At 41.9% G+C, this 56,437-nt stretch carries 64 protein-coding genes and 5 tRNA genes (1 of these 69 cut by a window edge); 68 read left to right on the top strand and 1 reads right to left on the bottom strand.

Annotated elements, in window-relative coordinates:
* From rpsU to AB5217_RS19305, 53 genes are all read left to right on the top strand, one after another.
* A protein-coding gene (gene rpsU / locus AB5217_RS19565; RefSeq protein WP_002558090.1) for a 30S ribosomal protein S21 crosses the window boundary here: on the top strand, positions 1-3 show its 3' end. Its footprint begins 189 nt before the window's first position; only the last 3 of its 192 coding nucleotides appear in the window; its start codon lies beyond the left edge, outside the window; it ends in the stop codon at positions 1-3.
* Between the two features lie 73 nt (positions 4-76).
* Positions 77-958, top strand: coding sequence for a tyrosine recombinase XerC (gene xerC / locus AB5217_RS19560; protein WP_032844163.1), 882 nt, complete (start codon positions 77-79; stop codon positions 956-958).
* A gap of 16 nt (positions 959-974) precedes the next feature.
* The gene (gene hpf, locus AB5217_RS19555; protein ID WP_004296365.1) at positions 975-1,274 is read left to right on the top strand and encodes a ribosome hibernation-promoting factor, HPF/YfiA family; all 300 of its coding nucleotides are present in this window, start codon (positions 975-977) and stop codon (positions 1,272-1,274) included.
* A gap of 97 nt (positions 1,275-1,371) precedes the next feature.
* Positions 1,372-1,445: transfer RNA gene (locus AB5217_RS19550), tRNA-Thr, on the top strand.
* 85 nt (positions 1,446-1,530) lie between these two features.
* A tRNA-Tyr gene (locus AB5217_RS19545) sits at positions 1,531-1,613 on the top strand.
* Between the two features lie 28 nt (positions 1,614-1,641).
* Positions 1,642-1,714, top strand: a tRNA-Gly gene (locus AB5217_RS19540).
* Between the two features lie 10 nt (positions 1,715-1,724).
* Positions 1,725-1,796 (top strand) — tRNA-Thr (locus tag AB5217_RS19535).
* A 51-nt stretch (positions 1,797-1,847) separates the two neighbouring features.
* The gene (gene tuf / locus AB5217_RS19530; protein ID WP_004296364.1) at positions 1,848-3,032 is read left to right on the top strand and encodes an elongation factor Tu; all 1,185 of its coding nucleotides are present in this window, start codon (positions 1,848-1,850) and stop codon (positions 3,030-3,032) included.
* Between the two features lie 52 nt (positions 3,033-3,084).
* A tRNA-Trp gene (locus AB5217_RS19525) sits at positions 3,085-3,157 on the top strand.
* Positions 3,158-3,171: 14 nt separating this feature from the next.
* The gene (gene secE / locus AB5217_RS19520; protein WP_004296363.1) at positions 3,172-3,363 is read left to right on the top strand and encodes a preprotein translocase subunit SecE; all 192 of its coding nucleotides are present in this window, start codon (positions 3,172-3,174) and stop codon (positions 3,361-3,363) included.
* A 16-nt stretch (positions 3,364-3,379) separates the two neighbouring features.
* A complete protein-coding gene (nusG, locus tag AB5217_RS19515) occupies positions 3,380-3,922 on the top strand; it encodes a transcription termination/antitermination protein NusG (RefSeq protein WP_004296362.1) in 543 nt (180 codons plus the stop codon).
* 61 nt (positions 3,923-3,983) lie between these two features.
* Positions 3,984-4,427 (top strand): 50S ribosomal protein L11, encoded by a 444-nt coding sequence (gene rplK, locus AB5217_RS19510; RefSeq protein WP_004296361.1) that lies wholly within the window; start codon positions 3,984-3,986, stop codon positions 4,425-4,427.
* A 15-nt stretch (positions 4,428-4,442) separates the two neighbouring features.
* Positions 4,443-5,141: a 50S ribosomal protein L1 gene (rplA, locus tag AB5217_RS19505; RefSeq protein WP_004296360.1), complete on the top strand. Its 699-nt coding sequence runs from the start codon at positions 4,443-4,445 to the stop codon at positions 5,139-5,141.
* 15 nt (positions 5,142-5,156) lie between these two features.
* Positions 5,157-5,678: a 50S ribosomal protein L10 gene (gene rplJ, locus AB5217_RS19500; protein ID WP_004296359.1), complete on the top strand. Its 522-nt coding sequence runs from the start codon at positions 5,157-5,159 to the stop codon at positions 5,676-5,678.
* A gap of 90 nt (positions 5,679-5,768) precedes the next feature.
* Positions 5,769-6,143, top strand: coding sequence for a 50S ribosomal protein L7/L12 (gene rplL, locus AB5217_RS19495; RefSeq protein ID WP_004296358.1), 375 nt, complete (start codon positions 5,769-5,771; stop codon positions 6,141-6,143).
* 104 nt (positions 6,144-6,247) lie between these two features.
* Positions 6,248-10,060 carry a DNA-directed RNA polymerase subunit beta gene (gene rpoB, locus AB5217_RS19490; RefSeq protein WP_004310892.1) on the top strand — a complete coding sequence of 1,271 codons (3,813 nt, stop codon included), beginning with the start codon at positions 6,248-6,250 and terminating at the stop codon, positions 10,058-10,060.
* 106 nt (positions 10,061-10,166) lie between these two features.
* Complete coding sequence (gene rpoC / locus AB5217_RS19485; RefSeq protein WP_004310891.1) at positions 10,167-14,450, top strand: DNA-directed RNA polymerase subunit beta'; 4,284 nt, start codon at positions 10,167-10,169, stop codon at positions 14,448-14,450.
* A 146-nt stretch (positions 14,451-14,596) separates the two neighbouring features.
* A complete protein-coding gene (locus AB5217_RS19480; protein ID WP_032844162.1) occupies positions 14,597-14,905 on the top strand; it encodes a DUF3467 domain-containing protein in 309 nt (102 codons plus the stop codon).
* Positions 14,906-15,041: 136 nt separating this feature from the next.
* Positions 15,042-15,452 carry a 30S ribosomal protein S12 gene (gene rpsL, locus AB5217_RS19475; RefSeq protein WP_002558078.1) on the top strand — a complete coding sequence of 137 codons (411 nt, stop codon included), beginning with the start codon at positions 15,042-15,044 and terminating at the stop codon, positions 15,450-15,452.
* A gap of 143 nt (positions 15,453-15,595) precedes the next feature.
* Positions 15,596-16,072: a 30S ribosomal protein S7 gene (rpsG, locus tag AB5217_RS19470; RefSeq protein WP_004307540.1), complete on the top strand. Its 477-nt coding sequence runs from the start codon at positions 15,596-15,598 to the stop codon at positions 16,070-16,072.
* A gap of 45 nt (positions 16,073-16,117) precedes the next feature.
* Positions 16,118-18,235, top strand: coding sequence for an elongation factor G (gene fusA / locus AB5217_RS19465; RefSeq protein ID WP_008646328.1), 2,118 nt, complete (start codon positions 16,118-16,120; stop codon positions 18,233-18,235).
* Positions 18,236-18,315: 80 nt separating this feature from the next.
* A complete protein-coding gene (gene rpsJ, locus AB5217_RS19460) occupies positions 18,316-18,621 on the top strand; it encodes a 30S ribosomal protein S10 (protein ID WP_002558075.1) in 306 nt (101 codons plus the stop codon).
* An 18-nt stretch (positions 18,622-18,639) separates the two neighbouring features.
* Complete coding sequence (rplC, locus tag AB5217_RS19455) at positions 18,640-19,257, top strand: 50S ribosomal protein L3 (RefSeq protein ID WP_004296349.1); 618 nt, start codon at positions 18,640-18,642, stop codon at positions 19,255-19,257.
* Positions 19,257-19,883: a 50S ribosomal protein L4 gene (rplD, locus tag AB5217_RS19450; protein WP_004296348.1), complete on the top strand. Its 627-nt coding sequence runs from the start codon at positions 19,257-19,259 to the stop codon at positions 19,881-19,883. Before rplC ends, rplD begins: the two co-directional genes overlap by 1 nt.
* 16 nt (positions 19,884-19,899) lie before the next feature.
* Positions 19,900-20,190 (top strand): 50S ribosomal protein L23, encoded by a 291-nt coding sequence (gene rplW / locus AB5217_RS19445; RefSeq protein ID WP_004296347.1) that lies wholly within the window; start codon positions 19,900-19,902, stop codon positions 20,188-20,190.
* 5 nt (positions 20,191-20,195) lie between these two features.
* The gene (rplB, locus tag AB5217_RS19440) at positions 20,196-21,020 is read left to right on the top strand and encodes a 50S ribosomal protein L2 (RefSeq protein WP_004296346.1); all 825 of its coding nucleotides are present in this window, start codon (positions 20,196-20,198) and stop codon (positions 21,018-21,020) included.
* A gap of 20 nt (positions 21,021-21,040) precedes the next feature.
* Positions 21,041-21,310, top strand: a complete 270-nt coding sequence (gene rpsS / locus AB5217_RS19435; RefSeq protein WP_004296345.1) for a 30S ribosomal protein S19 — start codon at positions 21,041-21,043, stop codon at positions 21,308-21,310.
* A 36-nt stretch (positions 21,311-21,346) separates the two neighbouring features.
* Positions 21,347-21,757: a 50S ribosomal protein L22 gene (rplV, locus tag AB5217_RS19430; RefSeq protein ID WP_004296344.1), complete on the top strand. Its 411-nt coding sequence runs from the start codon at positions 21,347-21,349 to the stop codon at positions 21,755-21,757.
* Between the two features lie 5 nt (positions 21,758-21,762).
* A complete protein-coding gene (gene rpsC / locus AB5217_RS19425) occupies positions 21,763-22,494 on the top strand; it encodes a 30S ribosomal protein S3 (protein ID WP_004296343.1) in 732 nt (243 codons plus the stop codon).
* Positions 22,495-22,517: 23 nt separating this feature from the next.
* Positions 22,518-22,952, top strand: coding sequence for a 50S ribosomal protein L16 (rplP, locus tag AB5217_RS19420; RefSeq protein ID WP_004291234.1), 435 nt, complete (start codon positions 22,518-22,520; stop codon positions 22,950-22,952).
* A 5-nt stretch (positions 22,953-22,957) separates the two neighbouring features.
* Positions 22,958-23,155, top strand: coding sequence for a 50S ribosomal protein L29 (gene rpmC / locus AB5217_RS19415; RefSeq protein ID WP_004296342.1), 198 nt, complete (start codon positions 22,958-22,960; stop codon positions 23,153-23,155).
* Positions 23,152-23,421: a 30S ribosomal protein S17 gene (gene rpsQ / locus AB5217_RS19410; protein WP_004296341.1), complete on the top strand. Its 270-nt coding sequence runs from the start codon at positions 23,152-23,154 to the stop codon at positions 23,419-23,421. Before rpmC ends, rpsQ begins: the two co-directional genes overlap by 4 nt.
* 2 nt (positions 23,422-23,423) lie before the next feature.
* Positions 23,424-23,789, top strand: a complete 366-nt coding sequence (gene rplN / locus AB5217_RS19405; protein WP_004296340.1) for a 50S ribosomal protein L14 — start codon at positions 23,424-23,426, stop codon at positions 23,787-23,789.
* 19 nt (positions 23,790-23,808) lie between these two features.
* Positions 23,809-24,129: a 50S ribosomal protein L24 gene (gene rplX, locus AB5217_RS19400; RefSeq protein ID WP_004296339.1), complete on the top strand. Its 321-nt coding sequence runs from the start codon at positions 23,809-23,811 to the stop codon at positions 24,127-24,129.
* Positions 24,129-24,686, top strand: a complete 558-nt coding sequence (rplE, locus tag AB5217_RS19395) for a 50S ribosomal protein L5 (protein ID WP_004310886.1) — start codon at positions 24,129-24,131, stop codon at positions 24,684-24,686. Before rplX ends, rplE begins: the two co-directional genes overlap by 1 nt.
* A 5-nt stretch (positions 24,687-24,691) precedes the next feature.
* Positions 24,692-24,991 (top strand): 30S ribosomal protein S14, encoded by a 300-nt coding sequence (gene rpsN / locus AB5217_RS19390; protein WP_004310885.1) that lies wholly within the window; start codon positions 24,692-24,694, stop codon positions 24,989-24,991.
* Positions 24,992-25,043: 52 nt separating this feature from the next.
* Positions 25,044-25,439, top strand: a complete 396-nt coding sequence (gene rpsH, locus AB5217_RS19385; protein WP_004296336.1) for a 30S ribosomal protein S8 — start codon at positions 25,044-25,046, stop codon at positions 25,437-25,439.
* Positions 25,440-25,454: 15 nt separating this feature from the next.
* Positions 25,455-26,024 (top strand): 50S ribosomal protein L6, encoded by a 570-nt coding sequence (gene rplF, locus AB5217_RS19380; RefSeq protein WP_004310884.1) that lies wholly within the window; start codon positions 25,455-25,457, stop codon positions 26,022-26,024.
* 21 nt (positions 26,025-26,045) lie between these two features.
* Positions 26,046-26,390: a 50S ribosomal protein L18 gene (rplR, locus tag AB5217_RS19375; RefSeq protein WP_004310883.1), complete on the top strand. Its 345-nt coding sequence runs from the start codon at positions 26,046-26,048 to the stop codon at positions 26,388-26,390.
* Positions 26,391-26,395: 5 nt separating this feature from the next.
* Positions 26,396-26,914 (top strand): 30S ribosomal protein S5, encoded by a 519-nt coding sequence (gene rpsE, locus AB5217_RS19370; protein ID WP_004296333.1) that lies wholly within the window; start codon positions 26,396-26,398, stop codon positions 26,912-26,914.
* Positions 26,915-26,923: 9 nt separating this feature from the next.
* Positions 26,924-27,100 carry a 50S ribosomal protein L30 gene (gene rpmD, locus AB5217_RS19365; RefSeq protein ID WP_004296332.1) on the top strand — a complete coding sequence of 59 codons (177 nt, stop codon included), beginning with the start codon at positions 26,924-26,926 and terminating at the stop codon, positions 27,098-27,100.
* Between the two features lie 32 nt (positions 27,101-27,132).
* Positions 27,133-27,579 (top strand): 50S ribosomal protein L15, encoded by a 447-nt coding sequence (gene rplO, locus AB5217_RS19360; RefSeq protein ID WP_004296331.1) that lies wholly within the window; start codon positions 27,133-27,135, stop codon positions 27,577-27,579.
* 4 nt (positions 27,580-27,583) lie between these two features.
* Positions 27,584-28,924, top strand: coding sequence for a preprotein translocase subunit SecY (secY, locus tag AB5217_RS19355; RefSeq protein ID WP_004296330.1), 1,341 nt, complete (start codon positions 27,584-27,586; stop codon positions 28,922-28,924).
* 15 nt (positions 28,925-28,939) lie between these two features.
* Positions 28,940-29,737: a type I methionyl aminopeptidase gene (gene map, locus AB5217_RS19350; protein ID WP_004296329.1), complete on the top strand. Its 798-nt coding sequence runs from the start codon at positions 28,940-28,942 to the stop codon at positions 29,735-29,737.
* Between the two features lies 1 nt (position 29,738).
* Positions 29,739-29,957 carry a translation initiation factor IF-1 gene (gene infA, locus AB5217_RS19345; protein WP_002558052.1) on the top strand — a complete coding sequence of 73 codons (219 nt, stop codon included), beginning with the start codon at positions 29,739-29,741 and terminating at the stop codon, positions 29,955-29,957.
* Between the two features lie 8 nt (positions 29,958-29,965).
* Positions 29,966-30,082: a type B 50S ribosomal protein L36 gene (gene ykgO, locus AB5217_RS19340; protein WP_002558051.1), complete on the top strand. Its 117-nt coding sequence runs from the start codon at positions 29,966-29,968 to the stop codon at positions 30,080-30,082.
* A 33-nt stretch (positions 30,083-30,115) separates the two neighbouring features.
* Positions 30,116-30,496: a 30S ribosomal protein S13 gene (rpsM, locus tag AB5217_RS19335; RefSeq protein WP_004296328.1), complete on the top strand. Its 381-nt coding sequence runs from the start codon at positions 30,116-30,118 to the stop codon at positions 30,494-30,496.
* An 11-nt stretch (positions 30,497-30,507) separates the two neighbouring features.
* Positions 30,508-30,897: a 30S ribosomal protein S11 gene (gene rpsK, locus AB5217_RS19330; RefSeq protein WP_004296327.1), complete on the top strand. Its 390-nt coding sequence runs from the start codon at positions 30,508-30,510 to the stop codon at positions 30,895-30,897.
* A 118-nt stretch (positions 30,898-31,015) separates the two neighbouring features.
* The gene (rpsD, locus tag AB5217_RS19325; protein WP_004296326.1) at positions 31,016-31,621 is read left to right on the top strand and encodes a 30S ribosomal protein S4; all 606 of its coding nucleotides are present in this window, start codon (positions 31,016-31,018) and stop codon (positions 31,619-31,621) included.
* Positions 31,622-31,632: 11 nt separating this feature from the next.
* Entirely contained in the window at positions 31,633-32,625 is a 993-nt protein-coding gene (locus AB5217_RS19320) for a DNA-directed RNA polymerase subunit alpha (protein ID WP_004296325.1), read from the top strand.
* 3 nt (positions 32,626-32,628) lie between these two features.
* Entirely contained in the window at positions 32,629-33,132 is a 504-nt protein-coding gene (gene rplQ, locus AB5217_RS19315) for a 50S ribosomal protein L17 (protein ID WP_004296324.1), read from the top strand.
* Positions 33,133-33,279: 147 nt separating this feature from the next.
* Positions 33,280-33,675, top strand: coding sequence for a hypothetical protein (locus AB5217_RS19310; protein ID WP_004296323.1), 396 nt, complete (start codon positions 33,280-33,282; stop codon positions 33,673-33,675).
* 112 nt (positions 33,676-33,787) lie between these two features.
* Positions 33,788-34,330, top strand: coding sequence for a hypothetical protein (locus tag AB5217_RS19305; RefSeq protein ID WP_004296322.1), 543 nt, complete (start codon positions 33,788-33,790; stop codon positions 34,328-34,330).
* 152 nt (positions 34,331-34,482) lie between these two features.
* Here AB5217_RS19305 and AB5217_RS19300 read toward each other — a convergent pair whose 3' ends face one another.
* Positions 34,483-36,297: a MutS family DNA mismatch repair protein gene (locus tag AB5217_RS19300; protein ID WP_004296321.1), complete on the bottom strand. Its 1,815-nt coding sequence runs from the start codon at positions 36,295-36,297 to the stop codon at positions 34,483-34,485.
* 318 nt (positions 36,298-36,615) lie between these two features.
* Here AB5217_RS19300 and AB5217_RS19295 point away from each other — a divergent pair, with 318 nt between their 5' ends.
* From AB5217_RS19295 to AB5217_RS19225, 15 genes are all read left to right on the top strand, one after another.
* Positions 36,616-37,260 carry a DUF6563 family protein gene (locus AB5217_RS19295; RefSeq protein WP_004307524.1) on the top strand — a complete coding sequence of 215 codons (645 nt, stop codon included), beginning with the start codon at positions 36,616-36,618 and terminating at the stop codon, positions 37,258-37,260.
* Positions 37,261-37,637: 377 nt separating this feature from the next.
* Positions 37,638-39,635, top strand: coding sequence for a urocanate hydratase (locus AB5217_RS19290; RefSeq protein ID WP_032844159.1), 1,998 nt, complete (start codon positions 37,638-37,640; stop codon positions 39,633-39,635).
* Between the two features lie 165 nt (positions 39,636-39,800).
* Positions 39,801-40,703 (top strand): glutamate formimidoyltransferase, encoded by a 903-nt coding sequence (gene ftcD / locus AB5217_RS19285; protein ID WP_032844158.1) that lies wholly within the window; start codon positions 39,801-39,803, stop codon positions 40,701-40,703.
* 110 nt (positions 40,704-40,813) lie between these two features.
* On the top strand, positions 40,814-42,067 hold the full coding sequence (gene hutI / locus AB5217_RS19280) for an imidazolonepropionase (RefSeq protein ID WP_004323755.1): 1,254 nt from the start codon (positions 40,814-40,816) through the stop codon (positions 42,065-42,067).
* Positions 42,068-42,113: 46 nt separating this feature from the next.
* Positions 42,114-42,743 carry a cyclodeaminase/cyclohydrolase family protein gene (locus AB5217_RS19275; RefSeq protein WP_004296316.1) on the top strand — a complete coding sequence of 210 codons (630 nt, stop codon included), beginning with the start codon at positions 42,114-42,116 and terminating at the stop codon, positions 42,741-42,743.
* Positions 42,740-44,239 carry a histidine ammonia-lyase gene (gene hutH, locus AB5217_RS19270; RefSeq protein WP_004296315.1) on the top strand — a complete coding sequence of 500 codons (1,500 nt, stop codon included), beginning with the start codon at positions 42,740-42,742 and terminating at the stop codon, positions 44,237-44,239. Before AB5217_RS19275 ends, hutH begins: the two co-directional genes overlap by 4 nt.
* A gap of 349 nt (positions 44,240-44,588) precedes the next feature.
* Positions 44,589-45,239: a TetR/AcrR family transcriptional regulator gene (locus AB5217_RS19265; RefSeq protein ID WP_004323670.1), complete on the top strand. Its 651-nt coding sequence runs from the start codon at positions 44,589-44,591 to the stop codon at positions 45,237-45,239.
* A 55-nt stretch (positions 45,240-45,294) separates the two neighbouring features.
* Complete coding sequence (locus AB5217_RS19260) at positions 45,295-46,641, top strand: TolC family protein (RefSeq protein ID WP_004310868.1); 1,347 nt, start codon at positions 45,295-45,297, stop codon at positions 46,639-46,641.
* Positions 46,642-46,674: 33 nt separating this feature from the next.
* Positions 46,675-47,712: an efflux RND transporter periplasmic adaptor subunit gene (locus AB5217_RS19255; RefSeq protein WP_004307515.1), complete on the top strand. Its 1,038-nt coding sequence runs from the start codon at positions 46,675-46,677 to the stop codon at positions 47,710-47,712.
* A gap of 114 nt (positions 47,713-47,826) precedes the next feature.
* Positions 47,827-50,985, top strand: a complete 3,159-nt coding sequence (locus AB5217_RS19250; protein WP_004310863.1) for an efflux RND transporter permease subunit — start codon at positions 47,827-47,829, stop codon at positions 50,983-50,985.
* Between the two features lie 12 nt (positions 50,986-50,997).
* Positions 50,998-51,291 (top strand): PG0541 family transporter-associated protein, encoded by a 294-nt coding sequence (locus AB5217_RS19245; protein WP_004307513.1) that lies wholly within the window; start codon positions 50,998-51,000, stop codon positions 51,289-51,291.
* 115 nt (positions 51,292-51,406) lie between these two features.
* Positions 51,407-52,807 carry an SGNH/GDSL hydrolase family protein gene (locus tag AB5217_RS19240; protein WP_004310861.1) on the top strand — a complete coding sequence of 467 codons (1,401 nt, stop codon included), beginning with the start codon at positions 51,407-51,409 and terminating at the stop codon, positions 52,805-52,807.
* Positions 52,794-53,711 carry an SGNH/GDSL hydrolase family protein gene (locus tag AB5217_RS19235; protein ID WP_008646306.1) on the top strand — a complete coding sequence of 306 codons (918 nt, stop codon included), beginning with the start codon at positions 52,794-52,796 and terminating at the stop codon, positions 53,709-53,711. Before AB5217_RS19240 ends, AB5217_RS19235 begins: the two co-directional genes overlap by 14 nt.
* A complete protein-coding gene (locus tag AB5217_RS19230; RefSeq protein ID WP_004307510.1) occupies positions 53,698-55,185 on the top strand; it encodes an MBOAT family O-acyltransferase in 1,488 nt (495 codons plus the stop codon). Before AB5217_RS19235 ends, AB5217_RS19230 begins: the two co-directional genes overlap by 14 nt.
* Positions 55,186-55,271: 86 nt before the next feature.
* A complete protein-coding gene (locus AB5217_RS19225) occupies positions 55,272-56,276 on the top strand; it encodes an aldo/keto reductase (RefSeq protein ID WP_004307509.1) in 1,005 nt (334 codons plus the stop codon).
* Positions 56,277-56,437 lie beyond the last annotated feature (161 nt).

The following is a 56,437-nucleotide window of genomic DNA, read 5'->3' as shown; positions in this document are numbered from 1 at the left end:
TAATAATTCGTAATTTCCTTTGAATTATTGAATTCTTTTCATACATTCGTTGCACGATTTTAGATGTTGCGATATTATGTTGATAGAATCTTTTCTTGATTATCTCCAGTATGAGCGGAACTATTCTGAAAAAACCGTTCTTGCGTACGGTGAAGATATAAAGCAACTGCAGGAGTTTGCTCAGGAAGAGTATGGAAAATTTAATCCGTTAGAAGTCGAGGCGGAACTGATTCGTGAATGGATTGTTTCATTGATGGATAAAGGGTATACCTCAACTTCTGTAAATCGTAAGCTAAGTTCGCTCCGAACGTTTTACAAGTATCTCTTGAGGCAGAGAGAAACGACTATAGATCCTTTGCGTAAAATAAAAGGACCTAAAAACAAAAAGCCGTTGCCTGTGTTCTTAAAAGAGAACGAAATGAATCGGTTATTGGATGATACGGATTTTGGCGAAGGATTTAAAGGTTGTCGGGACCGGTTGGTGATTGAAGTGTTTTATGCTACTGGCATGAGACTTTCGGAATTAATAGGTTTGGATGATAAGGATGTGGATTTTTTGGCTTCTCTTCTGAAAGTGACCGGGAAAAGAAATAAGCAACGACTGATACCGTTCGGTGATGAACTGCGGGAGTTGATGCTTGAATATATTAATGTAAGAAACGAAACGATTCCGGAAAGGTCGGAGGCTTTCTTTATTAGAGAGAATGGCGAACGACTTTATAAGAATCTGGTCTATAATTTAGTGAAACGGAACCTGTCAAAGGTGGCAACGCTGAAGAAAAGGAGTCCTCACGTGTTGAGGCATACTTTTGCTACCACAATGCTGAATAATGAAGCAGAGCTGGGCGCGGTAAAAGAACTTTTGGGTCACGAGAGCATTACGACTACCGAGATCTATACGCATGCCACATTTGAAGAACTTAAAAAAGTGTATAAACAAGCTCATCCAAGAGCTTAAAAAAAAGGAGGTAAGTATGGATGTTAGAATTCAATCAATTCACTTTGATGCGTCAGAGCAATTGCAGGCATTTATTCAGAAGAAAGTGTCCAAGTTGGAAAAATATTACGAAGATATAAAGAAAGTAGAGGTGTCATTAAAGGTAGTAAAACCAGAAGTTGCTGAAAATAAAGAAGCAGGCATTAAAATATTAATCCCCAATGGGGAGTTTTATGCAAGCAAAGTGTGTGATACATTTGAAGAGGCAATTGATTTAGATGTGGAAGCACTCGTAAAACAGCTGGTTAAATACAAGGAAAAGCAACGTAGCAAATAAAAAAATCCCAAATATTTTGCGGGAAAGAAATAAATAACTAAATTTGCAGCCGTTTCGCTCGCGTTAGAACGTGACGGTTGCATTTTTTAGTAAGTTTGCCTCTTTAGCTCAGTTGGCCAGAGCACGTGATTTGTAATCTCGGGGTCGTTGGTTCGAATCCGACAAGAGGCTCAAAAAGAAACCGAAGAACAAAGATAGAACATCTGTCTTTATCATATTGTTTGAAAATAGTTCTTTTATTTCTTGATTTTGAAAAGGGCAAATACCAGAGTGGCCAAATGGGGCAGACTGTAAATCTGCTGGCTTACGCCTTCGGTGGTTCGAATCCATCTTTGCCCACAATCAGAGTGACAACTTTGGCAAGAATGCGGAAGTAGCTCAGTTGATAGAGCATTAGCCTTCCAAGCTGAGGGTCGCGGGTTTGAGCCCCGTCTTCCGCTCTCTTTTCTTGCTGTTATAGCTCAGTGGTAGAGCACTTCCTTGGTAAGGAAGAGGTCCCGGGTTCAAGTCCCGGTAACAGCTCATAAAGGATGTAAATGCTGATTATTAATCAAATAAATAACAAGTAAAGCTATGGCTAAAGAGAAATTTGAACGTACCAAACCGCATGTAAACATTGGTACAATCGGTCACGTAGACCACGGTAAGACAACGTTGACAGCTGCTATCACTACAGTGTTGGCAAAAAAAGGTCTTTCAGAATTGCGTTCTTTCGATTCTATCGACAACGCTCCTGAAGAAAAAGAAAGAGGTATTACTATCAATACTTCTCACGTTGAATATCAAACAGCTAACCGTCACTATGCACACGTAGACTGCCCGGGTCACGCCGACTACGTAAAGAACATGGTTACTGGTGCTGCTCAGATGGACGGTGCTATCATCGTTTGTGCTGCAACTGATGGTCCGATGCCTCAAACTCGCGAACACATTCTGTTGGCTCGTCAGGTAAACGTACCTCGTCTGGTTGTATTCTTGAACAAATGCGATATGGTAGACGACGAAGAAATGTTGGAACTCGTTGAAATGGAAATGAGAGAACTCCTTTCATTCTATGATTTCGATGGTGACAATACTCCTATCATCCGTGGTTCTGCTCTTGGCGCATTGAACGGTGTTGAAAAATGGGAAGACAAAGTTATGGAGCTGATGGATGCAGTTGATAACTGGATTCCACTGCCTCCGCGCGATGTTGATAAACCATTCTTGATGCCGGTTGAAGACGTGTTCTCTATCACAGGTCGTGGTACTGTAGCAACAGGTCGTATCGAAACAGGTGTCATCCACGTTGGTGATGAAGTCGAAATCCTTGGTTTAGGTGAAGATAAGAAATCAGTTGTAACTGGTGTTGAAATGTTCCGTAAACTGTTGGATCAAGGTGAAGCTGGTGACAACGTAGGTCTTTTGCTTCGTGGTATTGACAAGAACGAAATCAAACGTGGTATGGTTCTTTGTAAACCAGGTCAGATTAAACCGCACTCTAAATTCAAAGCTGAGGTTTATATCTTGAAGAAAGAAGAAGGTGGTCGTCACACTCCGTTCCACAACAAATACCGTCCTCAGTTCTACTTGCGTACTATGGACTGTACAGGTGAAATCACTTTGCCGGAAGGAACAGAAATGGTAATGCCGGGTGATAACGTAACTATTACAGTTGAGTTGATTTACCCAGTAGCATTGAACCCGGGCCTTCGTTTCGCTATCCGCGAAGGTGGACGCACGGTAGGTGCTGGTCAGATTACTGAAATTATCGACTAATACACAATAATTAATCAGTTCCCGGTTTTCATCGGGAACTGATTATGTACACACGGGAGTAGCTCAGTTGGTAGAGCACCGGTCTCCAAAACCGGGTGTCGGGAGTTCGAGCCTCTCCTCCCGTGCTAATATTATTGAAATGAAAAAGGTAATAGCTTATATTAAAGAATCTTACGACGAACTTGTACATAAAGTATCGTGGCCTACGTATTCTGAACTTGCTAACAGTGCAGTAGTTGTTTTATATGCTTCCCTGCTTATTGCATTGGTAGTATGGGGTATGGATGTCTGTTTCCAGAACTTCATGGAAAAAATCGTTTATCCACATTAAAAATTAGGAATTGAAAATGGCTGAGATTGAAAAGAAATGGTACGTTCTGCGTGCTATTAGTGGAAAAGAAGCTAAGGTAAAGGAATATCTTGAAGCTGATCTTAAGAACAGTGACCTTGGTGAATATGTATCTCAGGTATTGATTCCTACTGAAAAAGTTTACCAGGTTCGCAATGGTAAAAAAATTGTGAAGGAAAGAAGTTATCTTCCTGGTTACGTTTTGGTGGAGGCTGCTTTGGTTGGTGAGGTCGCTCATCACTTGCGCAACACTCCGAATGTGATAGGCTTTTTAGGTGGCTCCGAAAAACCGGTGCCTCTCAGACAATCAGAAGTGAATCGTATACTTGGTACAGTGGACGAACTGCAGGAAACGGGTGAAGAACTCAATATTCCGTACGTGGTGGGTGAAACTGTAAAAGTTACTTTTGGACCTTTTAGCGGATTCAGTGGTATCATTGAAGAAGTGAATAGCGAAAAAAAGAAACTAAAGGTCATGGTAAAGATATTCGGGCGCAAAACGCCGCTTGAATTGGGCTTTATGCAAGTGGAAAAGGAATAACACGGAATTGTTACGCTGTTGTTGTTCTTCGTTTAATGTTTATATATAAATCAATAAAAAAATGGCTAAAGAAGTTGCTGGACTAATCAAGTTACAGATTAAAGGAGGCGCTGCAAATCCATCACCTCCCGTTGGACCTGCTTTGGGTTCTAAGGGTATCAATATCATGGAATTTTGCAAGCAATTCAATGCCAGAACCCAAGACAAAGCAGGTAAAATTTTACCTGTTATCATTACTTACTACGCAGATAAGTCTTTCGATTTTGTAATCAAGACTCCTCCCGTCGCTATTCAATTACTTGAAGTAGCTAAGGTAAAGAGTGGTTCTGCTGAGCCTAACCGTAAGAAAGTTGCCGAGCTTACTTGGGAACAAGTTCGTACGATCGCTCAGGACAAAATGGTTGACTTGAACTGTTTTACTGTGGAAGCTGCCATGAGAATGGTTGCAGGTACAGCTAGAAGTATGGGTATCGCTGTAAAAGGGGAGTTCCCGGTTAATAACTAATAAACTTCAATTGTAATGGGTAAACTGACAAAAAATCAAAAGTTAGCTGCAGAAAAAATTGAAGCAGGGAAAGCATACTCACTGAAAGAAGCTGCATCTTTGGTAAAAGAAATCACTTTTTCCAAATTCGATGCTTCACTGGATATTGATGTACGTTTAGGGGTTGACCCGCGTAAAGCTAACCAGATGGTGAGAGGTGTTGTTTCACTTCCTCATGGTACTGGTAAAGAAGTGCGTGTGTTGGTACTTTGTACACCGGATGCTGAAGCTGCTGCAAAAGAAGCTGGTGCTGACTATGTTGGTCTTGACGAATATATTGAAAAGATCAAAGGTGGATGGACTGATATTGATGTAATCATCACTATGCCATCTATCATGGGTAAAATTGGTGCACTCGGTCGTGTACTCGGTCCTCGTGGATTGATGCCGAACCCTAAGAGTGGTACTGTAACTATGGATGTTGCTAAGGCTGTAAAAGAAGTAAAACAAGGTAAGATTGACTTTAAAGTTGATAAGAGCGGTATCGTTCACACTTCTATCGGTAAGGTATCATTCAGTCCTGATCAGATTCGCGACAACGCGAAAGAGTTCATCTCTACTCTGAACAAGCTGAAACCGACCGCAGCAAAGGGTACATATATTAAGAGTATTTATCTTTCTAGTACAATGAGTGCGGGTATTAAAATCGACCCGAAATCAGTGGATGAAATCTAATAAAACAGAGAAATAATGAGAAAGGAAGATAAAAGTACGATTATAGAGCAAATTGCTGCTACAGTAAAGGAATATGGTCACTTCTACTTGGTAGACGTTACAGCGATGAACGCTGCTGCTACCAGCGCATTGAGAAGAGATTGCTTTAAATCAGACATCAAATTGATGGTGGTTAAAAACACTCTGCTTCACAAAGCACTTGAAAGCCTGGAAGAAGACTTTTCACCTCTTTACGGTTCTTTGAAAGGTACTACTGCTGTTATGTTTACTAACACTGCAAACGTACCTGCTAAGTTAATCAAAGACAAAGCGAAAGACGGTATTCCCGGACTGAAAGCTGCGTATGCAGAAGAAAGCTTCTATGTTGGTGCAGACCAATTGGATGCTCTCGTTGCAATCAAGAGTAAGAATGAAGTTATCGCCGATATCGTTGCACTGTTGCAATCTCCGGCCAAGAATGTTATTTCTGCTCTTCAATCAGGTGGTAACACCCTTCACGGAGTTCTCAAGACTCTTGGTGAACGTACCGAAGCGTAAAAATGGAAAAAGGCGTCACAGCCTTGGGAATAACATCCCAAATAATTTTCAAAAATCAACAAGTATTTAAACATTAAAATCATACAAAAAATGGCAGATTTGAAAGCTTTTGCAGAACAATTAGTTAACTTGACAGTAAAAGAAGTTAATGAACTTGCAACTATCCTTAAAGAAGAATACGGTATTGAACCTGCTGCTGCAGCTGTAGCTGTTGCTGCTGGTCCTGCAGCTGGTGCTGCTGCCGCAGAAGAAAAAACTTCTTTCGACGTAGTATTGAAGAGCGCTGGTGCAGCTAAACTTCAGGTAGTTAAGGCCGTTAAGGAAGCTTGTGGTCTTGGTTTGAAAGAAGCTAAAGACTTGGTAGACGGTGCTCCTAGCACAGTAAAAGAAGGTTTGGCTAAAGACGAAGCAGAATCATTGAAGAAAACATTGGAAGAAGCTGGAGCTGAAGTTGAACTTAAATAACATTGGCCTGGTAATCAGGTAATTCGGTTAGGAATCCTTCACAAGAGGATTCTTAACCTTTTTGTGTATATATTTCAAATTAAGTTCTCCAAATTCATTGACAGATGTCTTCAAATACTGTAAATCAAAGAGTTAATTTTGCTTCGACTAAGAATCCGCTAGAATACCCGGATTTCCTGGAAGTACAATTGAAGTCATTCCAAGACTTTCTACAATTAGATACCCCACCTGAAAAGCGTAAGAATGAGGGATTGTATAAAGTATTTGCTGAAAACTTCCCTATTGCCGATACAAGAAACAATTTTGTTCTTGAGTTTCTGGACTATTATATTGATCCGCCGCGTTATACCATTGATGATTGTATAGAGCGTGGGCTTACTTATAGTGTTCCCTTAAAAGCGAAACTTAAGCTTTACTGTACGGACCCCGATCATGAGGATTTTGATACAGTGATTCAGGACGTATTCCTCGGCCCGATTCCTTATATGACTGATAAGGCTACTTTCGTCATTAACGGTGCCGAACGCGTAGTTGTGTCACAGCTTCACCGTTCTCCGGGTGTGTTCTTCGGTCAGAGTGTACATGCCAATGGTACGAAACTTTATTCGGCTCGTATTATTCCGTTTAAGGGTTCGTGGATTGAGTTTGCTACTGACATCAATAATGTGATGTACGCATACATCGACCGTAAGAAGAAATTGCCGGTGACTACATTGTTGCGTGCAATTGGCTTCGAGAATGACAAAGATATTCTTGAGATTTTCGATCTTGCAGAAGATGTGAAGGTAAACAAGACAAATCTGAAGAAGGTGTTAGGCCGTAAACTGGCTGCACGTGTCTTGAAAACATGGATTGAAGATTTCGTTGATGAAGATACCGGTGAAGTGGTTTCTATTGAACGTAACGAAGTTATTATCGACCGTGAAACCGTACTGGAAGAGGAGCATATTGATGAAATTTTGGAGTCGGGAGTTCAGAACATCCTTTTGCATAAGGATGAACCGAATCAGTCCGATTTCTCTATCATATATAATACGTTGCAGAAGGACCCGAGTAACTCGGAAAAAGAAGCTGTGTTGTATATCTACCGTCAGTTGCGTAATGCCGATCCGGCTGATGACGCAAGTGCAAGGGAGGTTATCAACAACTTGTTCTTCTCAGAAAAACGATATGACCTTGGTGATGTAGGTCGTTACAGAATCAACAAAAAGTTGAATCTGACGACTGACATGGACGTGCGTGTCCTCACGAAGGAAGATATTATTGAAATCATCAAATATCTGATTGAGTTGATTAACTCAAAAGCGGATGTGGATGATATTGACCACTTGAGTAACCGTCGTGTACGTACTGTTGGTGAACAGCTTTCTAATCAGTTTGCTGTGGGGCTGGCTCGTATGTCTCGTACGATTCGTGAACGTATGAACGTTCGTGACAATGAAGTGTTTACTCCGATTGATTTGATTAATGCAAAGACTATTTCTTCAGTAATCAACTCATTCTTCGGAACGAACGCGTTGTCGCAGTTCATGGACCAGACAAACCCGCTGGCTGAAATTACGCACAAACGTCGTATGTCTGCCCTTGGTCCTGGTGGTCTTTCCCGTGAACGTGCCGGATTTGAGGTTCGTGACGTTCACTATACACACTATGGTCGTCTTTGTCCGATTGAGACTCCTGAAGGTCCGAACATCGGTTTGATTTCTTCATTGTGTGTATTTGCTAAGATTAATGAGCTAGGATTCATTGAAACTCCCTACCGCAAGGTGGAAAATGGAAAAGTGGATCTTTCTGATAACGGTCTGATTTATCTGACTGCTGAAGAAGAGGAAGAAAAGGTTATTGCGCAGGGAAATGCTCCGTTGAATGACGATGGTACATTCGTACTTAACAGAGTTAAGTCTCGTCAAGATGCAGATTTCCCGGTTGTTGAACCATCTGAAGTTGACTTGATGGACGTTGCTCCTCAGCAGATCGCATCTATTGCAGCTTCTTTGATTCCATTCTTGGAACATGACGATGCTAACCGTGCATTGATGGGATCGAACATGATGCGCCAGGCGGTTCCTTTGTTGAGAAGTGAAGCTCCGATCGTAGGTACAGGTATCGAACGTCAGTTGGTAAGAGACTCTCGTACCCAGATTACCGCAGAAGGCGATGGTGTGGTTGACTATGTGGATGCTACTACTATCCGTATTTTGTATGACCGTACGGAAGACGAAGAATTTGTAAGTTTCGAACCTGCTTTGAAGGAATATAGAATACCTAAGTTCCGTAAGACTAACCAGAACATGACGATTGACTTGCGTCCGATTTGTGACAAAGGCCAGCGTGTGAAGAAAGGTGATATCTTGACTGAAGGTTATTCTACTGAAAAGGGTGAATTGGCATTGGGTAAGAACCTGTTGGTAGCTTATATGCCTTGGAAGGGTTACAACTATGAGGATGCTATCGTATTGAACGAACGTGTGGTACGCGAAGACTTGTTGACTTCAGTTCACGTAGAGGAATATTCTCTGGAAGTTCGTGAAACAAAACGTGGTATGGAAGAGTTGACTTCTGATATCCCGAATGTAAGTGAAGAAGCTACCAAAGACTTGGATGAAAACGGTATCGTAAGAATCGGTGCTCGTATCGAGCCGGGTGATATCATGATTGGTAAGATTACGCCGAAGGGTGAATCTGATCCTTCTCCGGAAGAAAAACTGCTTCGGGCTATCTTCGGTGATAAGGCAGGTGACGTGAAAGATGCTTCTTTGAAAGCTTCTCCTTCTTTGAAAGGTGTGGTGATTGATAAGAAACTTTTCTCACGTGTGATTAAGAATCGTAGCTCTAAACTGGCCGATAAAGCATTGTTGCCTAAGATTGATGATGAATTTGAATCTAAGGTAGCTGACTTGAAACGTATCCTGGTTAAGAAACTGATGACTTTGACTGAAGGTAAGGTTTCTCAAGGTGTGAAAGACTATTTGGGTGCGGAAGTTATTGCGAAAGGTTCTAAGTTCAGTGCTTCTGATTTTGATTCACTTGACTTTACTTCTATTCAATTGAGCAACTGGACAAGCGACGATCATATTAACGGTATGATTCGTGATCTGGTGATGAATTTCATTAAGAAATATAAAGAGCTGGATGCTGAATTGAAACGTAAGAAGTTTGCTATTACAATTGGTGATGAACTTCCTGCTGGTATTATCCAGATGGCAAAAGTATATATTGCTAAGAAACGTAAGATTGGTGTGGGTGATAAGATGGCTGGTCGCCACGGTAACAAGGGTATTGTATCCCGTGTTGTTCGTCAGGAGGATATGCCGTTCTTGGCTGATGGTACTCCGGTTGACATTGTGTTGAATCCGTTGGGTGTGCCTTCTCGTATGAACATTGGTCAGATTTTTGAAGCTGTACTCGGACGTGCCGGAAAAACGTTGGGCGTGAAATTCGCGACTCCTATTTTCGACGGTGCTACCATGGAAGATCTGGATCAGTGGACAGACAAGGCAGGATTGCCTCGCTACTGTAAGACTTATCTTTGTGATGGTGGTACAGGTGAGCAATTTGACCAGGCAGCTACTGTGGGCGTAACTTACATGTTGAAGTTGGGCCACATGGTTGAAGACAAGATGCATGCTCGTTCTATCGGTCCGTACTCATTGATTACTCAGCAACCTCTTGGTGGTAAAGCTCAATTCGGTGGTCAGCGTTTCGGAGAAATGGAGGTTTGGGCACTCGAAGGTTTCGGTGCTGCCCATATCTTGCAGGAAATCCTGACTATCAAATCTGATGACGTGGTAGGACGTTCGAAGGCTTATGAAGCAATTGTGAAAGGTGAACCGATGCCACAACCTGGTATTCCGGAATCCTTGAACGTATTGTTGCACGAGTTGAGAGGTTTAGGTTTGAGTATCAACCTAGAATAAAATAATGAAAGAATGTGAGATGTCAATGTACCGATGAAGGTCTGTTGGCATCCGCACTTTTTTCAATTTCCAATGATTCAATTATCAAATCTCAATTATATAGAGTATGGCTTTTAGAAAAGAAAATAAGACGAAAAGTAATTTCTCGAAGATCTCAATTGGTCTGGCTTCTCCGGAAGAAATCCTTGAGAATTCGAGTGGTGAAGTTTTGAAGCCTGAAACCATTAATTACCGTACGTACAAACCCGAACGTGACGGTTTGTTCTGCGAGCGCATTTTTGGTCCTATCAAGGATTATGAATGTCATTGCGGTAAATACAAGCGTATCCGTTATAAAGGTATCGTCTGCGACCGTTGTGGTGTGGAAGTTACTGAAAAGAAAGTGCGCCGTGAACGTATGGGACATATCCAGCTGGTTGTGCCGGTGGCTCACATCTGGTATTTCCGTTCGCTTCCTAATAAAATCGGTTATTTGCTCGGATTGCCGACAAAGAAACTGGATTCGATTATATACTACGAACGTTATGTTGTTATTCAGCCGGGTGTGAAAGCTGAAGATGGCGTAGCTGAATATGATTTGCTTTCTGAAGAAGAATATCTGGATATTCTGGATACTCTTCCGAAAGACAATCAGTATCTTGAAGATAATGATCCGAATAAATTTGTTGCAAAGATGGGAGCCGAAGCTATCTATGATTTGCTGGCTCGTTTGGATCTGGATGCTTTGTCTTACGAACTGCGTCACCGCGCCGGAAACGATGCGTCTCAGCAACGTAAGAATGAAGCTTTGAAACGTCTTCAGGTAGTAGAATCGTTCCGCGCATCACGTGGACGTAACAAACCGGAATGGATGATCGTACGTATCGTACCGGTTATTCCGCCCGAACTTCGTCCGTTGGTTCCGCTGGATGGTGGCCGTTTTGCTACATCTGACTTGAACGACCTTTATCGTCGTGTGATTATCCGTAACAACCGTTTGAAACGACTGATTGAAATCAAGGCTCCGGAAGTAATCTTGCGTAATGAAAAACGTATGCTTCAGGAATCTGTCGATTCTTTGTTTGATAACTCACGTAAGTCAAGTGCTGTGAAGACAGATGCCAACCGTCCGTTGAAGTCATTGTCTGACAGTTTGAAAGGTAAACAGGGACGTTTCCGTCAGAACTTGCTGGGTAAACGTGTTGACTACTCTGCTCGTTCCGTAATCGTCGTTGGTCCGGAATTGAAGATGGGTGAATGCGGTATTCCTAAATTGATGGCTGCCGAATTATACAAGCCGTTTATTATTCGCAAGCTCATCGAACGTGGTATCGTTAAGACTGTTAAGTCTGCAAAGAAAATCGTAGACCGCAAAGAGCCGGTGATTTGGGATATCTTGGAACATGTAATGAAGGGACACCCGGTACTGTTGAACCGTGCTCCGACCTTGCACCGTTTGGGTATTCAGGCTTTCCAGCCTAAAATGATCGAAGGTAAAGCTATCCAGTTGCACCCGTTGGCATGTACGGCATTCAACGCCGACTTTGACGGTGACCAGATGGCTGTTCACTTACCTTTGAGTAATGAAGCAATTCTTGAAGCACAAATGTTGATGCTTCAATCACATAATATCTTGAATCCGGCAAACGGTGCGCCTATTACTGTGCCTGCACAGGATATGGTTCTTGGTTTGTACTATATTACTAAGTTGCGTGCCGGTGCAAAAGGTGAAGGTTTGACATTCTACGGACCGGAAGAAGCGTTGATCGCTTACAATGAAGGTAAGGTAGATATTCATGCTCCGGTGAAGGTTATCGTGAAAGACGTTGATGAAAATGGTAACATTGTAGACGTAATGCGCGAAACTTCAGTAGGACGTGTGATTGTGAATGAAATCGTTCCACCTGAAGCTGGTTATATCAATACAATTATCTCTAAGAAATCTCTTCGTGATATTATTAGTGATGTAATTAAGGTATGTGGTGTGGCTAAGGCTGCCGACTTCCTGGATGGAATCAAGAATTTAGGTTATCAGATGGCGTTCAAGGGTGGTTTGTCATTCAACTTGGGTGATATTATCATTCCGAAGGAAAAAGAAACTTTGGTACAAAAAGGTTACGACGAAGTTGAACAAGTCGTAAACAACTATAACATGGGTTTCATTACCAATAACGAACGTTACAATCAGGTAATTGATATTTGGACACATGTGAACTCCGAGTTGTCTAATATCCTGATGAAGACTATTTCTTCGGACGATCAGGGTTTCAACTCTGTATATATGATGCTTGACTCTGGTGCCCGTGGTTCTAAAGAGCAGATTCGTCAGTTGTCAGGTATGCGTGGTTTGATGGCAAAACCGCAGAAAGCAGGTGCTGAAGGTGGTCAGATCATCGAGAACCCGATTTTGTCGAACTTTAAAGAAGGACTTTCGGTGTTGGAGTACTTTATCTCTACCCACGGTGCTCGTAAAGGTTTGGCGGATACCGCTTTGAAGACTGCCGATGCCGGTTATCTGACCCGTCGTCTGGTGGACGTATCACATGATGTGATTATTACAGAAGAAGACTGCGGTACTCTCCGCGGATTGGTTTGTACGGACCTTAAGAATAACGATGAGGTTATTGCTACTCTGTACGAACGTATCTTAGGCCGTGTTTCCGTACATGATATTATTCATCCTACCACAGGTGAATTACTTGTTGCCGGTGGTGAAGAAATTACAGAAGAAGTAGCCAAGAAGATTCAGGAGTCTCCGATCGAGAGTGTTGAAATTCGTTCGGTATTGACTTGTGAAGCTAAGAAGGGTGTTTGTGCTAAATGCTACGGACGTAACTTGGCAACGAGCCGCATGGTTCAGAAGGGTGAAGCTGTCGGTGTAATCGCTGCTCAGTCTATTGGTGAGCCGGGTACACAGTTGACATTGCGTACATTCCACGCCGGTGGTACTGCTGCAAATATTGCAGCTAACGCCAGTATCGTTGCTAAAAATAATGCACGTCTTGAATTTGAAGAGTTGCGTACAGTAGATATCGTTGACGAGATGGGTGAATCTGCAAAAGTGGTAGTAGGTCGTTTGGCCGAAGTACGTTTTGTGGATGTAAATACCGGTATTGTTCTTTCTACTCATAACGTACCTTATGGTTCAACACTGTATGTAAGTGACGGCGACTTGGTAGAAAAAGGCAAACTGATCGCTAAGTGGGACCCGTTCAATGCTGTTATTATTACAGAAGCAACCGGTAAGATCGAATTTGAGGGCGTAATTGAAAACGTTACTTATAAGGTTGAATCGGATGAAGCAACAGGTCTTCGTGAAATTATTATTATTGAATCCAAGGATAAAACCAAAGTTCCTACAGCTCATATTTTGACAGAGGACGGTGATTTGATCCGTACTTATAACTTACCGGTAGGTGGTCACGTAATCATCGAGAATGGTCAGAAGGTAAAAGCTGGTGAAGTAATCGTGAAGATTCCGCGTGCCGTCGGTAAAGCGGGTGATATCACGGGTGGTCTTCCTCGTGTTACTGAATTGTTTGAAGCTCGTAACCCGTCAAATCCGGCTGTCGTTTCTGAAATCGACGGTGAGGTAACAATGGGTAAGATCAAGCGTGGTAACCGTGAGATCATTGTAACTTCCAAGACTGGTGAGGTTAAAAAATATCTGGTTGCACTGTCTAAGCAGATTCTGGTACAGGAAAATGACTATGTACGTGCAGGTACTCCGTTGTCTGACGGTGCTACTACTCCAGCAGACATCTTGGCAATTAAAGGTCCTACAGCTGTACAAGAATATATCGTGAATGAAGTTCAGGATGTATACCGCTTGCAGGGTGTGAAGATCAATGATAAGCACTTCGAGATTATCGTTCGTCAGATGATGCGCAAGGTTCAGATTGATGAACCGGGAGATACTCGTTTCCTCGAACAGCAAGTCGTAGACAAACTGGAATTCATGGAAGAAAATGATCGTATCTGGGGTAAGAAAGTCGTAGTGGATGCTGGTGATTCTCAAAATATGCAAGCTGGTCAGATTGTAACTGCCCGCAAGTTGCGTGATGAGAACAGTATGTTGAAACGTCGTGACTTGAAACCGGTTGAGGTTCGTGATGCTGTTGCTGCTACCTCTACTCAGATCCTTCAGGGTATTACACGTGCTGCTTTGCAGACTTCAAGCTTTATGTCGGCTGCTTCCTTCCAGGAAACAACGAAAGTCTTGAATGAGGCTGCTATCAACGGTAAGATCGATAAGTTGGAAGGTATGAAGGAAAATGTGATCTGTGGTCACTTGATTCCTGCAGGTACCGGTCAGCGCGAATTTGAAAAACTCATCGTTGGATCAAAAGAAGAGTATGACCGTATCTTGGCTAACAAGAAAACAGTACTTGACTACAATGAAGTAGAATAAATACAATTCAATTGACTATATGAGAAGGAGCGATTGCCAGATTGGGTAATTGCTCCTTTTTTTATTTCTTTTTTACTTGTGTGTATTACCATTAGTCTCAGGAAAAATGTGTTATTTTGCAGGATAACTTTTTAATCATATAAAATATGGAAGAACAAAATAACAATGGACAATTACAGATTGAATTGAGAGAAGAGGTAGCGCAGGGAACTTATGCAAATCTAGCTATTATTACTCATTCTAGTTCTGAATTCATCCTTGACTTCGTGCGCATAATGCCGGGCATACCGAAGGCTGGCGTGCAATCTCGCATTATTGTGGCTCCGGAACACGCAAAACGCTTGCTGCGGGCATTGGAAGACAATATAGCAAAGTATGAACGGGTATTCGGCCCGATTCGTACTTCAGATGAACCTTCTCTTCCTCCCTTGGCGGGTGTAAAAGGCGAAGCATGAAGATGATATAAAAACATTAAAAAAGAAAAAAAAGTTGTAGCGCATTGAATATTCAAATATTATTCGTATTTTTGCAGCCCAAAATGTATAGTTACGAAATTAATATAACAATAATATAAATCAAAAAACAATTAAAATGCCTACAATTCAGCAATTAGTAAGAAAAGGACGCGAAGTGCTGGTGGAGAAAAGTAAATCTCCAGCCTTGGATTCATGTCCTCAAAGACGTGGCGTTTGCGTGAGAGTATATACTACTACTCCGAAGAAACCGAACTCTGCAATGCGTAAAGTAGCTCGTGTACGTTTGACTAACCAAAAAGAGGTGAACTCATACATTCCGGGAGAAGGACACAACTTGCAGGAACACTCAATCGTTTTGGTACGTGGTGGTCGTGTAAAAGACCTTCCGGGTGTACGTTATCACATCGTTCGTGGTACACTTGATACAGCAGGTGTTGCTGGCCGTACTCAAAGACGCTCTAAGTATGGTGCTAAGCGCCCGAAACCAGGACAAGCTGCTGCTCCTGCTAAAGGTAAGAAGAAATAAGGATTAAGACCTGATTAAAATTAAAGTAATAACTTACGTTTTAGTTTGTTGGAAATGCTAAAGGTTGAGTAAATTCTCCGGAGGGAGAGTTGAAGAAGTCAAGATGTAGACAACCAAGAACAAAAACATTATTTTTCAAACAAATGAGAAAAGCAAAACCAAAAAAACGCGTAATCCTTCCGGATCCCGTGTTTAATGACCAAAAGGTTTCTAAGTTCGTGAACCACTTGATGTATGATGGAAAGAAAAATACATCTTATGAAATCTTTTATGCCGCTCTGGAAACAGTGAAAGCTAAACTTCCTAACGAAGAAAAATCTGCTCTCGAAATCTGGAAAAAGGCTTTGGATAATGTAACTCCGCAAGTGGAAGTAAAGTCTCGCCGTGTCGGTGGTGCTACTTTCCAAGTTCCTACTGAAATCCGTCCGGATCGTAAAGAATCAATTTCAATGAAGAATCTGATTCTGTTTGCTCGTAAAAGAGGTGGTAAATCAATGGCTGACAAGTTGGCTGCTGAAATTATGGATGCCTTCAATGAACAAGGCGGTGCATACAAACGTAAAGAAGACATGCATAGAATGGCAGAAGCTAACCGTGCATTTGCTCATTTTAGATTCTAATACTGTAAGAAACCAAATATAAACTTAAAGTAAAGGAATTAGAAGATGGCTAAACATGATTTACATTTAACTCGTAATATCGGTATCATGGCTCACATCGATGCCGGAAAAACAACTACTTCTGAACGTATCCTGTTCTACACTGGATTGACTCACAAAATTGGTGAAGTTCATGACGGTGCTGCTACTATGGACTGGATGGAACAGGAGCAAGAACGTGGTATCACTATTACATCTGCTGCTACAACAACAAGATGGAAATATGCTGGTGATACTTATAAAATTAACTTGATTGACACTCCGGGGCACGTTGATTTTACTGCAGAGGTAGAACGTTCATTGCGTATCCTTGATGGAGCTGTGGCTGCTTATTGTGCTGTTGGTGGTGTTGAGCCCCAATCAGAAACAGTATGGCGTCAAGCTGATAAATATAACGTTCCTCGTATTGCTTATGTTAATAAGATGGACCGTTCTGGTGCAGACTTCTTTGAAGTAGTTCGCCAGATGAAGGATGTGCTTGGAGCTAATCCGTGTCCGATTGTTGTTCCTATTGGTGCTGAAGAATCTTTTAAAGGTCTTGTTGATCTTATCAAAATGAAAGCTATTTATTGGCACGATGAAACAATGGGTGCTGACTACAGTGTTGAGGAAATTCCGGCAGAACTTGTCGATGAAGCTAACGAGTGGAGAGACAAGATGCTTGAAAAAGTAGCTGAATTTGATGATGCTTTGATGGAGAAATATTTCGATGATCCTTCTACTATTACTGAAGAAGAAGTGTTGAGAGCTCTTCGCAATGCAACAGTTCAGATGGCTGTAGTCCCCATGCTTTGTGGATCTTCTTTCAAGAACAAAGGTGTTCAGACATTGCTTGACTATGTTTGTGCTTTTTTGCCTTCTCCGCTTGATACAGAGAATGTAATAGGTACAAATCCTAATACTGGAGCTGAAGAAGATCGTAAACCAAGTGATGATGAAAAAACATCAGCTTTAGCATTTAAGATCGCAACTGACCCATATGTAGGTCGTTTGACTTTCTTCCGTGTTTATTCAGGTAAAATTGAAGCAGGTTCTTATATCTACAACTCTCGCTCTGGTAAGAAAGAACGCGTTTCTCGTCTGTTCCAGATGCACTCTAACAAACAGAATCCGGTTGAAGTAATCGGTGCTGGTGATATCGGTGCAGGTGTAGGTTTTAAGGATATTCACACTGGTGATACTTTGTGTGATGAAAACGCTCCGATCGTACTTGAATCTATGGACTTCCCGGAACCAGTTATCGGTATCGCTGTAGAACCTAAGACGCAGAAGGATATGGATAAGCTGTCTAACGGTTTGGCTAAATTGGCTGAAGAAGATCCGACGTTTACTGTGAAGACAGACGAACAGACAGGTCAGACGGTTATTTCTGGTATGGGTGAGCTTCACTTGGATATCATTATTGATCGTTTGAAACGTGAGTTCAAGGTAGAATGTAACCAGGGTAAGCCGCAGGTTAACTACAAAGAAGCTATCACGAAGACAGTTAATTTGCGTGAAGTATATAAGAAGCAATCTGGTGGGCGTGGTAAGTTTGCTGATATCATCGTGAATATTGGTCCGGCTGATGCAGATTTCACTTTGGGTGGTTTGCAGTTTGTTGACGAAGTGAAAGGTGGTAACATTCCTAAGGAATTTATTCCTGCTGTTCAGAAAGGCTTTACGAATGCTATGAAGAGTGGTGTTTTGGCAGGTTATCCGCTGGATTCATTGAAAGTTACTTTGGTTGATGGTTCATTCCATCCGGTTGACTCTGATCAGTTGTCATTCGAAATCTGTGCAATGCAGGCTTATAAAAATGCATGTGCTAAGGCAGGTCCTGTTTTGATGGAACCTATCATGAAGCTGGAAGTTGTAACTCCGGAAGAGAATATGGGTGATGTTATCGGTGACTTGAACAAACGTCGTGGACAGGTTGAAGGTATGGAATCTAGTCGTTCTGGTGCCCGTATCGTGAAAGCGATGGTTCCGCTGGCAGAAATGTTTGGTTATGTAACAGCTTTACGTACTATCACTTCTGGTCGTGCAACTTCATCAATGACTTACTCTCATCACGCTCAGGTTTCTTCTTCTATTGCCAAGGCTGTATTGGAAGAAGTAAAAGGACGTGCTGATTTACTCTAAAATATCTAAAGCAGCAGGCTAGCGAATGACTCTTAGCCTGCCGCTTTATCTTATTATAAATGTATTAATTAAAAAAAATAATGAGTCAGAAAATTAGAATTAAATTGAAATCTTACGACCACAACTTGGTTGACAAGTCAGCTGAGAAAATTGTAAGAACTGTAAAAGCTACAGGTGCTATTGTTAGCGGTCCGATACCTCTGCCTACGCACAAGCGTATCTTTACTGTGAACCGTTCGACTTTCGTAAACAAAAAGTCTCGTGAGCAATTTGAACTCTCTTCTTATAAGAGATTGATCGACATCTATAGCTCAACAGCTAAGACAGTAGATGCTCTGATGAAGTTGGAATTGCCAAGTGGTGTGGAAGTAGAAATTAAAGTTTGATAATTAAAAATTAGTGAAATGCCAGGATTATTAGGAAAAAAAATCGGAATGACATCCGTTTTCAGTGCCGATGGTAAAAATGTACCATGCACTGTTATCGAAGCAGGTCCTTGTGTTGTTACTCAAGTTAAAACTGTAGAAAAAGATGGCTATGCAGCTGTTCAGTTGGGTTTCCAGGACAAAAAGGAAAAACATACAACTAAACCGTTGATGGGACATTTTAAAAGAGCAGGAGTAACACCGAAGAGACACTTGGCTGAGTTCAAAGAATTTGGAACAGATTTGAATCTGGGTGATACTATTACCGTAGAGATGTTTAATGATGCTAACTTTGTTGACGTTGTTGGAACTTCTAAAGGTAAAGGTTTCCAGGGTGTAGTAAAAAGACATGGTTTTGGTGGTGTGGGTCAGGCTACTCACGGACAGCACAACCGCGCTCGTAAACCGGGTTCTATTGGTGCTTGTTCTTACCCTGCAAAAGTATTCAAGGGAATGCGCATGGGTGGACAACTTGGTGGTGACAGAGTCACTGTACAAAACTTGCAGGTATTAAAAGTAATCGCGGATCATAACCTTCTTTTGATTAAAGGTTCTATCCCGGGTTGCAAAGGTTCAATCGTATTAATTGAGAAATAATGGAAGTTAACGTATATAACATTAAAGGTGAAGACACTGGGAGAAAGGTTACGTTAAACGAATCTATCTTCGGAATTGAGCCCAACGACCACGCTATCTATTTGGACGTAAAACAATTTATGGCTAATCAGCGTCAGGGTACTCATAAGTCAAAAGAAAGAAGTGAAATCAGTGGTTCAACTCGTAAGATCGGTCGCCAGAAAGGTGGTGGCGGAGCTCGTCGTGGTGATATGAACTCACCGGTTCTTGTAGGTGGTGCCCGCGTTTTCGGTCCGAAACCAAGAGACTACTTCTTCAAGTTGAATAAAAAAGTTAAGACATTGGCTCGTAAGTCAGCTTTGTCTTATAAAGCTCAAAACGATGCAATCGTTGTCGTTGAGGATTTCACATTTGAAGCTCCTAAGACAAAAGATTTCGTTGCAATGACAAAAAATCTTAAAGTTTCCGATAAAAAGCTACTTGTAATTTTACCGGAAGCAAATAAAAACGTATATTTGTCAGCTCGTAACATTGAGGGTGCTAATGTGCAGACTATCTCGGGATTAAATACTTACAGAGTATTGAATGCTGGGGTTGTTGTGCTTACTGAAAACTCTCTGAAGGCTATTGACAATATCTTAATTTAAAAAGGAGGCTTAAATAATGGGAATTATTATTAAACCGTTGGTAACAGAGAAAATGACTGCAATCACAGATAAGCTGAATCGTTTCGGCTTTGTTGTACGTCCTGAAGCTAACAAACTGGAAATTAAGAAGGAAATTGAAGCTCTTTATAATGTTACAGTAGTTGATGTGAATACTGTGAAGTATGCTGGCAAAAATAAGAGCCGTTATACCAAAGCAGGTATCATCAATGGTCGTACGAATGCTTTCAAAAAAGCAATCGTGACATTGAAAGAAGGAGATACTATTGATTTTTATAGCAATATTTAATAAAAATGGCAGTACGTAAATTTAAGCCCACAACACCGGGGCAAAGACATAAAATTATTGGTACTTTCGAAGAAATTACTGCATCAGTACCAGAAAAGTCTCTTGTATATGGTAAGAAATCATCTGGAGGTCGTAACAGCGAAGGTAAGATGACTATGCGCTACATTGGTGGCGGTCATAGAAAGGTGATTAGAATTGTTGATTTCAAGAGAAATAAGGACGGTGTTCCAGCAGTAGTTAAAACAATTGAATACGATCCGAATCGTTCGGCTCGTATCGCTCTGTTATTTTACGCTGATGGAGAAAAAAGATATATTATTGCTCCCAATGGATTGCAAGTTGGTGCGACTCTGATGTCAGGTGAAACAGCAGCGCCAGAGATTGGTAATGCTCTTCCTCTTCAAAACATTCCGGTGGGTACTGTGATTCACAATATCGAATTACGTCCGGGACAGGGTGCTGCTCTGGTTCGTTCAGCTGGTAACTTTGCTCAGTTGACTTCTCGTGAGGGTAAGTATTGTGTAATTAAGTTGCCTTCAGGTGAAGTTAGACAGATTCTTAGCACTTGTAAAGCTACTATCGGTAGTGTAGGTAACTCTGATCATGGATTGGAAAGTTCAGGTAAAGCTGGACGTTCTCGTTGGCAAGGACGTCGTCCTCGTAACCGTGGTGTTGTAATGAACCCGGTTGATCACCCGATGGGTGGTGGTGAAGGACGTGCTTCTGGAGGTCACCCAAGATCACGTAAGGGATTGTATGCTAAGGGACTTAAGACTAGAGCTCCTAAGAAACAATCGTCTAAGTACATTATTGAGAGAAGAAAAAAGTAATCTGATTAATTGAGTAAACTATGAGTCGTTCATTAAAAAAAGGTCCATATATTAACGTTAAGCTTGAAAAGAGAATTCTTGCCATGAATGAATCAGGTAAGAAAGTCGTAGTAAAGACTTGGGCCAGAGCTTCAATGATTTCGCCTGATTTTGTAGGCCATACAGTTGCAGTTCACAATGGAAATAAATTTATTCCTGTTTATGTTACCGAGAATATGGTAGGACACAAGTTGGGCGAATTTGCTCCAACTCGTACATTCAGAGGACACGCTGGTAACAAGAAAAGATAACAGGATTTATTTGAAATAATAAAGTAATAAATAATAATGGGAGCAAGAAAAAAAATATCGGCTGAAAAGAGAAAAGAAGCCCTTAAGACCATGTATTTTGCAAAATTGCAAAATGTTCCTACTTCTCCGCGTAAGATGCGTCTGGTTGCAGACATGATCCGTGGTATGGAAGTGAACAGAGCACTTGGTGTTTTGAAATTTTCTTCAAAAGAAGCTGCTGCAAGAGTGGAAAAATTGCTTCGCTCTGCAATTGCTAACTGGGAACAGAAAAACGAACGTAAAGCGGAAAGTGGCGAGTTGTTCGTAACACAGATTTTTGTTGATGGTGGAGCTACACTCAAAAGAATGAGACCGGCACCACAGGGTAGAGGTTATAGAATTCGCAAACGTTCAAATCACGTAACATTGTTCGTTGGTGCTAAAAGTAATAACGAAGATCAAAATTAAGGTAGATGGGACAAAAAGTTAATCCAATAAGCAACCGTTTAGGAATTATCAGAGGATGGGATTCTAACTGGTATGGTGGAAATGATTACGGTGATTCTTTGCTGGAAGATAGCAAAATCCGTAAATATCTTAATGCAAGACTTGCAAAAGCAAGTGTATCAAGAATCGTAATTGAACGTACGCTGAAGCTCGTTACTATTACTGTTTGCACTGCTCGCCCGGGTATTATTATCGGTAAAGGTGGCCAAGAAGTTGATAAGTTAAAAGAGGAGTTGAAGAAGGTTACCGACAAAGATATTCAAATCAATATCTTTGAAGTGAAGAGACCGGAACTGGATGCTGTGATTGTTGCTAACAACATCGCTCGTCAGGTTGAAGGTAAAATTGCCTATCGCCGTGCCATCAAAATGGCTATCGCAAACACAATGCGTATGGGTGCTGAAGGTATCAAAATTCAGATTTCAGGACGTTTGAATGGAGCTGAAATGGCCCGTTCTGAAATGTATAAAGAAGGAAGAACTCCGTTGCACACTTTCAGAGCTGATATCGACTACTGTCATGCAGAAGCATTGACTAAAGTAGGTCTTTTAGGTATCAAAGTTTGGATTTGTAGAGGTGAAGTGTTTGGTAAGAAAGAATTGGCTCCGAACTTTACACAAAGCAAAGAAAGTGGTCGTGGAAACAATAGTGGAAACAACGGCGGAAAGAACTTCAAAAGAAAGAAAAATAATCGCTAAACGAATTTGAATTTTAGGAAACTATGTTACAACCGAAAAAGACAAAATTCAGAAGACAACAAAAAGGTCGTCAGAAAGGTAATGCCCAGAGAGGCAACCAGCTGGCCTTTGGTTCTTTTGGCATAAAGGCTTTGGAGACTAAGTGGATTACAGGCCGTCAGATCGAAGCTGCTCGTATTGCAGTAACAAGATATATGCAACGTCAAGGACAGATCTGGATCCGTATATTCCCGGATAAACCGATCACTAGAAAACCTGCCGATGTACGTATGGGTAAAGGTAAAGGTGCTCCAGAGGGATTTGTGGCTCCTGTGACTCCAGGTAGAATCATTATTGAAGCTGAAGGAGTATCTTACGAAATCGCGAAAGAAGCATTGCGCTTAGCTGCTCAAAAGCTTCCTATTACAACGAAGTTTGTCGTAAGACGTGATTATGATATTCAAAATCAAAATGCGTAAGTGTTATGAAAATTGCAGAAATAAAAGAAATGACTACTAATGATTTAGTAGAAAGAGTAGAGGCGGAAACAGCTAATTATAACCAAATGGTTATTAATCATTCTATTTCTCCTTTGGAAAATCCTGCTCAAATCAAACAATTACGCAGGACTATTGCGCGTATGAAAACAGAATTGCGCGAAAGAGAACTTAACAATAAATGATCAGCTTGATGGAAGCAAGAAATTTAAGAAAAGAAAGAACAGGGGTTGTGTTGAGCAATAAGATGGATAAGACCATCACAGTTGCTGCCAAATTTAAGGAAAAACACCCTATATATGGTAAGTTCGTTAGTAAAACGAAGAAGTACCATGCTCACGATGAAAAGAATGAATGCAATATCGGTGATACTGTAAGCATCATGGAAACTCGTCCTTTGAGCAAGACTAAAAGATGGAGATTAGTAGAAATAATTGAAAGAGCTAAGTAATTATGATACAAGTAGAATCCAGACTTACAGTATGTGATAACAGTGGAGCGAAAGAGGCGTTGTGTATCCGCGTTTTGGGTGGTACAGGTCGTCGTTATGCTTCAGTGGGGGATGTCATTGTAGTTTCAGTAAAGAGTGTTATCCCTTCTAGTGATGTTAAAAAAGGTGCAGTATCAAAGGCTTTGATTGTACGTACAAAGAAAGAAATCCGTCGTCCTGATGGTTCTTATATACGTTTTGATGATAATGCTTGCGTGTTGTTGAATAATGCAGGTGAAATTAGAGGTAGTCGTATTTTCGGTCCTGTAGCAAGAGAACTTCGTGCTACAAACATGAAAGTTGTGTCACTTGCGCCTGAGGTACTTTAATTTGTAAAAGATTTAAGTAATGAGTAAATTACATATTAAAAAAGGCGATACAGTTTACGTAAATGCTGGCGAAGATAAGGGCAAAACTGGTCGTGTATTGAAGGTTCTTGTTAAAGAAGGACGTGCATTTGTAGAAGGTATCAATATGGTATCTAAAAGCACAAAGCCGAATGCAAAGAATCCACAAGGTGGTATTGTGAAGCAAGAAGCTTCTATCCACATTTCAAACTTGAACCCGGTTGATCCAAAAACTGGTAAAGCAACGCGTATTGGGAGAAAAAAGAGTTCGGAAGGAACTTTAGTGCGTTATTCTAAAAAATCAGGAGAGGAGATTAAGTAATGAGTAATACTGCTAGTCTTAAGAAAGAATATGCAGAGCGTATAGCACCTGCATTGAAATCACAGTTCCAGTATTCTTCTACAATGCAGATACCCGTACTTAAGAAGATTGTAATCAATCAGGGATTAGGTATGGCTGTTGCTGATAAGAAGATTATCGAAGTAGCAATCAATGAAATGACAGCTATTACAGGTCAAAAAGCTGTAGCTACCATTTCTCGTAAAGATATCGCAAACTTTAAGTTGCGTAAAAAAATGCCGATTGGTGTTATGGTAACTTTACGTCGTGAAAGAATGTACGAATTCCTTGAAAAATTGGTTCGTGTAGCTCTTCCTCGTATTCGTGACTTCAAAGGTATCGAAAGTAAGTTTGATGGTAAAGGTAACTATACCCTTGGTATTCAGGAACAAATCATTTTCCCTGAAATAAATATCGATAGTATTACAAGAATTCTCGGAATGAATATTACCTTTGTAACCTCTGCGGAAACAGATGAAGAAGGTTATGCTTTGCTGAAGGAATTCGGTTTACCTTTTAAAAACGCTAAAAAAGACTAATAGATATGGCAAAGGAATCAATGAAAGCACGTGAAGTAAAGCGTGCTAAATTAGTAGCCAAATACGCCGAGAAAAGAGCTGCTTTGAAGCAAATCGTAAGAACAGGTGATCCTGCTGATGCTTTCGAAGCTGCACAGAAGTTGCAAGAGTTGCCAAAGAATTCTAATCCAATTCGTATGCACAACCGTTGCAAACTGACTGGTCGTCCTAAAGGTTATATTCGTCAATTCGGAATTTCGAGAATTCAATTCCGTGAGATGGCATCTAACGGACTGATCCCAGGCGTAAAAAAAGCAAGCTGGTAATTATTGTTTAAATATTGTCAGGGTAGTCCTGATTAATTTAATTTATTTTTATATGACTGATCCAATAGCAGATTATTTAACGAGGTTGCGGAACGCGATTGGTGCAAAGCACAGAGTTGTTGAAGTTCCCGCTTCGAATTTGAAAAAAGAAATCACTAAGATTCTTTTTGAAAAAGGCTACATTCTTAATTATAAGTTTGTAGAAGATGGTCCTCAAGGAACTATTAAGGTTGCCTTGAAGTATGATTCTGTTAACAAAGTTAACGCAATCAAAAAGTTAGAAAGAATATCTTCTCCGGGTATGCGTAAGTATACTGGTTACAAAGATATGCCGCGTGTTATTAATGGGTTGGGTATTGCTATAATATCTACTTCCAAAGGTGTAATGACTAACAAAGAGGCTGCAGAACTGAAGATCGGTGGTGAAGTCTTGTGTTATGTATATTAATTAGGAGGAATTAGAATGTCAAGAATAGGAAAATTACCCATTAGTATCCCTGCTGGAGTGACAATCACTCTGAAGGATAATGTGGTTACCGTAAAGGGACCCAAAGGCGAAATGAGCCAATATGTGAATCCTGCTATCAATGTTACTATTGAAGACGGACACGTAACTTTAACAGAAAACGATAAAGAAATGCTTGATAACCCGAAGCAGAAACATGCTTTCCACGGTTTGTATCGTTCATTGGTTCACAACATGGTTGTGGGCGTATCTGAAGGTTACAAGAAAGAACTGGAACTTGTAGGTGTAGGTTATCGTGCTTCAAACCAAGGTAACATCATTGAACTGGCTTTAGGTTATACACACAATATTTTCATTCAATTACCTGCTGAGGTAAAAGTTGAAACGAAGTCTGAAAGAAATAAGAATCCTCTTATTATATTGGAATCGTGTGACAAACAATTGCTTGGTCAAGTTTGCTCTAAAATACGTTCTTTCCGTAAGCCTGAACCATACAAGGGTAAAGGTATTAAGTTTGTTGGCGAAGTAATTCGTAGAAAGTCTGGTAAATCAGCCGGCGCTAAGTAATTCATATAAAATTAGATTATTATGACAACAAAAATAGAAAGACGAGTTAAGATCAAATATAGAGTACGCAACAAGATTTCAGGTACTACTGAATGTCCGCGTATGAGTGTATTTAGAAGTAACAAGCAAATTTATGTCCAGATTATCGATGATCTTTCTGGTAAGACACTGGCCGCTGCTTCTTCTTTAGGCTTGACTGAGAAAGTCGCTAAAAAAGAACAAGCTGCTAAAGTTGGTGAAATGATTGCTAAAAAGGCTCAGGAAGCAGGTATAACTACTGTTGTTTTCGACCGTAATGGTTACTTGTATCATGGGAGAGTAAAAGAAGTAGCTGATGCTGCTCGTAACGGTGGACTTAAATTTTAATCATTATGGCAGGAGTTAATAATAGAGTTAAGATTACTAACGATATAGAACTGAAAGATAGATTGGTTGCTATTAATCGTGTTACTAAAGTTACCAAAGGTGGTAGAACTTTTAGTTTCTCTGCAATCGTTGTTGTAGGTAACGAAGAAGGTATCATTGGTTGGGGACTTGGTAAAGCAGGTGAAGTAACAGCTGCTATCGCTAAAGGTGTTGAGTCAGCTAAAAAGAACCTGGTGAAAGTACCTATTTTAAAAGGTACTGTTCCTCATGAACAATCAGCTAGATTTGGTGGTGCTGAAGTATTCATCAAACCTGCATCTCACGGAACCGGTGTTGTAGCTGGTGGTGCTATGCGTGCTGTATTGGAAAGTGTTGGTGTTACTGACGTTTTGGCTAAATCTAAAGGTTCTTCAAATCCGCACAACCTTGTTAAAGCTACAATCGAAGCTTTGAGTGAAATGCGTGATGCAAGAATGGTTGCTCAGAACAGAGGTATTAGTGTTGAAAAAGTATTTAGAGGATAAGGAGGAGATATGTCAACTATAAAGATTAAACAAGTTAAAAGTAGAATTGGTGCTCCAGCTGATCAGAAAAGAACTCTCGATGCACTGGGACTTCGTAAACTGAACCGTGTGGTTGAACACGAAAGCACTCCTTCAATTCTTGGGATGGTAGATAAAGTAAAACACTTGGTTGCCATTGTTAAGTAATTATTTGTTGAATAATAAAACGAAATTACAATATGAACTTAAGTAATTTAAAACCTGCAGAGGGATCTACTAAGACAAGAAAAAGAATTGGACGTGGAACTGGTTCTGGCTTAGGCGGTACTTCTACAAGAGGTCATAAGGGAGCTAAATCAAGATCTGGATACTCTAAGAAGATCGGTTTTGAAGGTGGTCAGATGCCTCTTCAACGTCGAGTTCCTAAATTTGGTTTCAAGAATATCAATCGTGTAGAATATAAAGCCATCAATCTGGATACTATCCAGAAACTTGCTGAAGCTAAGAGCTTGGCAAAAATTGGTGTAAACGACTTTATCGAAGCAGGATTTATATCTTCAAATCAGTTGGTAAAAGTATTGGGTAACGGAACTCTGACTAACAAGCTGGAAGTAGAAGCTCATGCATTCTCTAAGACTGCAACTGCTGCTATTGAAGCTGCTGGTGGAACTGTAGTAAAACTCTGATTCAATGAGAAAAGCTATTGAAACATTAAAGAATATATGGAAGATTGAGGATCTGAGACAGCGGATCCTCATCACCATATTGTTTGTGGCAATTTACCGTTTCGGATCATATGTCGTATTACCAGGTATCAATCCGGCAATGCTGGCAAAATTGCACGAACAAACAAGTGAAGGCCTTTTAGCCTTGTTAAATATGTTCTCTGGAGGAGCATTTTCTAATGCCTCTATTTTTGCATTAGGAATCATGCCTTATATCTCTGCATCTATCGTAATCCAGTTGTTGGGAATCGCTGTGCCGTATTTCCAGAAGCTGCAACGCGAAGGTGAGAGCGGCAGAAGAAAAATGAATCAATATACTCGTTATTTGACGATTGCTATATTGTTAGTTCAGGCCCCTTCTTATTTGCTCAATCTTAAAATGCAGGCTGGCCCTTCCTTAAATGCTTCATTAGATTGGACTCTGTTTATGGTTACCTCTACCATTATTTTGGCAGCAGGTAGTATGTTTATTTTGTGGCTTGGTGAAAGAATTACTGATAAAGGTATTGGTAACGGTATTTCATTTATCATCTTGATTGGTATTATCGCTCGTTTCCCTGATGCTTTGTTGCAAGAAGTTGTATCCAGAGTAGCAAATAAGAGTGGTGGTTTGATCATGTTTATAATTGAAATCGTATTCTTGTTATTAGTGATTGGTGCTGCTATTCTTTTGGTACAAGGTACAAGAAAGATTCCTGTACAGTATGCAAAAAGAATTGTTGGTAACAAGCAATATGGTGGTGCTAGACAATACATTCCTTTGAAAGTGAATGCTGCTGGTGTTATGCCTATCATTTTTGCTCAGGCAATCATGTTTATTCCAATTACGTTTATCGGTTTTTCAAATGTAAATGATGCGGGCGGTTTCTTGCATGCGTTTACAGATCATACAAGTTTCTGGTATAATTTTGTTTTTGCGGTAATGATTATATTATTTACATATTTCTATACTGCAATTACAATTAATCCGACTCAGATGGCTGAGGATATGAAGAGAAATAATGGTTTCATCCCTGGTATTAAACCGGGAAAGAAAACAGCAGAGTATATTGATGATATAATGTCTCGTATTACTTTGCCGGGTTCTTTCTTCTTGGCTTTAGTTGCTATTATGCCTGCTTTTGCCGGTATATTCGGAGTGCAAGCAGGATTTGCTCAATTCTTCGGCGGTACATCTTTGTTAATTCTTGTAGGTGTTGTTCTTGATACACTGCAACAGGTTGAAAGTCATTTGTTGATGAGACACTATGATGGTCTGTTGAAGTCTGGTCGTATTAAAGGACGCGCTGGTGTAGCGGCATATTAATTCTTTAGATTAGAAATGATATTTCTTAAAACAGAAGATGAAATAGAATTGCTCCGTCAGAGTAACCTGCTTGTTGGTAAAACTCTTGCAGAGGTTGCCAAACTGGTGAAGCCTGGTGTAACTACACGTGAGTTGGATAAGGTTGCTGAAGAGTTCATTAGAGATCATGGGGCAACTCCAACTTTCAAAGGATTTCCGAATCAATATGGAGAACCATTTCCCGCATCTCTTTGTACTTCTGTTAATGAGCAGGTTGTACATGGAATCCCAGGGGATATTGTACTGAAAGATGGCGATATCGTATCAGTGGATTGCGGAACTTACATGAATGGTTTTTGTGGTGATTCTGCTTATACTTTTTGTGTAGGAGAGGTGGACGAAGAAATTCGTAACTTGTTGAAGGTAACTAAAGAAGCGTTATATATTGGCATTCAGAACGCAGTGCAAGGCAAAAGAATCGGAGACATCGGGTATGCTATTCAGCAATATTGTGAGTCTCACTCTTATGGTGTAGTGCGTGAGTTTGTTGGTCATGGCATTGGTAAAGAGATGCACGAAGATCCTCAAGTGCCTAATTATGGTAAAAGAGGATATGGACCTTTGATGAAAAGAGGCCTTTGCATAGCGATAGAGCCGATGATAACATTGGGAGATCGACAAGTGATTATGGAACGTGATGGATGGACTGTGAGGACCAGAGATCGTAAATGTGCTGCACATTTTGAACATACGATAGCTGTTGGAGCTGGTGAAGCTGATATTTTGTCTTCATTCAAATTCATAGAAGAAGTTTTAGGAGATAAAGCAATATAATATGGCAAAGCAATCTGCAATAGAACAAGATGGAGTTATAGTTGAAGCATTGTCAAATGCAATGTTTCGTGTTGAATTAGAAAACGGACATGAGATTACTGCACATATTTCAGGTAAGATGCGGATGCATTACATCAAGATTTTGCCGGGAGATAAAGTGAGAGTCGAAATGTCTCCTTACGACTTATCGAAAGGAAGAATTGTGTTTAGATATAAATAAAATAAGATATGAAAGTAAGAGCATCATTAAAGAAACGCACGCCAGAATGTAAGATCGTTAGACGTAATGGCCGTTTGTATGTTATTAACAAGAAAAATCCTAAGTATAAACAACGTCAAGGATAATTTGTTATTTTTGCAAAAAAAATAATTAAGTATATGGCTATAAGAATAGTTGGTGTAGATTTACCTCAGAACAAAAGAGGTGAAATTGCGTTGACCTATGTATATGGAATAGGTCGCAGTAGTTCAGCAAAAATTTTAGATAAAGCTGGTGTAGATAAAGATCTGAAGGTTAAAGACTGGACAGATGATCAAGCTGCTAAGATTCGTGAGATTATCGGTGCAGAGTATAAAGTGGAAGGTGATCTTCGTTCTGAAATCCAATTGAACATTAAGCGATTAATGGATATTGGTTGCTATCGTGGTGTACGTCACCGTATTGGTCTGCCTGTTAGAGGTCAGAGCACTAAGAACAATGCACGTACTCGTAAAGGTAGAAAGAAAACCGTTGCTAATAAGAAAAAAGCTACTAAATAATAATTGTTGATATGGCAAAAAAAACAGTTGCAGCTAAAAAGAGAAATGTGAAAGTAGACGCTAATGGACAGTTGCATGTTCATTCATCTTTCAACAATATTATTGTTTCTCTTGCAAACAGTGAAGGGCAGATTATCTCTTGGTCATCTGCTGGTAAAATGGGATTTAGAGGTTCTAAAAAGAATACTCCTTATGCAGCGCAGATGGCTGCCCAGGATTGTGCAAAGATTGCATTCGATCTTGGCCTGAGAAAGGTAAAAGCATATGTGAAGGGTCCAGGTAACGGACGTGAGTCTGCTATTAGAACTATCCACGGTGCTGGTATCGAAGTTACTGAAATCATTGACGTGACTCCGCTTCCACATAATGGTTGTCGTCCTCCGAAAAGACGTAGAGTTTAATTTACCTTTAACTTACACAATGATCTTGATTTTGTTTTTGGATTACATTTAATTTCTCTCTGTAATCGCGGCTGCAACAAATTAAGTTCATGAATAAACAATTAAATATTTAAAAGAAATGGCTAGATATACTGGACCAAAATCGAGAATCGCCCGTAAATTCGGTGAAGGAATCTTTGGAGCTGACAAAGTTTTGTCAAAGAAGAACTATCCTCCCGGACAACATGGTAATTCAAGAAAAAGAAAAACTTCTGAATATGGTGTGCAACTTCGTGAAAAGCAGAAAGCTAAATACACCTATGGAGTTTTAGAAAAACAATTCCGCAATTTGTTTGAAAAAGCAGCTACTGCTAAAGGTATTACCGGTGAGGTACTCCTTCAATTGTTGGAAGGCCGTCTTGACAACGTAGTATTCCGTTTGGGAATTGCTCCTACACGTGCTGCTGCTCGTCAGTTGGTTAGTCACAAGCACATTACTGTAGATGGTGAAGTGGTAAACATCCCTTCATTTGCAGTAAAACCAGGACAATTGATTGGTGTTCGTGAAAGATCTAAATCTTTGGAAGTAATTGCTAATTCTCTTGCAGGTTTCAATCATAGCAAGTATGCTTGGTTGGAATGGGACGAAGCTTCTAAGGTTGGTAAAATGTTGCACATACCTGAAAGAGCAGACATTCCTGAGAACATTAAAGAACATTTGATCGTTGAATTGTATTCTAAATAATAATTAATTTCATGGCGATATTAGCATTTCAAAAACCTGATAAAGTATTAATGTTGGAGGCGGACTCCAGATTCGGTAAATTCGAATTCCGTCCGTTGGAACCGGGTTTTGGTATTACTGTAGGTAATGCATTACGCCGAATCCTTCTTTCTTCATTAGAGGGTTTTGCTATCACTACTATCAGAATCGATGGTGTGGAGCATGAATTTTCTAGTGTACCTGGAGTAAAAGAGGATGTTACCAACATTATCTTGAATCTGAAACAAGTGAGATTCAAGCAAGTAGTTGAAGAGTTCGAGAGCGAAAAAGTGAGCATCACTGTCGAGAATTCCAGTGAATTTAAAGCAGGTGACATAGGTAAGTATTTGACTGGATTTGAAGTGTTAAATCCGGAATTAGTTATTTGTCATTTAGATTCTAAGTCAACTATGCAGATTGATATTACAATTAACAAAGGCCGTGGTTATGTACCTGCTGATGAGAATCGCGAGTATTGCACGGATGTTAATGTAATTCCAATCGACTCTATTTATACACCGATACGTAATGTCAAGTATGCTGTAGAAAACTTCCGTGTAGAACAGAAGACTGACTACGAAAAGCTAGTACTTGAAATTAGTACCGACGGTTCTATACATCCGAAAGAAGCGCTGAAAGAAGCTGCAAAAATTCTGATTTATCACTTCATGTTGTTCTCTGACGAGAAGATCACGCTTGAAAGTAATGATACTGATGGCAATGAAGAGTTTGATGAAGAAGTATTGCACATGCGTCAGCTGTTGAAAACTAAACTCGTTGATATGGACTTGTCAGTTCGTGCCCTCAATTGCTTGAAGGCTGCTGACGTAGAAACTCTCGGCGACTTGGTACAATTCAACAAAACTGACCTGCTAAAATTCAGAAACTTCGGAAAGAAATCGCTTACCGAGCTTGATGATTTGCTGGAAAGTCTGAATCTGTCGTTTGGAACCGACATTTCTAAATATAAATTAGATAAAGAATAAAAAATGAGACATAATAAAAAATTCAATCATTTAGGTCGTACTGCTTCTCATAGAAGCGCTATGTTATCTAACATGGCTTGCTCTTTGATCAAGCACAAAAGAATCACTACGACTGTTGCAAAGGCGAAAGCTTTGAAAAAGTTTGTTGAGCCTTTGATTACTAAGTCTAAAGAAGATACTACGAACTCTCGTCGTGTTGTATTTAGCAACTTGCAAGATAAGATTGCAGTAACAGAGCTGTTCAAAGAAATCTCTGTTAAGATTGCTGATCGTCCGGGTGGTTATACTCGTATTATCAAGACTGGTAACCGTTTGGGTGACAATGCAGAAATGTGCTTCATCGAGTTGGTTGACTACAATGAAAACATGGCTAAGGAAAAAGTTGCTAAGAAAGCTACTCGTACTCGTCGTTCGAAGAAAGCTGCTGAAGCTACTCCTGCTGCTGTTGAAGCTCCTGCAACTGAAGCTCCTAAGGCTGAAGAACCAAAAGCTGAATCAGCTGAATAATTTTACAGTTATTCTTATAGATATAAAAAAGGCTACCCTCACAGGTAGCCTTTTTTGTTTGTCTGCCGTTTACTAATACTAAGATACATTAAAATATATCTTAATAGAACTTTTCATAGAGAGAATCTGTTATATTTGCAGGTGAATATGGCAAAATTTGTAAAGGTAATATTGTTTCTGTTGCTGACTGTTGCTTTTCATAGCATAGCAGGCAATGTTTCTACTGCGAAAGTGGTGGATGAACAGGAGCGTGCTATTACATATGCAATGAGACAGCATGGGGAAATCAGCGCACCGGATCTTCCTGGTAAGCCAGTGGCTGAACTGAACAACTTGCAAAGCCATCAGATATCTGTAACACGTATTCAACGTGTACAACTTGGAGAATATTTCTTTTCTTTAAAAAATGCGCTACAATGTTGTGCTGATCGTGATAACTCACTTTCACAACACTGGGGGCGGATTTATGGTACAACAACTTCCTATTATTGCCAGCCATCAAGTGAATACTATGTATATACTTTGAGGCGTATAATTATTTAGTAGTCTATTTATTGGTATTGTTTATTTTGTGGTTACTGGTATCTTCTGTAATACCGGTGACTATATCCTTTTTATCTTTATATTTTTACTAATAATTTAAACTTTAAATATTATGGCAACTACTCAAACGATTGATGCTACTATCTTCGCATCTTCACACCCCGATATCGCAAAACGTACAAGTGTTTCAGGAGTTTTAATTTCTTCTGTAATGTTATTGGTCGGTATTTTAGCTTTTGTTTCCACTTTCGAATTGGATGATAAGTCTTCTACGGTTAGTATGGCTTTGATGGTTCTGGGAACAGGTTTATTCCTTATGGGGATTTTCCGTCTCTTCTGGAAATCAAAAGAAGTTATTTATTTGCCAACCAAAAGTGTGGCTAAAGAGCATAGTATATTCTTTGATTTGAAACACATGGATGCTTTGAGGAATCTTGTGAATTCGGGTTCATTCTCAGCAGGTTCGCATATAAAGAGTGAGGCTAGTGGTAATATACGTATGGATGTAATACTTTCTGCTGATAAAAAGTTTGCAGCTGTACAGTTATTCCAGTTTATACCTTATACATATCAGCCAATAACGTCAGTGCAGTATTTCACTGATGAACAAGCTTCAGCGGTAATAGCGTTTCTGACAAAAAGTAAAATGCAGTAAAAGTATCTCTACAAAATCTGTTTGACTTAGTTTTTTCCGACACATTAAAACAGGTAGCTTGAAGTTTTATATTCAGTTTGCTGCTACTAAATAAAGCAGGTTTTGGATGTTACTACAATAGAAAACTTTGATTTTTATACAAGGAATGGGGATTAGTCGTTAATGACGGCGATCCCCATTTTCTTCATTAAGAAGCAGGCATTCATATTTTGCGCAACTCCGTTTCTCATTTGGTAAGAGAAGGTGAGTTCGTTGTTCGTAATGTCAGCTTCGAAACAGTAATTCCGGATATTTTGTGGGAAGGAGTCCACTAAAGTTCCTAGCAACAAGTCATGAGTGGCGATGATGCCATTGGTATTCATGTGCATGAATTGTTTGATGAGGGCGAAAGAACCTTTCTGTTTATCCATAGAGTTTGTACCTTTCAATATTTCATCAAGGATGATGAAAAGTTCTTCTCCTGCTTCAAGCTTATCTATGATTAATTTAAGTCGCTTGAGTTCGGCAAAAAAATAAGATTCGTTGTCGGTTAAGGAGTCACTGGTCCGAAGGCTGGTGACGAGGCGAGCCGGATATATTTCCATCCGCTTTGCCCAAACGGGAGCCCCTATACATGCTAGTAGATAGTTCACTCCTACAGTACGTAAATACGTGCTTTTTCCTGCCATATTGGCTCCTGTGATAATAATAAAGAAAGGACGTCTTTCAATGTCTATTCCGTTGCGTACACATTTGTTGCGATCCATTAAAGGATGCCCCAAAGCTTCAGCCTGCAGATGGAAAGATTGAGCAGCAATGGTAGGATAGATGTAATCCGGATGATTATATGCGAATGTTGCCAGAGAACAATAAGCGTCAATTTCTCCGATGGTTTCTATCCAGCGGGGAAGGTCAGATGCGTGGATTTCTTTCCACTTCTCGATTCGCATCACTTGGCGCAGCTCCCAGAATATCAGTCCATTGAGTATCGTGCTTATTAGCAGATTGCTTCGTTGATCGAGCGCGTTCATCAGTTTTGAAAGCTGGCGTACTGCTTGAGAAGCGGTTTGATTCTGACTTGTAAGTTCCGTTTTTAACTTTTGCAGTATATGACTTTGCATTTCTTTCTGTTCAGTGAGAAGAATCTGGTCAGCGTATGTCGAAAGAATTTGTAGCTTTTCTCCGTAGGTCGTTTGTAGTTTAGTGATTCCTTTAGAAAAAATAGTGCTGAATAATACAAAGCCAACAAACACTCCTCCTGCAATACTGGCCGAGATAATACCTAAAATGGCTAGACCTATACATAAGAAATTAATGATCGTTACCGCTGTCGGGAGGATGCGTAGAAGTGTACGCTTCCGATAATAACTTGGACTGTTTGCCCATTCTTTGATTTCGGTGGTATCGGCAGGTTTTCCTTTATAGAGTAAGCCGAGTAAGCGGATTTGTTGGCGATATTCTAAGTCTGTGGACAATTCATGTATAGCTTCCTGGCGATGTTCAATAGCTTCTTTGTTTTCCAGATGTGCATTGAACCAGTTTGCAAGATGCAGTTTGCCAATAGGCGTTGCAGTGCGGTTGATGTATTGGAAAAGAGAATGTTCGCCAAATACGTCTAAATCAAGAGTGTAGAGATGAGATGGATTAACAAATTCTTTTCCATCATCAAAATCAGAAAAGTCATATTGCATGGCACGTAGCTCCTGCTCATTGATTTCTATTTTCTTTTTCAGAAAGTCTTTTCGGTAGAACCAGAAATTATGGCGTTTTACCAGCCAGATGAATAAGATAAAAGGTAAGATAGCGAAAGCAGAGAGACATAGCCACCCATCAGACCAAAAGATAATGGCATTTGCTACAGCTCCTACGAATAAGATCAGGCGGAGAAGACTGATATAATAGATACGTTTCCGTGCATTCTGTAACTCCAGCTCTGTTTTCTGAATGATTTGCTGATATGTAGTAATGATCTGTTCTTGTTTTTCCATGACAAATTTAATTCTTTTCCACAAAGGTAATATAATTCATGACGGTCGGGATAAGAGCTTGTTTTTGTCGAGAGCAGATTTACTGTTTATTAACGGAAGATAGAAAGGAATAACAAGCTCATATTATGACTTGTCTGGATAATGCCTTTACTAGCTGTAAGGAATGGGGTATATAAGTTCTGTTTCCGTTTAATAAGAGTAGGGGGCATTTCCTGGTAGCAGCTTTTTTTCAATATTTCTTTCCTCATTCTTGCATTTATCCGCTAAAATTTATAACTTTCCACTCGAAAAGGCGTTAGACAGGAAAGGAGGATGCTTATGAAGAAAGGATGTATCTTATGTTTGCTGATAAGCGTGATTAGCCTTCCGTTAATTGCGCAGAATATTATTTATTCCAACCTGAAAGAGTTGCTGGCTCAACATGGTGATACAACAGCCGTGTTGCGTGTAGAAAAACGTTCCAGAAATCAGATTGTATTGACAGGAGGGGCTGATTACCGGATAACGGCCGGTGATGACGAGTCGATGTGTCGACGCTTGAAGAAGCGTTGTTTTGCCGTGCGTGACGAAAAAGGAGATTTATATTTGAATTGTCGTAAGTTGCGCTATAAAAAGTTACGCTTTGGAGCATGGTATGCCCCTGCCGTTCAATTGGGTAAAAATATCTATTTTTGTGCCATGCCTCTAGGTTCGGTTATCGGAGGAAACTTTGTAGAAGAGGATGACGTAAAACTGGGAGGGAATATTGGCGATGCTCTTGCCGCTTCAAGTTTGGTTACGAAACGCGTCTGTTATGAGCTAAATGGTGAAACAGGAAAAGTCGATTTTCTAGGAAAAGATAAAATGCTTCAATTATTGAAGAATTATCCGGAACTGAAACAGGCATATTTGAAAGATGATAGTCAGGAGGCGAAGCATACCTTTAAATATTTGTTGGAGTTGCGGAATAAACAAAAAAAGTAATTTTGTCGATCTCTGTTGGTATAGCAGAGAAAGAGTATGTTCATAATACAATCATGGTCATAGTGATATGATTAGGGTGCGGATTATGCAAATAACACAGAACTCATAGCTTTGATTTAATGGAAAAATCCGCTATCCATTTTAATAAAAGCCCTATTAGTCCGTTTGGATAAAAGACCTGCATTTGTATCTGTATAAAAGCATAAGAGACTCCTGACATTGCCTGTATCTTACCATTCTATTAAGCAGTAAATGTAATAATGCCTTTCTGATAATAAATCTGTTATTTCTCTTGTCTTTTATCTTCTTTTTTTCTATATTGCGAAGAGTTATAAGACTGTATTGCTTACAGTTTGTAATCCTTAATTCTGTTTATTATGAGAATAACTCTTGGCAACACGCTACCTCCTTATCCGGATTTTGTAGAAGGTATCCGGAGAGCTCCCGACCGTGGTTATACACTTACCCCGGCGCAGACCATCACAGCTTTAAAAAACGCTTTGCGTTATATTCCCTCCGAGTGGCACGAACAACTGGCTCCTGAATTTATGGAAGAACTACGCACTCGCGGGCGGATTTACGGATACCGTTTCCGTCCTGCCGGAGACTTGAAAGCAAAGCCGATTGATGAATATCAGGGGCAATGTATTGAAGGCAAAGCCTTTCAGGTAATGATTGACAATAACCTTTGCTTCGATATAGCCTTATATCCCTACGAACTTGTTACTTATGGTGAAACCGGGCAAGTTTGCCAAAATTGGATGCAATATCGACTGATTAAGCAATATCTGGAAGAACTTACCCAGGAACAGACACTGGTTATTGAATCCGGACATCCATTGGGGCTTTTCCGCTCCCGTCCCGATGCTCCCCGCGTTATAATTACCAATTCGATGATGATCGGACAATTCGACAATCAACATGATTGGCATATTGCCGCCCAGATGGGAGTTGCCAATTACGGACAGATGACAGCTGGTGGTTGGATGTATATCGGTCCTCAAGGCATTGTGCATGGCACTTTCAACACCCTCCTGAATGCCGGACGATTGAAACTCGGCATTCCACAAGACCAAGATTTGCGGGGACACTTATTTATTTCTTCCGGTTTGGGAGGAATGAGTGGTGCACAACCTAAAGCAGCCGAAATAGCAGGAGCAGTCTCCATCATAGCCGAAGTAGATCGTTCACGCATTGAAACACGTTACCGCCAGGGATGGGTGGGGCATGTGACTGCAGATATCATAGAAGCATACCGGATGGCAGCTGAAGCAATGCGACGCCGTGAACCTTGTTCCATTGCCTATCATGGGAATATAGTAGACCTGCTCGAGTATGCCGAGCGTGAAAAGATTTTGATCGAACTATTATCCGATCAAACCTCCTGTCACGCCGTTTACGAAGGTGGATACTGCCCAGCCGGACTGACTTTCGAGGAACGCACACGCCTTCTTCACGAATCGCCGGAGGAATTCCGTCACTTGGTAGACATATCTTTGCACCGTCATTTCGAGGTCATCAAGAAATTGGTAGCCCGCGGAACTTATTTCTTTGATTATGGAAACTCTTTCATGAAAGCCATATACGATGCCGGAGTAAAAGAAATCTCCTATAATGGTGTTGATGAAAAAGACGGATTTATCTGGCCGAGTTATGTCGAAGATATTATGGGACCCCAACTCTTTGATTACGGCTACGGTCCGTTCAGGTGGGTCTGCTTGAGTGGTAAACACGAAGATCTGATAAAAACAGACCATGCGGCTATGGAGTGTATTGACGTCAATCGGCGCGGTCAGGATCTGGACAACTATAATTGGATACGGGATGCAGAAAAGAATCAACTCGTGGTGGGTACACAGGCACGTATTCTTTATCAGGATGCAGTTGGAAGAATGAAGATAGCCCTCCATTTCAATGAGATGGTCCGCCGGGGTGAAGTAGGCCCTATTATGCTGGGACGAGATCACCACGATGTCAGCGGTACGGATTCTCCTTTCCGGGAGACGTCAAATATCAAAGACGGAAGTAATGTGATGGCAGATATGGCTGTGCAATGCTTTGCCGGAAATTGTGCCCGTGGGATGAGTCTGGTAGCCTTGCATAATGGAGGTGGAGTCGGTATCGGCAAAGCAATCAATGGCGGTTTTGGTATGGTATGCGACGGTAGCGAACGGGTAGATGAAATACTCCGTTCGGCAATGCTTTGGGACGTAATGGGAGGAGTAGCCCGCCGTTCGTGGGCGCGTAATCCGCATGCGATGGAAACGAGTGAAGCATTTAATGAGTCCCATGCTGGAGATTATCAGATAACAATGCCGTATGTGGCGAACGAAGAATTAATAAAGAAGATAGTTCCATCTATTGTGGGAAAGTAGTCTCACAATATAAGAGAAAGCGTTCCCATAATGTGAAGGAATAAATTCCCACAATATATGGAACAGTTTGAACATGCTGTTATTTTGGATAAACCATGTGGCTATTTGATGTAAAACATATAGTTATTCAGTAAAGTATAACCTCTATAATAATAGATATTTGATATGAGTTGGAATAAGATTATTGAATGTGTCCCCAATTTTAGCGAGGGACGTGATTTGGAGAAAATAGATCAGATAGTAGCCCCTTTCCGTAGTAAAGCCGGAGTAAAACTGCTTGATTACAGTAATGATGAAGATCATAACCGTCTGGTTGTCACACTTGTGGGAGAGCCGGAAGCACTGTGTGAAGCAGTAGTTGAAGCCGTTGGTGTAGCTGTCCGTTTGATCGACCTGAATCAGCACACCGGGCAACATCCTCGTATGGGAGCGGTAGATGTAATTCCTTTCATCCCGATTAAGAACACCAGTATGGAAGAAGCCATCGAACTCTCTAAAAAAGTAGCGGCGAAAGTTGCGGAGCTATATAATCTTCCCGTCTTCCTGTATGAAAAGTCGGCTACTGCGCCACACCGGGAAAATCTCGCCTCCGTTCGTAAAGGCGAGTTTGAAGGAATGGCCGAAAAGATCAAACTACCCGAATGGCAACCTGACTTCGGACCTGCTGAACGACATCCGGCCGCAGGTACCGTAGCAATCGGAGCCCGTATGCCACTCGTAGCTTACAATATTAATCTAAGTACAGATAATATGGAGATAGCCACTAAGATAGCGAAAAATATCCGCCATATCAATGGAGGACTTCGTTATGTAAAAGCAATGGGAGTGGAACTGAAAGAGCGAAACATTACCCAAGTATCCATTAACATGACCGACTATACCCGTACCGCACTCTACCGTACCTTCGAATTAGTACGTATCGAAGCCCGTCGTTACGGTGTTACAATTGTAGGTAGTGAAATAATCGGTCTTGTACCGATGGAAGCTCTGATTGATACCGCTTCCTACTATCTCGGACTCGAAAACTTTACCATGCAGCAAGTTCTCGAAGCTCGTATCATGGAATAGTCAATAAGAAAATAGAATGAATCACAATTGCTTTATGGCAAACATCATTCTAAAAGAACGCGCCATTCATATCTCCATTTATTATATGAACTAATTATGATGAACTATTTATGAGTGAAAACCTAATCATATTTAACGCCCGTATCGTAACCCCCATCGGCTTTTCCGCCCGTAAAGGAGAGGAAATGTCTCAACTGCAAATCATAGAAAACGGAACCGTGGAAGTGACCAAAGGAATCATTACCTACGTTGGTGAAAACCGTGGTGAAGATCGGGATGGTTACTACCAGCACTATTGGCATTATAACGCTCGCGGGCATTGCCTTTTACCCGGTTTCGTCGACTCCCATACCCATTTTGTATTTGGCGGAGAACGTTCCGAAGAATTATCCTGGCGTCTGAAAGGCGAAAGCTATATGTCAATCATGGAGCGGGGAGGGGGAATTGCAAGTACCGTCAAAGCCACCCGGCAAATGAACTACCTTAAACTTCGTTCAGCCGCCGAAAGCTTCCTGAAGAAGATGAGCACCATGGGAGTAACCACCGTAGAAGGTAAAAGTGGCTACGGCCTGGATCGGGACACAGAATTACTACAACTAAAAGTAATGCGCAGCCTGAATAACGCCGAGCATAAACGCGTCGATATAGTCTCCACTTTCCTCGGCGCCCACGCCCTTCCCGAAGAATATGCAGGGAGAAGCGACGAATACATCGATTTCCTGATTCGTGAAATGCTTCCCCTTATCCATTCCGGTAAGTGGGCAGAATGTTGTGATGTCTTTTGCGAACAAGGCGTTTTCTCTATCGAACAATCCCGTCGCCTGCTTCAGGCAGCCAAAGAGCACGGTTTCCTGTTGAAACTCCATGCCGACGAAATCGTCTCTCTCGGCGGTGCCGAACTGGCAGCCGAACTCGGAGCACTGTCTGCCGACCATCTCCTGCACGCTTCCGATGCCGGTATCCGTGCAATGGCCGATGCCGGAGTAGTAGCCACCCTGTTGCCTCTGACAGCTTTCGCCTTGAAAGAACCCTACGCGCGAGGTCGTGAAATGATTGACGTCGGTTGTGCTGTGGCACTTGCCACCGACCTGAATCCCGGCAGTTGTTTCTCCGGTTCCATCCCGCTGACCATTGCTCTGGCCTGCATCTATATGCAAATGAGCATCGAAGAAACCATCACTGCTCTCACCCTGAACGGAGCCGCCGCCCTTCAACGAGCCGACCGTATTGGAAGTATCGAAGTAGGTAAACAAGGCGATTTCGTCATTCTCAATTCCGACAACTATCATATTCTACCTTACTATATAGGCATGAATTGCGTAATCATGACTATTAAAGGCGGCATACTTTATCCCGTCGCTTAATAGTTGAAAAACTCTCATTCATTAATCACTTAAAAAACAGAATACCATGTTAGCAGATTTAACCGTAAAAGATTTCTTAGATAAAGTAGCTTGCAGTGACCCTGTGCCCGGTGGCGGTAGTATTGCCGCTTTGAATGGAGCGCTGGCTTCCTCCCTTTCTACGATGGTGGCACGGCTGACCGTAGGAAAAAAAGGATACGAAGTCAGTGAAGAAGTAATGCAGCACGCACAAACCATCACCCTCCGTTTGCTGGACGAATTTATGGCGCTTATTGACAAAGATTCAGCTGCCTACAACGAAGTATTTGCCTGCTTTAAACTACCTAAAACAACCGACGAAGAGAAAGCCGCCCGAAGTGCTGCTATCCAGAAGGCAACCAAACAAGCCGCCCTCGTTCCGTTGGAAGTAGCCCGCAAAGCACTGGATATGATGTCCGTTATAGCAGATGTTGCCCGTCTCGGTAACCGGAATGCTGTCACAGATGCCTGTGTAGCAATGATGTCCGCCCGTACCGCCGTATTGGGAGCCTTACTGAATGTCCGTATCAACCTCGGTTCGCTCAAAGACAGAGATTTTGTCCTCCAGCTGCAAACCGAAGCCGATGCCATCGAGCAAACCGCCTGTCAGAGAGAAAAAGAATTGTTGGATGCCGTAAATCAAGACCTGCGCGTATGAGTAAGAATGTATACCATATCGGTTCCGGAGCACTGACCTTCGAAATCATCGAACGAATTATAAACGAAAACCTGAAACTGGAACTAGCCCCCGAAGCCAAGTTACGCATCCAGAAATGCCGTGACTACCTCGACCAAAAAATAGCTTCTTCCGAAGAACCATTATACGGCATAACAACAGGTTTCGGCTCTCTATGCACTAAAAATATATCTCCCGATGAACTGGGAACCCTCCAGGAGAACTTGATAAAAAGCCATGCTTGCAGCGTAGGCGAAGAAATCCGCCCCGTCATCATCAAACTGATGATGCTTCTCAAAGCCCACGCCCTCTCATTGGGACATAGCGGCGTACAAGTTATCACCGTGCAACGCATCCTCGATTTTTTCAATAATGACGTCATGCCAATTGTCTACGACCGCGGTTCCCTTGGAGCCTCCGGCGACCTGGCACCGCTCGCCAATCTTTTCCTTCCTCTGATAGGTGTCGGTGATGTCTACTATAAAGGAAAAAAGTGCGAAGCCATCAGCGTACTCGACGAGTTTGGCTGGGAACCGGTCAAATTAATGAGCAAAGAAGGACTAGCCCTGCTGAACGGCACCCAATTTATGAGTGCCAACGGTGTGTTTGCTATGCTCAAAGCCTTTCGCCTCTCGAAAAAGGCCGACCTGATAGCCGCCCTTTCCCTCGAAGCCTTTGACGGCCGTATCGACCCGTTTATGGACTGCATCCAGCAAATCCGTCCCCATCAGGGACAGATTGAGACAGGCGAAGCCTTCCGCAAACTACTGGCAGGCAGCGAACTAATCGAACGCCACAAGGAACATGTGCAAGATCCCTATTCCTTCCGCTGCATCCCACAAGTACATGGCGCCACCAAAGATGCCATCCGCTACGTTGCCTCCGTACTGCTGACCGAAATCAATTCCGTCACGGACAACCCCACCATCTTCCCCGATGAAGACCGGATCATCTCCGGCGGAAACTTTCACGGGCAACCGCTTGCCATCTCTTATGACTTCCTCGCCATCGCCCTGGCCGAATTGGGAAATATCTCCGAACGCCGTGTCTCCCAACTGATTATGGGACTCCGTGGACTACCTGAATTTCTCGTAGCTAACCCCGGTCTGAACTCCGGATTCATGATTCCCCAGTATGCCGCCGCCTCCATGGTCAGCCAGAATAAAATGTACTGCTATGCAGCTTCTAGCGATTCCATAGTCTCCTCCAACGGACAGGAAGACCATGTAAGCATGGGTGCCAATGCCGCCACCAAACTCTATAAAGTGATGGACAACCTGGAACATATCCTTGCCATCGAACTGATGAACGCCGCACAAGGCATCGACTTCCGCCGCCCGCAGAAAACCTCTCCCGTTCTTGAGCGTTTCCTCCATGCCTATCGGAAAGAAGTGCCTTTTGTAAAAGATGACATTGTGATGTACAAGGAAATACATAAAACAGTCGCCTTCCTGAAGAGGACACAGATTGAATACTGACAATAAATTGACCCTTTTTCGCTTTTCGTTAATAATGGTGACTGTTATTGCCGGGTAAGTGTCGATTCTTATCGATATTTATCCGGCATTTATTGGCTCCCATCTCTTCTATTAGCGATAAAACTTTACTTCCTATATTCCCTCCTTTTACCTTTCTTTTGTGTTTGTTCCAAATTTCCTATTAACACTTGTTTTCATTTCACTCTATTGAATGATAATAAATCCCAAATGGACTATAAATAGCTGGAAACTTAATTTGTTAATTGAGTTTTCTATATATCTTTGTTCCGTTTTTCCTTTGGAAATGAAGAGAAAACGAAAACTGCATTTTAATAAAATAGAAAAACGGATGATGACAGAGCATGGAAAGGACGCTTCCCAACGGGTAGAGTTAAGAGAACGGATCATAACGGCGGCAACAGAAGCTTTTACTTCAAAAGGCATCAAGAGTATTACAATGGATGACATTGCAGCAGCATTAGGAATTTCCAAACGTACGCTCTACGAAGTCTTTTCGGATAAAGAATCGTTGTTGAAAGAATGCATACTGAAGGCACAGGCAGACAGAGACAAGTATTTGCAGAAAGTCTTTGAACAGTCGCACAATGTGTTGGAAGTGATACTTGCAGTCTTTCAGAAAAGCATTGAGATGTTTCATCAGACGAACAAACGCTTTTTTGAAGACATTAAGAAATATCCCAAAGTATATGAGATGATGAAGAATCGGCAGGACAGCGATTCGATGAAAACCATGTCCTTCTTCAAAACAGGAGTAGAGCAGGGCATCTTTCGTTCGGATGTAAACTTCGCTATTGTCAATTTGCTGGTACGTGAGCAATTTGATGTGCTTTTGAATACGGACATCTGTAATGAATACCCTTTCATTGAAGTGTACGAATCCATCATGTTTACTTATATACGCGGTATCTCCACCGAAAAAGGAGCAAGGGTACTGGAAGACTTTATACAAGAATATCGCAAGAACCGCATCGAAGACTAGAGTAAAAGTGAGGTTCTATTGACAAACAATTAAGATTAAATTAGAAATTCAGTTTATGAACAAGATGAAAAGATTGACAGGTCGGAAGATCCTTCTGGTAGCTGTGGCATTCTGTGCATTTGGTTTTGCAAAGGCGCAGGACACGCAGACGGAGAAGAATACCCTAACCTTAACCTTAGACAAAGCCTTGGAAATTGCATTGGATGAGAATCCGACAATGAAAGTGGCAGCGGAAGAAATCGCCTTAAAGAGAGTTGCCAGCAAGGAAGCCTGGCAAAGTCTGTTGCCGGAGGCCAGCATTGCCGGTTCCTTAGACCATACAATTAAAGCGGCTGAAATGAAATTGAACGATATGTCGTTCAAGATGGGGCAAGACGGTTCGAACACCGCCAATGCCGGGTTGAGTATTAACCTGCCACTCTTTGTGCCGGGTGTTTACCGTGCTATGTCGATGACAAAGACGGATATTGAACTGGCAGTAGAGAAGTCACGTGCTTCCAAACTGGATCTGGTGAATCAGGTAAGCAAGGCTTATTATCAGTTAATGCTTGCACAGGATAGCTATGAAGTGCTTCAAGGCAGCTATAAACTGGCAGAAGATAATTACAATGTAGTGAATGCCAAATATCAGCAGGGAACTGTGAGCGAATATGACAAGATCAGTGCGGAAGTACAGATGCGCAGCATTAAGCCGAACCTGATTGCGGCAGCCAATGCGGTGACTTTGGCTAAATTACAGTTAAAAGTTCTGATGGGCATCACTGCCGATGTGGAGATAAAGATTAATGATAATCTGACCAACTATGAGACGACCATGTTTGCCAATCAGTTGAAAGAAGAGAATGTGAATCTGAACAACAATACCACCATGAAGCAGTTGGACTTGAACATGAAGTTGCTCGAAAAGAATGTAAAGTCTTTAAAGACAAACTTTATGCCGACTCTTTCCATGAGCTTCTCCTATCAATATCAGTCATTGTATAATCCGAATATCAATTTCTTCGATTATAACTGGAGCAACAGTTCCAGCCTGATGTTCAATATCAGCATACCTTTATATAAGGCAAGCAATTTTACGAAAGTGAAATCTGCCCGTATCCAGATGCGCCAGCTCGATTGGAATCGTATCGATACGGAAAGACAGTTGAATATGCAGATTGTCAGTTGTCGCAATAATATGAGTGCCAGCACAGAGCAGGTAGTCAGCAACAAGGAAAATGTGATGCAGGCAAAGAAAGCGGTGGTGATTGCCGAAAAACGTTATGATGTAGGTAAGGGCACGGTGCTCGAACTGAACAGTTCCCAAGTGTCACTGACACAGGCGCAACTCACCTACAATCAGTCCATATACGATTACCTGGTTGCTAAGGCAGACCTCGATCAGGTTCTGGGAAAAGAATAAAGATAGACAACTAAAAAATTACAAGTAAGGAATATGAAAAGAAGTATCCAATTGGTAGCCCTGCTGTTAACTGTGTTTATGGGCTCATGTACAGGTGGAAAAGACAAAGCTGCTGCGGAACATGTGGACGCAAAGCCTATTGTGAAGCTGGCAGACGTAAAAGCCCGCCCCGTAGATCAAATACAGGATTACACAGCAACGGTGGAAGCCGAAGTAAAGAATAATATTGCGCCTTCGTCTCCCGTACGTATCGATCAGATTTTCGTAGAAGTGGGCGACCGCGTATCCAAAGGACAGAAACTTGTGCAGATGGATGCAGCCAACCTGAAACAGACGAAGCTGCAACTAGATAATCAGGAAATAGAATTCAACCGTATCGACGAATTATATAAAGTGGGCGGTGCGTCCAAATCAGAGTGGGATGCTTCGAAGATGCAACTCGATGTGAAGAAAACCGCTTATAAGAATCTGCTGGAGAATACCTCTTTGCAAAGCCCTATCAATGGTGTAGTCACTGCGCGCAACTATGATAATGGCGATATGTACAGTGGTGGAGAACCGGTTCTGGTAGTAGAACAGATCACTCCCGTGAAACTCCTGATTAACGTGTCTGAAACCTACTTCACGAAAGTGAAAAAAGGTACTCCTGTCGACGTGAAACTCGATGTATATGGTGATGAAGTCTTTACAGGAACCATCAACCTGATTTACCCTACCATAGATGCTACTACCCGTACATTCCAGGTGGAGATCAGACTGGATAATAAAGACCAGCGTGTGCGTCCGGGAATGTTTGCCCGTGCGACATTGAACTTCGGTACAGCAGAAAACGTAGTTGTTCCTGATTTGGCTATCGTTAAGCAGGCAGGTTCCGGCGACCGTTATGTATTCGTTTATAAAGACGGTAAAGTATCTTATAATAAGGTTGAACTGGGTAGACGCATGGGTACGGAGTACGAGTTGAAATCCGGTGTGCCCGATAACTCACAGGTTGTAGTTGCCGGACAGTCACGTTTGGTGAACGGTATGGAAGTAGAGGTGGAAGCCTCTTCCCAACTTTCTTCCAAATGAGAGATGTACAGTACCTTTCTCCCAATGCTTTTATTAATTAACCTGATTTCAAAACGATCTTCCGGCTTCCTCTTCTTGGGAGAGGAGCGGGGAGAGGCTTTTAAATAAAACAACATGAGTTTATACGAAGGTGCGGTTAAGAAACCGATTATGACCTCCCTCTGCTTTCTGGCAGTGGTGATTTTTGGTCTTTTCTCTTTGTCCAAGTTACCTATCGACTTGTATCCGGACATTGACACGAATACAATCATGGTAATGACCGCTTATCCCGGAGCAAGTGCTTCGGATATAGAAAATAATGTGACTCGCCCGCTCGAAAATACGTTGAATGCGGTGAGCAACCTGAAACATATCACCTCCCGTTCTTCCGAGAATATGTCATTAATTACATTGGAGTTCGAGTTTGGTAACGATATTGACGTTCTCACCAATGATGTGCGCGATAAACTCGACATGGTAAGCTCACAGCTTCCCGATGATGTCGAGAATCCGATCATCTTCAAATTTAGTACGGACATGATTCCGATCGTGTTGCTTTCCGTACAGGCCAATGAGAGTCAGTCAGCGCTTTATAAGATATTGGACGACCGTGTGGTAAATCCGCTGGCACGTATTCCGGGAGTCGGAACCGTCTCCATCAGTGGTGCACCGCAACGTGAGATTCAGGTATATTGCGACCCTAACAAACTGGAAGCCTATCACCTGACTATTGAAACAATCAGCTCCATTATCGGAGCCGAGAATAAGAACATTCCCGGTGGTAACTTCGATATTGGTAGCGAAACCTATGCACTGCGTGTAGAAGGTGAGTTTGATGATTCCCGTCAGTTGGCAGATGTAGTGGTGGGTACACACAATGGGGCGAATGTCTTTTTGCGTGATGTAGCCCGTATTGTCGATACCGTGGAAGAACGTGCACAGGAAACCTATAATAATGGTGTGCAAGGTGCTATGATTGTAGTTCAGAAACAGTCGGGAGCCAATTCGGTAGAAATCTCCAAGAAAGTGGCCGACGCGCTGCCGAGGCTTCAAAAGAACCTGCCGAGCGACGTGAAGATTGGTGTCATTGTCGATACCTCGGACAACATTTTGAACACCATCGACAGTTTGACGGAAACCGTTGTTTATGCCTTGCTCTTTGTTGTCATCGTCGTGTTCCTCTTCCTGGGACGTTGGCGTGCGACGCTGATTATCTGTATCACTATTCCGCTTTCGTTGATTGCTTCGTTCATTTACCTGGCGATTAGTGGAAATACGATTAATATTATTTCGCTTTCGTCACTTTCTATTGCTATCGGTATGGTGGTGGATGATGCGATTGTGGTACTTGAAAACGTAACGACCCATATCGAGCGTGGCTCCGATCCGAAACAGGCAGCCGTGCACGGAACAAATGAGGTGGCAATCTCTGTAATTGCTTCTACGTTGACCATGATTGCCGTGTTCTTCCCGTTGACGATGGTAAGCGGTATGTCCGGTGTGCTTTTCAAACAGTTGGGTTGGATGATGTGTGCCATCATGTTTATTTCTACGGTCGCCGCACTATCTTTGACTCCGATGCTCTGTTCTCAGTTACTTCGCTTGCAGAAGAAACCATCGAAAATGTTCAAGCTCTTCTTTACTCCGATTGAGAAAGCGCTCGACGGACTTGATACTTGGTATGCGAAGATGTTGAACTGGGCTGTACGTCATCGTCCGATTGTGATTGTGGGATGTATTGCTTTCTTCGTTGTCAGTTTGCTGTGTGCAAAGGGCATCGGTACGGAGTTCTTCCCGGCACAGGATAATGCCCGTATTGCCGTACAGTTGGAACTTCCAATCGGTACACGAAAAGAGATAGCGCAGGAATTATCTCAGAAGTTAACCAACCAATGGCTGACGAAGTATAAAGACATAATGAAAGTCTGTAACTATACAGTCGGTCAGGCTGATTCTGACAACACTTGGGCATCCATGCAGGACAATGGCTCACATATAATCTCGTTCAACATCAGTTTGGTAGACCCGGGTGATCGTGACATCACTTTGGAAGCAGTCTGTGATGAGATGCGTGAAGATTTGAAAGCCTATCCGGAATTCAGTAAAGCACAGGTAATCCTCGGAGGTAGTAACACGGGTATGTCCGCGCAGGCAAGTGCCGACTTTGAGGTTTACGGATACGATATGACAGTAACCGATAGCGTAGCAGCCCGTCTGAAACGTGAATTATTGAAAGTAAAAGGCGTGACCGAGGTAAATATCAGCCGTAGTGACTACCAACCGGAATACCAGGTAGACTTCGACCGTGAAAAACTGGCGATGCATGGCTTGAATCTTTCAACTGCTGGTAACTATCTGCGTAACCGTGTCAATGGTGCGGTAGCATCTAAATATCGTGAGGACGGAGATGAATATGATATCAAAGTGCGTTACGCACCTGAATACCGTACAAGCCTGGAGAGTCTCGAAAATATCCTCATTTACAATGCACAGGGACAATCCGTTCGTGTGAAAGACGTCGGAAAGGTAGTCGAACGTTTTGCACCTCCTACCATCGAACGTAAAGACCGCGAACGTATCGTGACCGTTTCCGCTGTAATCTCCGGAGCTCCGCTGGGCGACGTAGTGGCTGCCGGAAATAAGGTGATAGATAAAATGGATCTTCCGGGAGAAGTCACCATCCAGATTTCCGGTTCGTACGAAGATCAGCAGGATTCATTCCGCGATTTGGGAACACTTGCCATCCTGATTGTTGTTCTGGTATTTATCGTGATGGCAGCGCAGTTCGAGTCACTGACTTATCCGTTTATCATCATGTTCTCCCTGCCGTTTGCGTTTAGTGGTGTCTTGATGGCACTATTCTTTACGAACAGCACATTGAGTGTCATGAGTTTATTGGGAGGTATCATGTTGATTGGTATTGTGGTGAAGAACGGTATTGTGCTTATTGACTACATTACCCTTTGTCGAGAACGTGGATTGGCTGTTTTGAACTCTGTGGTAACAGCAGGTAAGAGCCGTCTTCGTCCGGTACTGATGACCACCGCTACTACCGTTCTCGGTATGATTCCGATGGCTATCGGTGGCGGTCAAGGTTCGGAAATGTGGAGTCCGATGGCAATTGCCGTAATCGGTGGTTTGACGATATCTACTGTTTTGACATTGATTTTGATTCCTACTCTATATTGTGTATTCGCGGGAACTGGTATCAAGAACCGTCGTCGTAAACTCCGCCGTCAACGTGAATTGGACGTTTATTTCCAGGCGAATAAAGATAACATTATTAAGAAATAACAGAAAAGAAATATGAAATCAGTATTGATAACATTCGACCAGGCTTATTACGAACGAATCATGGCGTTGCTCGACCGTTTGGGTTGTCGTGGCTTTACATACCTTGAAAAAGTACAGGGACGTGGTTCGAAAACAGGCGATCCGCATTTCGGAAGCCATGCCTGGCCAAGTATGTGCTCGGCTATCCTGACAGTGGTAGAAGATAACAAAGTCGATTCATTGCTCGACACCTTGCATAAAATGGATTTGCAGACGGAACAATTAGGTTTGCGTGCATTTGTGTGGAACATTGAACGGACCATTTAAATGTGATCCGGTAGATAGATAAAAAGGAAAGGAGAATCTAATAAATAATGTAGATTCTCCTTTCTTTTTGTGGCTTTTGTCTATCTTTGCGGTCGTTTGGGATTTTAGAAACATTATGGAGATAATAAAGAATTATTTGAAATATTCGTTGTGGTTCGTACTGATTGTATTTGCAGCCTTACTCGGGCTTCATTGGCTTCCGGTACTGACCATTGACGGGCACACGATGAGGCGTGTAGACCTTTTGAGCGACCTTCGTTATCCGGAATCGGAGATTGCCACAGCTGATTCGGACAGTATCCCTTTGCCTCCAGTTGTAAAGCCGGTCTTTGTAGATACTTGTCGTGCAGGTATGACTTGCATTGAAGATTACAGTGATTCCACCCTCCGGGGGATGGCTCCTTTTTATGAAGCACTCAATCGTATCTCTTCCAGTGATTCAGATGACTCTGATGACAAACAGGTACGCATTGCCGTATTCGGAGACTCTTTTATCGAAGCGGATATATTTACAGCCGACTTGCGCGAAATGCTTCAGAAACAATTCGGCGGTTGTGGTGTAGGTTTTGTTACCATCACTTCCATGACAAGCGGTTACCGTCCTACGGTACGGCATACATTTGGCGGATGGTCCAGCCATGCAGTAACAGACAGTATCTATTTCGATAAGAAGAAACAAGGCATTTCCGGACACTATTTTGTCCCCCGGAACGGAGCTTATGTAGAACTACGCGGACAAAATAAATACGCCTCCCTGCTCGATACTTGCCAACGTGCTTCTATCTTCTTCTATAATAAAGATTCCGTTCTTCTTTCTGCCCGTGTGAACAAAGGAGAAAGCAAGAATTACTCTTTAGGCCCTTCTGATGGATTACAACAAGTTCAGGTGGACGGACGCATCGGTTCTATCCGTTGGACAGTAGATCGTGCGGACTCTGCCCTGTTCTATGGCTTGGCAATGGATGGAAAGAAAGGAATCATTCTCGATAACTTCTCGTTGCGTGGCAGTTCCGGTCTTTCCCTGCGCGGTATTCCGGTACAAACGTTGAAGCAGTTTAACCGCCAGCGTCCTTACGACCTGATTATCCTCGAATATGGATTGAATGTAGCTACCGAACGGGGACGCAATTATGATAATTACCAGAAAGGATTGATTACAGCTATCGAGCATCTGAAAGAATGTTTCCCACAAGCCGGAATTCTGTTATTGAGCGTTGGCGACCGTGATTATAAGAACGAAAACGGCGAACTCCGTACCATGCCCGGTGTTAAGAATCTGATTCGTTATCAGCAGAACATTGCTGCTGAAAGCGGTATTGCATTCTGGAATATGTTTGAAGCAATGGGCGGAGAAGGCAGTATGGCAAAACTCGTCCATGCCAAACCCTCTATGGCAAACTACGATTATACGCATATAAACTTCCGTGGCGGTAAGCATTTGGCTGGATTGCTTTATGAAACCATGATCTATGGTAAGGAACAATACGACAGGAGGCGTGCTTATGAGAAAGAGTAACCTGCTGTCCATCTTTATTCTCATTCTCGCCGGTATGTTGAGTGTCCCTTGTTTTCTTACAGAAACAATCGCGCAAGACCGTATGCCTGTATGCTCTCCATTGGGAAAGACTGCAAAGCGGATAAAGCCTTTACGGGAAATGAACTGGGCGAATGATACGATCAACGTACAAGTAGCCTTCCCTGCTGCTTTTCGCGAAACCGGACGGAATGAGATTATTGACAGCATTGCTCTGCTGGCTCCCGTCTTTGAACATCTCCGCCAGGTACGTGCCGGACTCTCCGAAGATACAGTCCGCATCGTTCATATTGGCGATAGCCACGTGCGTGGACATATCTATCCCCAAACCACCGGTGCCCGTTTGGCAGAAACCTTTGGTGCCATTTCTTATATTGATAAAGGCGTCAACGGAGCTACTTGCCTAACATTTACCCATCCGGATCGTATTACCGAAATCGCTGCCTTGAAACCCGAATTGCTGATTCTCTCTTTCGGAACCAATGAAAGCCATAACCGGCGTTATAATATAAATGTGCACTACAATCAGATGGATGAACTTGTGAAACTGTTGCGCGACAGTCTTCCTAACATCCCCATTCTTCTGACTACCCCTCCCGGTTCCTATGAAAGTTTCCGGCAACGGAGGCGTAGACGCACGTATGCCATCAATCCCCGTACGGCAACAGCAGCGGAAACTATCCGCCGTTATGCCAAAGACCATCGCCTGCTCGTGTGGGATATGTATGATGTAGTCGGAGGGAAGCGTCGTGCCTGCACCAACTGGACGGAGGCAAACCTGATGCGTCCCGATCATGTACATTATTTACCTGAAGGATACATCCTGCAAGGAAATTTATTATACCAAGCACTTATACAAGCATATAATGACTATGTTTCCCATTGATATAGATTTCAGTAGACTAAAAGAGGTACTTACCTACGATCCGCAAGCCCCGATGATATTCAGCAGCGGTATCTTCCTTTGGCTGTTCGCTGCTTTCATGGTAGTGTATGTGTTGTTACAACGTAAATACACTGCCCGCATCTTGTTTGTCACCCTCTTTTCCTATTATTTCTACTACAAGAGTAGCGGCACATACTTCTTTCTGCTTGCTATAGTCACCGTTGCCGACTTCTTTCTTGCACAGCTAATGGATCGTGCAGAAGGGTATTGGAAACGTAAAGGATTAGTAGTTTTGAGTCTGAGTATCAATCTGGGACTTCTTGTCTATTTCAAATATACCAATTTCCTGGGTGGAGTGATAGCGTCATTGATGGGAGGAGAGTTTACCGCCCTTGATATATTCCTGCCGGTCGGTATCTCTTTCTTTACTTTCCAGTCGCTAAGCTACACCATCGACGTTTACCGGAGGGACATAAAGCCATTGACGAATCTTTTGGACTATGCTTTCTACGTATCTTTCTTCCCCCAGTTGGTGGCAGGACCTATCGTGCGTGCCCGCGATTTTATCCCGCAAATCCGGAAACCTCTCTTTGTTTCGCAGGAGATGTTCGGCCGCGGAATCTTCCTGATCGTATCCGGTCTTTTCAAGAAAGCCATTATCTCCGACTATATCAGCATCAACTTTGTAGAACGTATTTTTGATAATCCTACTCTCTATTCGGGTGTTGAGAATCTGATGGGAGTGTATGGTTATGCTTTACAGATTTACTGCGACTTTTCCGGATATAGTGACATGGCTATCGGTATCGCTTTATTGTTGGGCTTTCATTTTAATCTCAACTTTAATTCTCCTTATAAGTCTGCCTCCATTACCGAATTCTGGCGTCGTTGGCACATCTCTTTGTCTAGTTGGCTGCGGGATTATCTATATATTTCTTTAGGAGGAAACCGAAAAGGTAAGTTCCGGCAATATCTGAATCTTATCATTACCATGTTTCTGGGTGGATTATGGCATGGCGCATCTTGGAACTTCGTTCTTTGGGGAACCTTCCATGGAGTTGCTTTAGCATTGCATAAAATGTGGATGACCATCACCGGGCGTAAGAAAGGAGAACAAAGTCATGGTTGGCGGCGTGTATTCGGAGTGGTTATTACTTTCCATTTTGTCTGCTTCTGCTGGATTTTCTTCCGTAATGCCGATTTTCAGAACTCAATGGATATGCTGGGACAGATATTCACTACTTTCCGTCCGCAACTGTTCCCACAGTTACTTGAAGGATATTGGAAAGTATTCGCATTAATGTTGCTCGGCTTCCTGCTTCATTTTGCTCCCGATAGCTGGGAAAATGCAGCTTGCCGGGGAGTGATCCGTCTACCGTTCGTAGGAAAAGCAGTGTTGATGATAGCTTTGATTTACCTTGTTATTCAGATGAAGAGTTCGGAGATTCAGCCGTTTATCTATTTCCAGTTCTGATCCGCCTTCTTTTTAATATCCGGTTGAAGCCGTAATTGGAATATTTTTCCTTTCTTTGTGAAAGGAAAATATAAACATTCTGCTTTATGGAAAACTCTTTCAGTTATCAGCCGGCAGCTGATCGTTACGAACAGATGCCTTATACATATTGTGGCAAGAGTGGCTTGCAGTTACCTCTAATCTCTTTGGGATTGTGGCATAATTTCGGTAGTGTGGACAATTTCAATGTAGCAACCGACATGATTAAGTATGCTTTCGATCACGGTGTTACTCATTTTGACTTGGCAAATAATTACGGTCCTGCTCCCGGAAGTGCCGAAGTAAATTTCGGACGAATCTTGAAAGAGAACTTTCAAGGCTACCGGGATGAAATGATTATCTCTTCCAAGGCCGGTCATGACATGTGGGCAGGTCCTTATGGCGGAAATAGCTCTCGAAAAAATCTGATGGCGAGCATTGACCAAAGTCTCTGCCGGACAGGTTTGGAGTATTTTGATATCTTTTATAGTCATCGTTATGACGGAGTCACTCCAGTTGAAGAAACCATTCAGACATTGATTGATATTGTGAAGCAAGGTAAAGCATTGTATATCGGAATTTCTAAATATCCTCCCGAACAAGCCCGTGTTGCCTATGAGATGATGGCAAAAGCCGGTGTTCCCTGTCTTATCAGCCAATATCGATATAGTATGTTCGATCGTGCGGTTGAGGCTGAATCACTTCCTTTAGCAGCGGAGTACGGTTCCGGCTTCATAGCTTTCTCTCCTTTGGCACAAGGATTATTGACCGATAAATATCTGAACGGCATTCCGGAAGGTTCCCGTGCTGCCCGTTCTTCGGGTTTTCTTCAACAATCTCAAGTGACGCATGAAAAGGTAGAAGCTGCCCGTCAATTAAATGAAATAGCCCGCCGCCGTGGGCAAACGCTGGCTGAAATGGCTTTGGCATGGGTGCTGAAAGACGAAAGAATGACATCAGTGATTGTAGGTGCAAGTTCTGTGAATCAGTTAGCCGACAATTTGAAAGCGCTGGAACATTTGGAGTTCACGGCAGACGAGTTGAAAGAAATAGAGCAAATTTTACCCGGATAAATTCAGCCTGATTCATAAGGAGGTGTCGTATTTACAATTTGAATTCAGCAGTCTCCGCTGAATTCAGCTTCTGCAAATGTTTTTTGGTTCTTCGTCAAATTTGGTGGTAATCTCTTTTTTATTTCAACTGTCTTCTTCTTTCTTAATCCTATTAAAAGTTG

Origin of the sequence: Bacteroides sp. MSSM.1001136sp1_RTP21357st2_D2_RTP21359_211015, from assembly GCF_040913205.1 — a bacterium.
Lineage (GTDB): Bacteria > Bacteroidota > Bacteroidia > Bacteroidales > Bacteroidaceae > Bacteroides > Bacteroides ovatus.
The sequence above is the reverse complement of the archived record's forward strand: the minus strand, read 5'-3'. Positions and strand labels throughout refer to the sequence as shown.

Coding starts and splice junctions, on each gene's coding strand:
- xerC (WP_032844163.1), top strand. CDS start 77: ATGTTGATAGAATCTTTTCTTGATTATCTCCAGTATGAGCGGAACTAT.
- hpf (WP_004296365.1), top strand. CDS start 975: ATGGATGTTAGAATTCAATCAATTCACTTTGATGCGTCAGAGCAATTG.
- tuf (WP_004296364.1), top strand. CDS start 1,848: ATGGCTAAAGAGAAATTTGAACGTACCAAACCGCATGTAAACATTGGT.
- secE (WP_004296363.1), top strand. CDS start 3,172: ATGAAAAAGGTAATAGCTTATATTAAAGAATCTTACGACGAACTTGTA.
- nusG (WP_004296362.1), top strand. CDS start 3,380: ATGGCTGAGATTGAAAAGAAATGGTACGTTCTGCGTGCTATTAGTGGA.
- rplK (WP_004296361.1), top strand. CDS start 3,984: ATGGCTAAAGAAGTTGCTGGACTAATCAAGTTACAGATTAAAGGAGGC.
- rplA (WP_004296360.1), top strand. CDS start 4,443: ATGGGTAAACTGACAAAAAATCAAAAGTTAGCTGCAGAAAAAATTGAA.
- rplJ (WP_004296359.1), top strand. CDS start 5,157: ATGAGAAAGGAAGATAAAAGTACGATTATAGAGCAAATTGCTGCTACA.
- rplL (WP_004296358.1), top strand. CDS start 5,769: ATGGCAGATTTGAAAGCTTTTGCAGAACAATTAGTTAACTTGACAGTA.
- rpoB (WP_004310892.1), top strand. CDS start 6,248: ATGTCTTCAAATACTGTAAATCAAAGAGTTAATTTTGCTTCGACTAAG.
- rpoC (WP_004310891.1), top strand. CDS start 10,167: ATGGCTTTTAGAAAAGAAAATAAGACGAAAAGTAATTTCTCGAAGATC.
- AB5217_RS19480 (WP_032844162.1), top strand. CDS start 14,597: ATGGAAGAACAAAATAACAATGGACAATTACAGATTGAATTGAGAGAA.
- rpsL (WP_002558078.1), top strand. CDS start 15,042: ATGCCTACAATTCAGCAATTAGTAAGAAAAGGACGCGAAGTGCTGGTG.
- rpsG (WP_004307540.1), top strand. CDS start 15,596: ATGAGAAAAGCAAAACCAAAAAAACGCGTAATCCTTCCGGATCCCGTG.
- fusA (WP_008646328.1), top strand. CDS start 16,118: ATGGCTAAACATGATTTACATTTAACTCGTAATATCGGTATCATGGCT.
- rpsJ (WP_002558075.1), top strand. CDS start 18,316: ATGAGTCAGAAAATTAGAATTAAATTGAAATCTTACGACCACAACTTG.
- rplC (WP_004296349.1), top strand. CDS start 18,640: ATGCCAGGATTATTAGGAAAAAAAATCGGAATGACATCCGTTTTCAGT.
- rplD (WP_004296348.1), top strand. CDS start 19,257: ATGGAAGTTAACGTATATAACATTAAAGGTGAAGACACTGGGAGAAAG.
- rplW (WP_004296347.1), top strand. CDS start 19,900: ATGGGAATTATTATTAAACCGTTGGTAACAGAGAAAATGACTGCAATC.
- rplB (WP_004296346.1), top strand. CDS start 20,196: ATGGCAGTACGTAAATTTAAGCCCACAACACCGGGGCAAAGACATAAA.
- rpsS (WP_004296345.1), top strand. CDS start 21,041: ATGAGTCGTTCATTAAAAAAAGGTCCATATATTAACGTTAAGCTTGAA.
- rplV (WP_004296344.1), top strand. CDS start 21,347: ATGGGAGCAAGAAAAAAAATATCGGCTGAAAAGAGAAAAGAAGCCCTT.
- rpsC (WP_004296343.1), top strand. CDS start 21,763: ATGGGACAAAAAGTTAATCCAATAAGCAACCGTTTAGGAATTATCAGA.
- rplP (WP_004291234.1), top strand. CDS start 22,518: ATGTTACAACCGAAAAAGACAAAATTCAGAAGACAACAAAAAGGTCGT.
- rpmC (WP_004296342.1), top strand. CDS start 22,958: ATGAAAATTGCAGAAATAAAAGAAATGACTACTAATGATTTAGTAGAA.
- rpsQ (WP_004296341.1), top strand. CDS start 23,152: ATGATCAGCTTGATGGAAGCAAGAAATTTAAGAAAAGAAAGAACAGGG.
- rplN (WP_004296340.1), top strand. CDS start 23,424: ATGATACAAGTAGAATCCAGACTTACAGTATGTGATAACAGTGGAGCG.
- rplX (WP_004296339.1), top strand. CDS start 23,809: ATGAGTAAATTACATATTAAAAAAGGCGATACAGTTTACGTAAATGCT.
- rplE (WP_004310886.1), top strand. CDS start 24,129: ATGAGTAATACTGCTAGTCTTAAGAAAGAATATGCAGAGCGTATAGCA.
- rpsN (WP_004310885.1), top strand. CDS start 24,692: ATGGCAAAGGAATCAATGAAAGCACGTGAAGTAAAGCGTGCTAAATTA.
- rpsH (WP_004296336.1), top strand. CDS start 25,044: ATGACTGATCCAATAGCAGATTATTTAACGAGGTTGCGGAACGCGATT.
- rplF (WP_004310884.1), top strand. CDS start 25,455: ATGTCAAGAATAGGAAAATTACCCATTAGTATCCCTGCTGGAGTGACA.
- rplR (WP_004310883.1), top strand. CDS start 26,046: ATGACAACAAAAATAGAAAGACGAGTTAAGATCAAATATAGAGTACGC.
- rpsE (WP_004296333.1), top strand. CDS start 26,396: ATGGCAGGAGTTAATAATAGAGTTAAGATTACTAACGATATAGAACTG.
- rpmD (WP_004296332.1), top strand. CDS start 26,924: ATGTCAACTATAAAGATTAAACAAGTTAAAAGTAGAATTGGTGCTCCA.
- rplO (WP_004296331.1), top strand. CDS start 27,133: ATGAACTTAAGTAATTTAAAACCTGCAGAGGGATCTACTAAGACAAGA.
- secY (WP_004296330.1), top strand. CDS start 27,584: ATGAGAAAAGCTATTGAAACATTAAAGAATATATGGAAGATTGAGGAT.
- map (WP_004296329.1), top strand. CDS start 28,940: ATGATATTTCTTAAAACAGAAGATGAAATAGAATTGCTCCGTCAGAGT.
- infA (WP_002558052.1), top strand. CDS start 29,739: ATGGCAAAGCAATCTGCAATAGAACAAGATGGAGTTATAGTTGAAGCA.
- ykgO (WP_002558051.1), top strand. CDS start 29,966: ATGAAAGTAAGAGCATCATTAAAGAAACGCACGCCAGAATGTAAGATC.
- rpsM (WP_004296328.1), top strand. CDS start 30,116: ATGGCTATAAGAATAGTTGGTGTAGATTTACCTCAGAACAAAAGAGGT.
- rpsK (WP_004296327.1), top strand. CDS start 30,508: ATGGCAAAAAAAACAGTTGCAGCTAAAAAGAGAAATGTGAAAGTAGAC.
- rpsD (WP_004296326.1), top strand. CDS start 31,016: ATGGCTAGATATACTGGACCAAAATCGAGAATCGCCCGTAAATTCGGT.
- AB5217_RS19320 (WP_004296325.1), top strand. CDS start 31,633: ATGGCGATATTAGCATTTCAAAAACCTGATAAAGTATTAATGTTGGAG.
- rplQ (WP_004296324.1), top strand. CDS start 32,629: ATGAGACATAATAAAAAATTCAATCATTTAGGTCGTACTGCTTCTCAT.
- AB5217_RS19310 (WP_004296323.1), top strand. CDS start 33,280: ATGGCAAAATTTGTAAAGGTAATATTGTTTCTGTTGCTGACTGTTGCT.
- AB5217_RS19305 (WP_004296322.1), top strand. CDS start 33,788: ATGGCAACTACTCAAACGATTGATGCTACTATCTTCGCATCTTCACAC.
- AB5217_RS19300 (WP_004296321.1), bottom strand. CDS start 36,297: ATGGAAAAACAAGAACAGATCATTACTACATATCAGCAAATCATTCAG.
- AB5217_RS19295 (WP_004307524.1), top strand. CDS start 36,616: ATGAAGAAAGGATGTATCTTATGTTTGCTGATAAGCGTGATTAGCCTT.
- AB5217_RS19290 (WP_032844159.1), top strand. CDS start 37,638: ATGAGAATAACTCTTGGCAACACGCTACCTCCTTATCCGGATTTTGTA.
- ftcD (WP_032844158.1), top strand. CDS start 39,801: ATGAGTTGGAATAAGATTATTGAATGTGTCCCCAATTTTAGCGAGGGA.
- hutI (WP_004323755.1), top strand. CDS start 40,814: ATGAGTGAAAACCTAATCATATTTAACGCCCGTATCGTAACCCCCATC.
- AB5217_RS19275 (WP_004296316.1), top strand. CDS start 42,114: ATGTTAGCAGATTTAACCGTAAAAGATTTCTTAGATAAAGTAGCTTGC.
- hutH (WP_004296315.1), top strand. CDS start 42,740: ATGAGTAAGAATGTATACCATATCGGTTCCGGAGCACTGACCTTCGAA.
- AB5217_RS19265 (WP_004323670.1), top strand. CDS start 44,589: ATGATGACAGAGCATGGAAAGGACGCTTCCCAACGGGTAGAGTTAAGA.
- AB5217_RS19260 (WP_004310868.1), top strand. CDS start 45,295: ATGAACAAGATGAAAAGATTGACAGGTCGGAAGATCCTTCTGGTAGCT.
- AB5217_RS19255 (WP_004307515.1), top strand. CDS start 46,675: ATGAAAAGAAGTATCCAATTGGTAGCCCTGCTGTTAACTGTGTTTATG.
- AB5217_RS19250 (WP_004310863.1), top strand. CDS start 47,827: ATGAGTTTATACGAAGGTGCGGTTAAGAAACCGATTATGACCTCCCTC.
- AB5217_RS19245 (WP_004307513.1), top strand. CDS start 50,998: ATGAAATCAGTATTGATAACATTCGACCAGGCTTATTACGAACGAATC.
- AB5217_RS19240 (WP_004310861.1), top strand. CDS start 51,407: ATGGAGATAATAAAGAATTATTTGAAATATTCGTTGTGGTTCGTACTG.
- AB5217_RS19235 (WP_008646306.1), top strand. CDS start 52,794: ATGAGAAAGAGTAACCTGCTGTCCATCTTTATTCTCATTCTCGCCGGT.
- AB5217_RS19230 (WP_004307510.1), top strand. CDS start 53,698: ATGTTTCCCATTGATATAGATTTCAGTAGACTAAAAGAGGTACTTACC.
- AB5217_RS19225 (WP_004307509.1), top strand. CDS start 55,272: ATGGAAAACTCTTTCAGTTATCAGCCGGCAGCTGATCGTTACGAACAG.